Origin of the sequence: Zeimonas sediminis (assembly GCF_023721795.1) — a bacterium.
GTDB classification, from domain to species: Bacteria; Pseudomonadota; Gammaproteobacteria; order Burkholderiales; family Burkholderiaceae_E; genus Zeimonas; species Zeimonas sediminis.
On sequence record NZ_JAMQYE010000001.1, the window covers coordinates 1062164 to 1117820 of the forward strand.

The following is a 55657-nucleotide window of genomic DNA, read 5'->3' on the forward strand; positions in this document are numbered from 1 at the left end:
CGGGCGGACGAGGCGGCGGAAGCCCCGTCGCCGGACTCCCCGGAAGACGCACGGCTGCCTTCGCCCGAAAGCCGCATCGCGCTGCGCACCGCGCGCTCGGCGCTGACCCGCCACGAACCGCAGCTGCAGAGGCTCGCCGGGCTGCCCGCCGAGGTCGAGGCGGCGCGACGCGCGCTGGCCACCGCGCTCGCCGATGCCGGCCTGCCCGACGAGGCCGCGCTGCGCAAGGCGCGCCCGCTGCTCGACGCCCGGATCGACGAGGAGATCAGCGCCGAGCGGCGCGATGCCACGCGCCGCGAGGAGCACGAGCATCGCCTGGCCCGGATCGCCGAGGCGCGCGGCGAGGAAGTCGCGCGACGCGACGCAGTGCTGGCCGGCGGCGAAGTGCCCACGCAGGACCAGGTCGCGGCCGCTCGCGCGCGGCGCGACGAAGGCTGGCGGCTCATCCTCGGCACCTGCGTGGAACGGACGATCGAAGCGGCGTCGCCGTCGATCGAGGCGTTCACCGGCGGCCGCCCGCTGCCGCGCGCGTACGAGGAAGCCGTCGCCCAGGCCGACCTGATCGCCGACGCGCTGGCCGCCGACCACGAGCGCGCCGCGCAACTGCAGGCCTGCCAGCGCGAGATTGCGAAACTCGATCGCGACGCCGGCGATCTGCGCCGGCAGCTCGAGGCGATCGCGCTGGGCGAGGCGGAGCGCGCCGAGCGCTGGCGACGCGCGCTGGCCGATGCCGGCCTGCCCGACCTGCCCCCGGCCGCGCTGCGAGATTGGCAAGCGCGGCTCGCGCAGCTCAGGCGCGCCCAGGAGACCCTGCAGGCCCTTGTCGACGAGCGCGAAGCGGCGATCGCGCTGGCCGAGCGCCTCGCCGCCTCGCTGCGCGAGGCGATCCTCGGGACCGGCCTTGCCGCCCCGCCCGCGGACGCGGGCGTCGACACGCTCGCCGCGCTCGCCGACGAGATCGAGGAGCGCTGCCGCCAGGCCGAGAAGCGGCTGGACACCGAGCGCGGGCAGCGCGCCCAGCGCGAGCAGCAGCGCCAGCTGCGCGCCACTCGCGAGGCGGCGCTGCGGGAGGCGCTTGGCGAGGCGCGCGAGGCGCTGCGCGAACCGCTCTCGGCGCTGATGCTGGCGCCCGACGCGACCCCGGCCGTGATCCGGGCCCGGCTCGAAGAGTTCGACACGCTGCTCGCCGCCCGCGACCGCGCGCTGGCCGCCGAGGCCGGCCTGGATCGCGCGCGCGAATCGCTGGCCCTGCTCGAAGGTGCCACCGGCTCGCTCGCGACGGCGCTCGGCGACGAAACCCCGGCCGACCTGCGCATCTATGTCGAGCGCCTCGCGACCCGCCTGGACGAGGCCGAGGCGGCGGCCCGCGAGCATGCGCTGGCCAGCCAGGCGCTCGCGGGCGCGCAGGAGATCCTGGAGCGGCAACGGGCCGCGATCGCTCGACACGAGGCGACCTTCGCGCGCCTGTGCGAGGCCGCGGGCGTGGCGTCGCCCGCCGCCCTTCCCGAGGCCGAGGCGCGCGCCCAGCGCAAGCGCGAGGCGCAGGCCGCCTTCGACCGCGCGAGCGCGCAACTCGCGCAGGCCTCGCGCCGGCCGATCGAGGCCTTGCGCGAGCACCTCGCCGGGCTGGAGCCGGGCCGGCTCGATGCCGACGAGGCGCAGTGCGCGCGCGACCTGGCGGGCCTCGAGGACGCGCTGCGCGACGCCCGCCGCGACGAGGAAACCGCCCGCCACGCGCTGCGCGCGATCGACGGCGCCGACACCGCGGCGACCGCCCGCGAGGCGATGGAACAGGCCGCGGCGCGCATCCGGGCCGACATGCCCGCGTGGATGCGCTCGCGGCTTGCGCACGCGCTGCTCGCCGAGGCGACCCGGCGCTTCCGGGAGCGCGCGCAGGGACCGATGTTGCGAGCGGCGACCGCGCTGTTCGAGCGAATGACCGGCGGCGAGTTCGCGCGCCTGGTCGCCGACGACTCGGCCGCCGATCGCCCGGTTCTTCTCGCCGAGCGACGCGGCGGCCGGCTGGTTCACGTGGACGCGATGAGCGAAGGCACCCGCGACCAGCTCTACCTGTCGCTGCGGCTCGCCGCCCTCGGGCTGAGGCGCGAGGCCGGCATCGACCTGCCGGTCGTCCTCGACGACGTGCTGATGACCTCCGACGACGCGCGCGCCGCGCGGATGCTGGAGGCGATCGCCGACTTCGCCGAAGCCGGCCAGGCCATCGTGTTCACGCACCACCGGCACCTGGCGGAGCTCGCCCGCGCGACGCTCGCGCCCGACCGCCTGACGATCGTCGAGCTCGGCGAGCCGTGACCCGGGCAGCGCCCGCGGTTTGCGCGAGCGCAAACCGCGCTGCGCCGGCCGACCCTAGACTGACGAAATCGCAAACCCGCCAGCCGAGGTCGGCTCATGTACACCCGAATCCTGGTTCCCGTCGACGGCTCCGAGTTCGCGGAGCAGATGATCCCGCACGCGAGCGCCATCGCCAGGGCGTCCGGCGCGGGCCTCACCCTGCTGCGCATCGTGTCCGACCCGGTCGACCAGGCCGACGCGCGGGAGCAGGTCGAGCGGCTCGCCTCCGGCATCGGCGGCGAAGGGCTTTGCGTCGTCGCCAGGGGCGAGGTAGCCGACGCGATCCGCACCGAGGCCGAACGGGTGCCGGGCACGCTGGTCGCGCTGACCTCGCACGGCCGCAGCGGCGCGGCCGAGGCGATCTTCGGCAGCGTGGCGCTCGAGGTCCTGCGCGAGATGCGCGGCCCGCTGCTCGTGTACCGGCCCCACGCGAAGGCCGCCGACGCGGGGGCCCCGAAGATCGGCCGGGTCGTGCTGCCGCTCGACGGCAGCCCGGAATCCGAGTCGATGGTGCCGCAGGCGGCCGAGTTCGCGAAGTGGCTGGGGGCGCGGGTGCTGGTCGTCTCGGTGCTCGATCCGAGGCAGAGGATCGACGCCGGCATTCCGGCCGGCGACGTGCAGGAATCGAGCTACGTTCACGGCCGCGCGCAGGACATCGCGCAGTGCTACGGCGTGGCCACCAGCTGGGAGACGCTGCACGGCGACCCCAAGGAGGCGATCCCTCAGTTCGTTCGCAGCCTCGGCGACGCGATGCTGGCCATGGCCACGCACGGCCGCAGCGCGCTGAAGACCGTGGTCGCCGGCAGCGTGACCGCGCAGTGCCTGCGCGACAGCGGCGTGCCGGTGCTCACCCGCATCCCCTGAGCCGCCTTCCTCCAGAACGCGCGGGGTTTCCTGGCGCGCTCTGCGTTCAGGTCTCGAAGGGCAGGCCCACGTAGTTCTCGGCCAGCGCGGTCGAGGCGGCCTGCGACCCGACCACGTAGTCGAGCTCCGCTTCCTGGATCTTCTGGCCGAACTCGCCGGTGTCCGGGAAGCGATGCAGCATCGAGGTCATCCACCACGAGAAGCGCACCGCCTTCCAGACGCGCCGCAGGCAGCGCGCCGAGTAGTGATCGATCTCGCGCATGGTGCCGCTGCGATAGTGATCGATCAGCGCGCGCGACAGGTAGTGGATGTCGCTCGCGGCCAGGTTCAGGCCCTTCGCGCCGGTGGGCGGCACGATGTGCGCCGCATCGCCGGCGAGCATCAGCCGGCCGAAGCGCATCGGCTCGGCCACGAAGCTGCGCAGCGGCGCGATGCTCTTCTCGATCGACGGCCCGGTGACCAGGTTCGCGACCGCCTCGTGGTCGAGCCGGCGCTTCAGCTCTTCCCAGAAGCGATCGTCCGACCAGTCCTCGACCCGGTCCTCGAGCGAGCACTGCACGTAGTAGCGGCTGCGCGTGGGCGAGCGCATGCTGCACAGCGCGAAGCCGCGCTCGTGGTTCGCGTAGATCAGCTCGTGCGACACCGGCGGCACGTCGGCCAGGATGCCGAGCCAACCGAACGGGTAGACCCGCTCGTAGGTCTCGATCGCGCCCGAGGGCACGCTCGCGCGGCTGACCCCGTGGAAGCCGTCGCAGCCGGCGATGAAGTCGCAGCGGACCTCGTGCTCGACGCCGTCCTTCCGGTAGCGAACGCTCGGCGAGTCGCCGTCGAAATCGTGCAGGCTCACCTGCTCGGCCTCGTAGACGGTCTTCGCGCCGGCCGCGGCCCGCGCGTCCATCAGGTCGCGCGTCACCTCGGTCTGACCGTACACGGTCACGGTCTTGCCGGTCAGGCCCTGCATGTCGATCCGGTGGCGCCGGCCGTCGAAGCACAGCTCGATGCCGCCGTGGACCAGCCCCTCGGCGTGCAGCCGGCGGCCCACTCCCGCTTCGTCGAGCAGGTCCACCGTGCCCTGCTCGAGCACGCCCGCGCGGATCCGCGACAGCACGTACTCGGCGCTGCGCTGCTCGAGGATGACCGTGTCGATCCCGGCGCGGTGCAGCAGCTGGCCGAGCAGCAGCCCCGCCGGCCCGGCGCCGACGATCGCGACCTGCACGCGCGTGGAGGAACCCTTTTCAGACATCGAAGAACACCGTTTCGTCGTCGCCCTGCATGCGGATGTCGAACCGATACGCGACCCCGGCCGCGTCGTCGGCGCGGCGGGCGACCAGCGTGTGTCGCCGCTCGGCCGGCACGGCTGACAGCACCGGGTCGATCGCGTTGGCCGGCTCGTCGTCGAAGTAGATCCGGGTGAAGGCGTGGCTCAGCATGCCGCGCATCGTGACGATCACCAGCGCGAACGGCGCCTCGCCGCTCGATGCCGCGCCCGGCTTGACCGTGCGGAACTCGAAGCGGTTGTCGGCCTCGGTGCCGGTGCCCATGCGGCCGAAACCGCGAAAGCCGCTGGCCGCGACCTCCTGGGCGGTGGCCGGCCAGCGGCCGGACGCGTCGGCGTGGGCCAGCTCGACCAGCGCGTCGTTGATCGGGTTGCCGTGTCCGTCGAGCACCTGCCCGACGATCCGGATGTGCTGGCCCGGCGTGTCTGCCCGAGCGAGCTCCGGGCCGAACAGGCTGCGCAGCGGGTAGCCGTACTGGGTGCCGGTGAGCCCGTAGGCGAAATAGGGGCCGACGGTCTGCGAGGGGGTCTGCTTCAGGCTCATCGGCTCAGCGCTCCATGGGGGTTTCGCCGCGGCCGCGCAGCACGATGTCGAACTCGTAGCCGAGCGCGAAGTCGGCCTCGGTCACGTCGAGCGAGAAGCGCGAGATCAGCCGGTCGCGGGCGTGCTCGGGCGTGCCCTGGAAGATCGGGTCGTGGGCGAGCAGCGGATCGCCCGGAAAGTACATCTGCGTGACCAGCCGGGTGGCGAAGTGCCTGCCGAACAGCGAGAAGTGGATGTGGTTGGGGCGCCAGGCGTTCGGGTGGTTGCCCCACGGATAGGCGCCCGGCTTCACGGTCATGAAGCGATAGCGGCCTTCGGAATCGGTCAGGCAGCGCCCGGCGCCGAGGAAGTTCGGGTCGAGCGGCGCGTCGTGCTGGTCGACCTTGTGCACGTAGCGGCCGGCAGCGTTCGCCTGCCAGATCTCGACCAGCGTGTCGGTCACCGGCTTGCCGCCCTCGTCGAGCACGCGGCCGGTCACGATGATCCGCTCGCCGAGCGGCTCGCCGTTGCGGCGCGCGTTGCGGGTCAGGTCGTGGTCGAGCGGGCCGAGGTCGTCGTGCCCGTAGACCGGCGCCGCGAGCTCGGCCAGCGCCGGCTTGAGCGGCACCAGCGGCTTCGTCGGGCCGCGCAGCACGGTCGACTTGTACGGCGGATGGATGTAAGCGGGATGGCTTGCCCAGTCGCGCGGGCCGAGCGGCTTGTCGGACGTCATCGGGGAGTCTCCGTGAGCGGTGCCGGGGCTCGGGCATGGATGCCGGCCCCTGGTCGAGCCGGTCGATTCTGAACCGGACGACTGCTCATGTAAATCAACCTTCCTTCAAGTTTTCGATAACATTTCGTCATGGAACTGGACGGCCGGATCAAGTTGCGCCACCTGAACTGCTTCGTGGCGGTGATGCAGCACCGCAACCTGCGACGGGCGGCAGAGTCGCTCGCGGTCAGCCAGCCGGCGGTTTCGAAGACCCTCCGGGAACTCGAGGACGTGCTCGGACTGCGGCTCTTCGAGCGGGGCCGGCGCGGTGCGGCGCCAACGCGCGAAGCCGAGCGGCTGCTGCCCCACGTCTCGACGAGCCTGGCCACGCTGCGCGAGGGCCTGGCCGAGATCGGGCCGCGGGCGACCGCGGTGCGCACCCGGATCGCGATCGGCGCGCTGCCCACGCTGGCGCCCTCGCTGGTTCCCGATGTGGTCGACCGCCTGCGCGCCGCCGGCCTGCCGATCGACCTGCGGATCGAGACCGGCAGCAACGCCGAGCTGCTCGCGCGGCTTCGCGAGGGCCGGCTCGAGCTCGTGCTCGGCCGGCTCAGCGAGCCGGACCGCATGGCAGGCCTCGCCTTCGAGCACCTGTTCGCCGAGCCGCTGGTGCTGGCGGTGCGCCCCGATCATCCGCTGGCCGGCGACGCGAAGCCGTCGCTGGCGCGGGTGCTCGCGCACCCGGTCGTGCTGCCGTTGCCCGACACGATGATCCGCCAGGCCGCCGACAGCCTGCTGGCCGCGCACGGGCTCGGGGCCCCGCCGCTCGCGGTCGAGACGCTGTCGGTGTCGCTCGCGCGGGCCCTGGCCGAGCGAGGCGCGGTGTGGTTCGCCTCGCTCGCGGCGGTGCAGCCCGAGTTGCGCGCGGGCCGCCTGGTGCGCCTGGGCATCGACACGGCGGGCACCGAGGAACCGGTCGGGCTGGTGCTGCGAAGCGCCGGGCCGATCGGCCCGACCGCCAGGCGTGTGATCGCCGCGATCCGGGAAGCGGCTGCCGCCCGCGGGGATGAAGCGGCCGCACGCGGGGACGAGGCAGCCGCCCGAAGGGAAGCCGCGACCGCTCGGGGATAATGTCGGCCTCGCGCCGCGCCGGCCACCTCCTCACTTCCTCACACGACCGACCCGATGGCCCTCGTCTACTTCGTCCGTCACGCCCAGGCCTCCTTCGGCAGCCACGACTACGACCGGCTCTCCGAGCTCGGCCGCCGCCAGGCGCGCTGGCTCGGCGAATGGTTCGCCGAACACGACATCCGCTTCCGGCGCGTGCTGGCCGGCACGCTGCTGCGCCAGCAGGACACCGCGCGCGAGATCCTCGCGGCGACCGGCGGCGATCCCGGGGCCATCCTCACCCATCCCGGGCTCGACGAATATCGCGCCGAGGCGATCTGGAGCGCGCACACCGGCGGCCAGGACCCGATCGCCCACCAGCGCGCCGACTACAAGGGCTACTGGCGGACCTTCCGCGAAGCGATGGAAGCCTGGGCCGACGACCGGCTCACCGGCGTTCCCGAGACCTGGGGCGAGTTCGGCGCGCGGGTCCGCGAGGCGCTCGACGAGGCCGCGCGCGACGCCACGCGCGAGGACGCGCTGCTGGTCGTCAGCTCGGGCGGCGCGATCGGCCGGGCGATCGCCGGCATCGTCGGCAGCCCGTCGAAGGTCGCGATCGAGTTCAACCTGCAGTTCCGCAACACCGGCTTCTGCGAGCTGATCGCCGGTGGCGGCGGGATGCGGATGCTGAGCTTCAACGCGATCCCGCACCTGATGCGGCCCGAGCGCCGCGAGGCGATCACCTTCGCCTGACGGCCAGACAGGTCCACTGCCCCGCGAGGATGCCGAAATGACCGGCTCGCCCGACGCCCGCCATTCTGCTGCCTCGGCGCCCGAGCCCGCGCCGCCGGCCCTCGCGACGATCGTCCAGAGGCCGGCCGGCCGCCCCGGACAGCTGATCCTTTTGTTCCACGCAGCCGGCGCCGACCCCTCGGAAATGCTGCCGCTCGCCCGCCGGCTGGCGGCCGAGTTCCCGCAGGCCTTCGTCGTCAGCGTCGGCGCGCCCGAGACCAGCGCGTCGGAAACCGGGAGGGAATGGTTCGCCGACGAGGATCCGGACGGTCCGGCCCGGTCCGGGCGCGTGGCCGCGGCAATGCCCTGCTTCCTCGCGACGATCCGGCACTGGCAGGAAGTGGCCGGGGTCGCCCCCGAGGCGACCGCGGTCGTCGGTTTCGCGCAGGGCGCGACGATGGCGCTCGAGTGCGCCGGCGAGCGCGAGGCGCCCGCCGGGCGGGTCGTGTCGATCGCAGGCCGCTTCGCGCGCCTGCCCGATCGCGTTCCGGCCGACGCCACCTTCTACATGCTGCACGGCAAGGCCGACGAGGTCGTGCCCTGCGCGCACACGGTGGCCGCCGCCGAGCGGATCGTCGCGCTGGGCGGCGACGTGATCGCCGACGTGATTCCGGCCGCGGGGCATGCGGTCGACGACCGGATCGCCGACCTGCTGATCGAGCGCCTCAGGACCCACATCCCGAAGCGCCACTGGGCTGCCGCGATGCGCGCGACCGGAACAGAGCGTGTGAAGAAATCGTAGCGAGCGGCCCGAGGTCGCGCCGAGAAGCGCAGCCGTACGCAGGAGTACGGCGAGCATCGCAGGTGCGAGATCGGGCCGCGCAGTAGATTTGTTCGCACGCTCTCAGGCGAAGCCGATCTCGACCCGCCTGTTCTTCTTGCCCTCGCTGCGGATCTTCAGCACCCTCACCCGCCCGATCTCGCCGATGTTGCGCACGTGAGTGCCGCCGCAAGGCTGCAGGTCGATGCCGGGAATCCGCAGCAGGCGCACGCGACCCGAGCCGCGCGGCGGCTGCACGCTCATCGTCTTGACCAGCTCCGGCTTGGCGTCGAGCTCCTCGTCGGTGATCCACACGGTCTCGGTGTCGACCGCGCGCCCGATCAACTCGTTGACCTCGCGCTCGATCTTCTCCGCGTCGAGCAGGATCATGTCGATGTCGAAGTCGAGCCGGCCCTTGTCGGGCGCGATGTTGCCGCCGGTGACCGGCGCGACCACCACGCAGGACAGCACGTGCAGGCAGGTGTGGATGCGCATCATCGCGTAGCGGCGGTCCCAGTCGATCTCGGCCGTGACCTCGTCGCCGACCGAGAGCGCGGGCGCGCCGGCCTCGGGGACGTGCACCACGACGTCCAGCCCCTCGCCCTTGCGCGTGTCGGCGATCCGCACCGACACGCCGTCGGCCCGGCGCAGCCAGCCGGTGTCGCCGGCCTGGCCGCCGCCCATCGGGTAGAAGACCGTGCGGTCGAGCTCGTAGCCCCGCTCGGTCGCCGCGGTCACGCGGGCGGTGCAGGACTTCAGGTAGGCGTCGTCGCGAAACAGCAGTTCGGTGGTCATGGATTCGTTCGAAGGAGCGGTCACATCCGGCCGGCGCGGATCGCGTCGAACCAGGCCTCGAGCGCGATCGCCAGCACCGACATCATCAGCGTGGCGCCCAGCATCAGCGACAGGATCGCCACGAACACCGGCGCCCAGCGGTTCGCCGACGCGATGCCGGAAGCCGGGTTGCGGCGGGCGTCCCACTTCTCGTCCGGCGTCAGCGAGATCAGGATCGCCTCGAGCATCGCGACCAGCTGCACCAGCGAGGCCAGGAAGAAGCCCGGGTGGCGGAACCAGGCGTCGCCGCCGGCCGCGATCGCGAGCCCCATCGCCGGCATCGCGATCGCCGGGTACAGCCACCAGATGCGCGAGCCGAGGTAGAGCCGGTGGGCGCCGGCCCAGCCGAAGCACAGCGCCAGCGCGCCGGCCAGGGGTTTCGACAGATGAGGCCGCGCTCCCCGCGGACCGGGGGAGCCTGCCGCGGCGGGGCCGCCGGAGGAAGTCGGATTCATGGGGCGAAAGTCTAGCCGATGCGCCCGCCCTGCTAGACTCGAACGCATCCTCGTATCGGCCCTGCCCCACCCCGCCGATCGCCCATTCCCGGCCCCGCGCACCCATGCTGCAAGACTCTCCCAACGCCGCCTCGGACGAGGCCGGCCGGCCACTGCAATCGGTGATTCGCCAGGCGATCCGCATCCGCGGCGCCCGGCAGAACAACCTGAAGAACGTCGACCTCGACATCCCGACCGGCGAGCTGGTCGTCGTCACCGGCGTCTCCGGCTCGGGCAAGTCCTCGCTGGTCTTCGACACGCTCTATGCCGAGGGACAGCGCCGCTACGTCGAGACCTTCTCGGCCTACGCCCGGCAGTTCCTCGACCGGATGGACAAGCCGCAGGTCGACCGGATCGAGGGCGTGCCGCCGGCGATCGCGATCGACCAGACGAACCCGGTGCGCACCTCGCGCTCGACCGTCGGCACGATGACCGAGCTCAACGACCACCTGAAGCTGCTGTTCGCGCGGGCGGCGCAACTGCACTGCCGCCGCTGCGCGCGGCCGGTCAGGCGCGACACGGTGGCCAGCGTGCGCGCCGAGATGGCGGCCCGGGCGGCCGCGGCCGGCGACCCCAGGCTGGTCGTGTCCTTCCCGGTGAACGTGCCGGCCAACTTCGGCGAGGACGAGATCCGCGCGCACCTCGAGGCGCAGGGCTACACGCGGATCCAGGCGACCGAGCGAGTCGCCGCCGCGCCCGGCGACGCCGGTCCGGCCAAGGCGCGTGGCGACAAGGCCGCCGGTGGCGGGAAGGGCCGCAGCGCGAAGAGCGCGGCCGCGCAGGAAACCGTGCTGCTGCACGTGGTGCAGGACCGCTTCCGGCTCGGCTCGGTCGAGGCATCGCGAGTCGCCGACTCGGTCGAAAACGCGCTGGCCCGCGGGCACGGCCGGATGTCGGTGCACGTGCTCGACGACGAGGGCAACGAGTCCGCCCGCTGGCGCTTCAGCACCGGCCTGCACTGCGCCGACTGCGACATCGCGTACGCCGACCCGCTGCCCAGCCTGTTCTCGTTCAACTCGCCGCTCGGCGCCTGCGAGGCCTGCCGAGGCTTCGGCCGGGTGATCGGCATCGACCTCGGCCTGGTGATCCCGGACGAGGGCAAGACCCTGGCCGAAGGCGCGGTCAAGCCCTGGCAGACCGAGAGCTTCAAGGAATGCCAGCGCGAGATGCGCAAGTACGCGCCGGCCGTGGGCGTGCCGATGGACGTGCCCTGGCGGGACCTCACCGAGGCCCAGAAGCGCTGGGTGATCGAGGGCGGCGACGACTGGACCGGCAAGTGGCAGACCCAGTGGTACGGCATCCGGCGCTTCTTCGACTGGCTGGAGTCGAAGGCGTACAAGATGCACATCCGGGTGCTGCTGTCGAAGTACCGGTCGTACACGCCGTGCACCGTGTGCCGCGGCGCGCGGCTGAAGCCGGATGCGCTGCTCTGGCGGGTCGGGTCGTTCGCGGAGGCCGAGCGGGCGCTTGGCGTGCCTGCGTCGAGCGAGGCCGGAGGGGCGGCGGCACGCGAAGCGCCCACTGGGCCGTCCGCTCACTCTTCCGTGGCTTCGGATCGGGTGGCATACGCGCGCTTCCAGCCGGCCGGCGTCGACTGGAGCGAGGCGCAGCTCGAGGCGATCGACGGGCTGTCGATTCACGACCTGATGCTGCTGCCGATCGACCGGGTCGCCGGCTTCTTCGACTCGCTGAAGCTGCCCGCTCCGCTCGACGAGGCGACCGACCTGCTGCTGACCGAGACGCGCGCCCGGCTGCGCTATCTGCAGCAGGTCGGCCTCGGCTACCTGACGCTCGACCGGCAGTCGCGCACGCTGTCGGGCGGCGAGGTGCAGCGGATCAACCTGACCACCGCGCTCGGCACCTCGCTGGTCAACACGCTGTTCGTGCTCGACGAGCCGTCGATCGGCCTGCACCCGCGCGACATGAACCGGGTCATCGAGGTGATGCAGCGGCTGCGCGATGCGGGCAACTCGCTGGTCGTCGTCGAGCACGACCCTCAGGTGATGTTCGCCGCCGACCGGATGATCGACATCGGCCCTGGCCCCGGCGAGCGCGGCGGCCGGGTGGTGTTCGACGGGAATCCGCGAGACTTGCGGGCCGCCGACACGCTGACCGGCGACTACCTGTCGGGCCGCAGGAAGGTCGACCACGGCCGGCCGCAGCCGGTCGGTCCGTCCACGAAGCGGCTGGTGCTAGAGGGCGCGCGCGAGCACAACCTGAAGAACGTGTCGGTCGAGATCCCGCTCGAACGGCTGGTCTGCCTGACCGGCGTGTCGGGCAGCGGCAAGTCGACGCTGATGCAGAACGTGCTGCTGCCGGCGCTGCTGAAGGCGCGCGGCAAGCCCACCGAGTCGCCGGGCGCGCACGACCGGCTGCTCGGCGACGACTGGATCGGCGACGTCGTCTTCGTCGACCAGTCGCCGATCGGCAAGACCGCGCGCAGCAACCCGGTCAGCTACGTCGGCGCCTTCGACCCGATCCGCAAGCGCTTCGCCGCGGCCGAGCTGTCGAAGGAGCGCGGCTACACCGCCGGCACCTTCAGCTTCAACGCCGGCGACGGCCGCTGCCCGACCTGCGGCGGCAACGGCTTCGAGCACGTCGAGATGCAGTTCCTGTCCGACGTGTACCTGCGCTGCCCCGACTGCGACGGCAAGCGCTTCCGCCCCGAGGTGCTCGAGGTGACGATCGCCGGCCGCGACGGCCGGGAGCGATCGGTGGCCGAGGTACTCGAGCTCACCGTGCACGAGGCGCTGGCGGTCTTCGCAGGCGAGCACGACGTCCGCGCCCGTCTGCAGCCGCTGGCCGACGTCGGCCTCGACTACCTGCGCCTCGGCCAGCCGGTGCCCACGCTGTCGGGCGGCGAGGCCCAGCGCCTGAAGCTCGCCGGTTTCCTCGCCGAGGCTGCCAGCCAGGGCCTGACCGCCACCGCCGCCCCCGGCCACGCCTTCGCGAGGGCCGGCCGCCGCGGCACGCTGTTCATGTTCGACGAGCCGACCACCGGCCTGCACTTCGACGACGTCGCGAAGCTGCTGCGCGCCTTCCGCAAGCTGCTCGCCGCCGGCCACTCGCTGCTCGTCATCGAGCACAACCTCGACCTGATCCGCGCCGCCGACTGGCTGATCGACCTCGGCCCCGAAGGCGGCGACGCCGGCGGCCTGGTCGTCGCCACCGGCACCCCGGAGGAGTTGGCAGGCGAAGCGCGAACCCACACCGGCAAGGCCCTGGCCGAGTACGCGAAAGCGATGAACGAAGATCGCTTCGCGGGCGCGGTCCCGCTCACGGCCAGCGACGCAGCGACGACGCCGACAACTGGATTGGTGTCGGCTAGCGGCGCAGCGACAGATTCGGGCGGGCTCCCGCGCTTCGAGGCCGCACCACAGGCCGACATGGCCGGACCGGGTGGGCCGTCCAACCAAGCGAGTATCGGGGAGCTGAGACAGCCGGGGGCTGTCTCAGAACTGGAATTCACCGGCCACGCGCACACCGAAGCCAGCCTCGAAGCGCGGGAGCCCGCCCCCGGTCCGTCGCTGCAAAGCGTCCTGCGGGACCGCGCCCGCGAAGCGATCTTCGTTCACCGCGCCCGCGAGCACAATCTGAAGAACATCGACGTCGAGATCCCCCGCGACAAGCTCACCGTGATCACCGGCGTGTCCGGCTCGGGCAAGTCCACGCTGGCCTTCGACGTCGTGTTCGGCGAGGGGCAGCGCCGCTACCTCGAGTCGCTGAACGCCTACGCGCGGCAGTTCGTGCAGCCCTCGTCCCGGCCCGACGTCGACGGCGTGTTCGGCATCCCGCCCACGGTGGCGATCGAGCAGCGCACCAGCCGCGGCGGCCGCAAGAGCACGGTGGCCACGCTGACCGAGATCTACCACTTCCTGCGCCTGCTCTACGTGAAGCTGGGCCAGCAGCACTGCCCCGACTGCGGCACGAAGATCGAGCCGCAGAGCTTCGACGCGATCGCCGCGCGGATCCTGCGCGACTACCGCGGCCGGCACGTCGGGCTGCTCGCGCCGCTGGTCGTGGCGCGCAAGGGCGTCTACACCGACCTGGCCAAGTGGGCCAAGGCCAAGGGCTTCGGCCACCTGCGCGTCGACGGCCGCTTCCTGCCCACCGACAGGTTTCCGCGCCTCGACCGCTACGTCGAGCACGACATCGAGCTGCCGGTGGCCGACCTGGTCGTCGATGCCGCGAACGAGGCCCGGTTGCGCGAGGCCCTCGCGCGGGCGCTGGAACTCGGCAAGGGCATCGTGATGGTCGCGGCGCCGCTCGACGGCCTGCGCGCCGCCGCAGAGAACGGCGACGCGGACGCATACGGCCAGGCTTCCGCGGCGCTCGAGACCCGGCTGTTCTCGACGAAGCGCGCCTGCTCGTCCTGCGGCACCAGCTTCCCCGAGCCGGATCCGCGGATGTTCTCGTTCAACTCCAAGATCGGCTGGTGCCCGTCCTGCATCGGCACCGGCGTCAAGCTGCCCTACGTTCCCGAGCTCGACCCCAGGCGGCGCCCGGACGAGGACTCGAGCACCGAGGCGATCGGCGCGATGGCCGAGCGGCTGGCCGACCAGGTCGCCGACCGGGCCGGGAGCGAGGCGGCCGGATCCGGCGAGGCCGCCGGCGCGCTCGAGGAGCCCTGCCCCGCCTGCTCGGGCCGTCGCCTGAACCGCACGGCGCTGGCGGTCAAGCTGCTCGACCTGTCGATCGCCGAGCTGACCGCGATGCCGGTCGGCGACTGCGCGAGGTGGCTGAAGCAGGTCGGCTTCGCCGGCCGCGAGCAGGAGATCGCCCGCGACGTGCTCGCCGAGATCCGCTCGCGCCTCGCCTTCCTGTCCGACGTGGGCCTGTCCTACCTGACGCTCGATCGGGCCGCGCCCACGCTGTCTGGCGGCGAGGCCCAGCGCATCCGCCTGGCAGCGCAGCTCGGCTCGAACCTGCAGGGCGTCTGCTACGTGCTCGACGAGCCGACGATCGGCCTGCATCCGCACGACAACCGGATCCTGCTCGACACGCTCGAGGCGCTGCGCAACAAGGGCAACACGCTGCTGGTCGTCGAGCACGACGAGGACACGATCCGCCGCGCGGATCACGTGATCGACATCGGACCGGGGGCCGGCAAGCTCGGCGGCCGGATCATCGCGACCGGCCACCACGAGGAGCTGGCCAGGCACCCGGACAGCCTGACCGGCCGCTTCCTCGCGCAGCCGCTGGCGCATCCGCTGAATCCGCCCAGGGCGCTGCCCCCGCCCGACGAGCCGAGTGCATCGGCCACGCCGGGCGCGTCGGCCTCGGCGCGCAACGAGAGCGCGGCGCGCGCCGGCCCGGGCTGGCTGGCGCTGCGCGGCGCCCACCTGCACAACCTGCGGCACGTCAGCGCGAGGATCCCGCTGCGCAGGCTGACCGTCGTCACCGGCGTGTCGGGCTCCGGCAAGTCCACGCTCGCCCGCGACGTTCTGCTCGCCAACGTCGCGGCCCAGGTCCACGCCCGCAACCAGCGCAAGGCCGCCCCGCCGCTGGCCGGCGTGCAGGCGATCGAGGGCTGGGAAGGCATCACCCGAGTGCTGGAGGTCGACCAGACCCCGATCGGCAAGACGCCGCGCTCGTGCCCGGCGACCTACGTCGGCTTCTGGGACGCGATCCGGCGGCTGTTCGCCGACACCAGCGAGGCGCGGATCCGCGGCTGGGGGCCCGGGCGATTCAGCTTCAACACCGCCGGCGGACGCTGCGAGGCCTGCGAGGGACAGGGCGTGCAGACGATCGAGATGAGCTTCCTGCCCGACGTGAAGGTGCTCTGCGACGTCTGCCGCGGCCGGCGCTTCAACCGCGAGACGCTCGACGTGCAGTTGCGCGGCAAGAGCATCGGCGACGTGCTGGCGATGGACATCGACGAGGCGGTCGGGTTCTTCGCCGCCCATCCGTCGATCGCTCATCCGCTGAAGTTGCTGCAGGACGTCGGCCTCGGCTATCTGACGCTCGGCCAGCCCAGCCCGACGCTGTCGGGCGGCGAGGCGCAACGGATCAAGCTGGTCACCGAACTCGCGAAGGTGCGCACTCGCAGCGAAGGCAGCGAAGACGATCCGCGGATCGCGCGGGCCCGCGCGAAGGCGCTGGCAGAGGGCAAGACCCTGCCGCCGCCGCCGCAGACGCTCTACGTGCTCGACGAGCCGACCGTGGGCCTGCACATGGCCGACGTGGAGAAGCTGATCCGGGTGCTGCACCGGCTGGTCGAGGCCGGCAATACGCTGGTCGTGGTCGAGCACAACCTCGACATCTGGGCCGAGGCCGACTGGATCCTGGACCTGGGACCCGACGGCGGCGCCGGGGGCGGCAGGATCGTCGCGGCCGGAAGCCCGACGGAGCTGGCGGCCCGCGGCGTGACCCACACCGCCCGCGCGCTGCGCGCGTTCATGGGCGGCTAGAAGCCGGCGGCGACCGCGTCAGCGGCCGACCTCCGCGCACTTCGCGATGGCCTCGTTCGAGCCCCGGTCGAGGCAGTAGCGCAGGTCCATCTGGTGGCGCGCCGGGCGCGAGCGCTTGGTCCCGGCCGCCGCGGCCGAGGCCGGCTTCGCGTCCGCCGGGCCCGCCGTCGAGCTTGCGGCCCGCGCGTCGCCGGCGGGCTGGCCGGACTGGGCCTGCGCGCCCGCAATGCCCAGGGCCAGCAGTCCGGCAACGGACGCGATCGCGAGCTTGTTCATGTCGCACCTCTTGTCATGCCCTCCAGCATCTTGCGACGCGCGCCCGTCATGAACGCGGGCCCGACGAACGGCCCGCGCAGTCGGTCCGGCGGCCGGGTCGACGTCGGTCCCGCGGCGGCCACGCGGTCGGGGCTGCGCCCCGGCCGGACTCGGGCGGAGCGCTTGCCGGCCGGCGTGGAAAGTGAGAAAACCCCCTTCCGAGCCGGTCAACGCTCGCGCAGCGCGGAGAGAGACTGTGAACGACCCGATGCAGGACTACTACGCGGCCCGGGCCCCGGAATACGACCGGATCTACCTCAAGCCGGAGCGCCAGCGCGACCTGCGCGAGATCGAGGCCTGGCTGCCGACCGCTTTCGCCGGCAGGCGCGTGCTCGAGATCGCCTGCGGCACCGGCTACTGGACCCGGTTCCTCGCGCCTGCCGCCGCTCGGGTGGTCGCGATCGACGCGGCGCCGGAAACCCTGCGCATCGCCGCCGCAAGGGTGCCGAAGGAGAAGGTCGAGTTCCGGGTCGCGGACGCCTACGCGCTGCCGCGCTTCGACTCGGCGTTCGACGGCAGCTTCGCCGGCTTCTGGATCTCGCACGTGCCGAGGCGCAGGCTGCGCGACTTCCTGCTCGGCCTGCACGCCGCGCTCGCGCCGGGCGCGCTCGTCGTCGTGCTCGACAACCTCTACGTCGAGGGCAGCAGCACGCCGATCGGCGAACCCGACGAGGCGGGCGACATCTGGCAGCTGCGCACGCTCGCCGACGGCTCGACCCACCGCGTGCTGAAGAACTTCCCGACCGAGGCGGAGCTGCGGCAGCTCACCGCCGGCCTGTGCGAGGCCTTCGAGTACCGGGTGTGGCAGTACTACTGGGCGGCGTCCTGGCGCCTGCCCGCGCAGCCGCTCAGCGCATCACGAACGGATTGCCCGCCACCGCCCCGCTGTTGATCCACACGGTCTTGTTCTGCAGGTACTCGCGGATCGCCTCCTGGCCGTTCTCGCGGCCCATGCCGGAGTCCTTGTAGCCGCCGAAAGGCGCCATGTAGCTGACCGCGCGATAGGTGTTGACCCAGACCGTGCCGGCCTGCAGCTTCTCGGACATCCGGATCGCCCGGCCGATGTCGCTGGTCCACACGGCGGCCGCCAGGCCGAAGCGCACGTCGTTGGCGATCCGGACCGCCTCGGCCTCGTCGCTGAAGCGGATGATCGACAGCACCGGGCCGAACACTTCCTCCTGCGCGATCCGCATGTCGTTCTCCACGTCGCCGAAGATCGTCGGCTCCACGAACCAGCCCTTGCCGCACTCCGGCCGGCTGGCGGGCTCGCCCCCCAGCAGCAGCTTCGCGCCGTCGTCCTTCGCGACCTGGATGTAGTCGAGGATCTTGCGGTACTGCGGCGGCGTGGTCACCGGACCGACCTGGGTTTCCATGCTCATCGGGTCGCCCATCCGCGCGGTCTTCGCCAGCGCCACGAGCTTCTCGACCACCTGGTCGTAGATGCTGTCCTGGACCAGCAGGCGCGAGCCCGCGATGCAGGTCTGGCCGGTGGCCGCGAAGATGCCCGAGATCGCGCCGAACACCGCCTGCTCGAGGTCGGCGTCGGCGAAGATGATGTTCGGCGACTTGCCGCCCAGCTCCATCGACGCGTGCTTGAACTGGCGCGCGGCCTGCTCGTTGATGATGCGACCGGTGGCGTCCGAGCCGGTGAAGCTGACCTTGCGCACCAGCGGGTGCTCGACCAGCGGCGTGCCGACGTCCTTGCCGAAGCCGGTGACCACGTTGACGACGCCGGGCGGAAAGCCCGCCTCGTCGAACAGCTCGGCGAACTCCAGCGAGGACGCCGACGTGAACTCCGAGGGCTTGAGCACGACGGTGCAGCCGGCCGCCAGCGCCGGCGCGAGCTTCCAGGCCGCGAGCAGCAGCGGCGAGTTCCAGGGCGTGATCGCCGCGACCACGCCCACCGGCTCCTTGCGGGTGAACGCGAAGTAGCCCTTCTTGTCGAGCGGCAGCGCCGCGCCCTCGATCTTGTCGGCCAGGCCGCCGAAGTAGTAGTACCACTGCGGCACGTAGTTCAGCTGGCCCTGCATCTCGGCGATCAGCTTGCCGTTGTCTCGCACCTCGGTGGCCGCGAGCTTCTTCGCGTCGCGCGCGATCAGGTCGCCCAGGCGGTGCAGCAGCAGGCCCCGCTGGCTGGCGGTCATCTCGGCCCAGGGGCCTTCGGTGAGCGCCTGGTGGGCCGCCTGCACCGCGCGATCGACGTCGCGCGCGTCGCAGCGCGGGATCTCGGCCCAGGCCTCGCCGGTGAACGGGTTCTGTGTGGGGAACCACTCGCCGCCGATCGGGTCCACGGACTGGCCGGCGATGCGGAGCTGGTAGCGTTTCATCGTGTTTCCTCCTGGATCTCGTCGCGGGATCTCGTCGGGCCTCAGGCGGGCTTCCAGCCCTCGGGCACGCGCGGCTTGTCGATCTTCGCGATCTCGCAGATGACGTCGGCGATGCCCGAGAAATCGATCCTGCCGAACTCGGCCGCCCGCGCCTGGCTGAACGACTCGTGCACCGCCGCGGCCACCGGCATCGGAACGCGCGCCGCGTGCGCCGCGGCCACGACCAGCGACATGTCCTTGTGGGCCAGGTCGATCGTGAAGCCCGGGCTGGTGTCGCCGGCCAGCACCTTGTTCGGGAAGTTCATCCGCAGCTGGCCGTTGCTGGCCGAGGTGCCGTACAGCACCTGCAGCGTGCGGGTGATGTCGAGCCCGAAGCGCTGCGACAGCGCCAGCGCCTCGCCGTTGACCTGGCACAGCGTGACCGCGACGTAGTTGTTGACCAGCTTCGTGCGGCCGCCGGTGCCGACCGGGCCGCAGTGGTAGATCGCGGTGCCCATCGCCTCGAGCAGCGGCTTCACCGTGGCGAAGTCGGCCTCCGACGCGCCGACCATGAACAGCGACTCGCCGCGATCGGCGTGCTCGGCCAGCCGGCCGACAGGCGCGTCGACGACGGTCATGCCGTGCCGACCCGCCTCGGCGCTCAGCCGGTCGGTGGCCAGCGGGTCGATCGTGCTCATGTCCATCAGGATCGTGCCGGGCGCCGCGTTCGCGAAGATGCCGTCCGGCCCGAGCGCGACCGCCTCGACCTCGAGGTTTGTCGGCAGCATCGTGATCACGATCCGGCACTCGCGGGCGATGTCGGCGATGCTCGCGCCGGCCTTCGCGCCGAGCGCGACCAGCGCGTTTACCGCCTGCCGGTCGATGTCGTGGACGACCAGCTCGAAGCCCTTCTTGCGCAGGTTCGAGGCCATGGGCCGCCCCATGCGGCCCAGTCCGATGAAACCGATCTTGCTCGTCATGCCGATCTCTCGCGGTGGAGTCAGAGGGGTTCGAGGCCGAGTTCCTGCCGGAACCGGTTCTTGACGTAGACGCCGTCGCGCGAGGGCAGCGCGCGCGGCAGGTCGTCGGCCTTCACCACCACCTGCGCGAAGCAGGCGCCGCCGCGCGCCAGCGCCGCCTCGGCGATCCGCTCGACGCCGCTCATGTCGTCGACCCGGAACGCGTTGCCGATGCCGCAGGCCTTCGCGACCGCCGCCAGGTCGGTGCCCAGGCTGGTGTGGCTGCGCTGCATGCCGGTCTCGCCGAAGTGGCCGTTGTCGAGCACGACGACGGTCAGGTTCCCCGGCTGCTGCGCGCCGATCGTCGACAGGCTGCCGATGCCCATCAGCTGCTCGCCGTCGCCGGTGATCACCAGCACCTGCTGGTCGGGCCGGGCGATCGCCAGGCCCAGGCCCATGACCGCGGCGCCGCCCATCGCGCCCCACAGGTAGAAGTTGCGATTGCGGTCGCCGGCGGCGAACACGTCGTAGGTCGGCGAGCCCAGGCCGGTGATCACGAGCGCATCGGGCAGCCGGGCCAGCAGCGCCGCGACGAACTCGCGGCGGTCGATCGCGGCAGCGTCCGGTCGGTTCACGTTCGCTTCCATCAGTTGCGCACCCATTTCTTGCGGCCGATCAGGCTTTGCGACAGCAGCACCGCTACCTGCTCGCCGGCCTCGAAGACTGCGTCGAGCGCGGCGCTGACGACGTCCTCGACCTCGTCGGGGCGGCTGGCCCGGAGCACGCGAATGCCCATCAGTTCCATCGCCCCCTGCGTGGCCTTGCTCATCGGCGTCTGCCACGGGTTGAACTCGGCGTACTCGCCGCGCATCGTGACCAGCGTCAGGAACGGAAAGCGGCAGCTCTGCAGCAGCGACATCATGTTGATGCAGTTGCCGACGCCGCTGCTCTGCATCAGCAGCACCGCCCGCTGGCCGCCGAGCCAGGCGCCGCTGGTCAGCGCCACGCCCTCTTCCTCGGTGGTCAGCACGATGCCGCGCATGTCCGGATCGGCGTGCACCCGGCGGATCACGTGGGCGTGGCCGGCGTCGGGCACGTAGCAGACCTGCTTCACGCCCCCGCTCTTCAGTACGGTGAAAATCGACTCCTGCCAGGCCGGCGGAGTCGTGTCTCCTGTGCTCATTCGCGCTTTTCTGGTGGCCGGGAAATGGCTTCCATGGTATTTGATTTCATCGTCCATGAACTCCAGTGGCCGGCCGAAGCGGTCCGGATTCGGCCTGCTGCGGAACCGCCCACATGAAACGCCCTGGAAGCGCCGCCGGCCGCATCTACCTCGTCGGCAGCGGCATCGCGTCGCTCGCCAGCGCCGTCTACCTGATCCGCGATGCCGGCGTCCCCGGCGAGCGGATCGAGGTCCTCGAGCAGGACGACGTGGCTGGGGGCGCGCTCGACGGGCGCGGCAACCCGGAAGACGGCTTCGTGATCCGCGGCGGCCGCATGCACGAGCGCCACTTCGCCTGCTACTGGGACCTGCTCTCCGGAATTCCGTCGGCGACCGATCCGGGAAAGAGCGTCACCGAGGAGAGCTTCGCCTTCGCGGAGCGGCTCCCGTCGCGCTCGCGCTCGCGCCTGGTGCGCGACGCCCGGGTGGTCGACGTTTCCTCCTACGGCCTGCGCCTGAGGGACAAGCTGGACATCGTCCGGCTCACGCTGACTCCCGAGTCGCGACTGGGCAGCCGCCGCATCGAGGACTGGTTCGGCGGCGAGTTCTTCGACACCCGCTTCTGGCAGATCTGGGCGTCGATGTTCGCCTTCCAGAAGTGGAGCAGCGTGGCCGAGATGCGGCGCTACTTCCTGCGCTTCATGCACCTGTTCCCCGGCCTTCACGAGCTGGGCGGCATCATGCGGACCTGCTACAACCAGTACGACTCGGTCGTGGTGCCGCTGCGGAACTGGCTGGCGCAGCGCGGGGTGCGGTTCCGCTTCGGGACCCGCGTCGTCGACATCGACTTCGCCCCGCGGGGCCCGGGCAAGGCGGCGTCCGCGATCCACGTCGAGGCCGGGGGAAAGCGCGAGACCCTCGAGCTGGCCGACCGCGACTACGTGTTCGTGACGCTCGGCTCGCTGGTCGAGAGCACCGACACCGGCTCGATGACCAGGCCCGCGGTCGAGAAGCCGAAGGAGAGCTCGGGCGCGTGGATGCTGTGGGAGCGGATCGCGGCGAAGGACCCCGCCTTCGGCAAGCCGGGCGTGTTTTCCGACCGGATCGACCTGCAGAAGTGGGTCTCGTTCACGGTCACGATGCGCGCCCCGGGCTTCCTGCGGCACCTGTCCGCCGCCTACGGCTACGTGCCCGGCGCGAGCGGCCTGATGACGATCGTCGACTCCAGCTGGCTGCTGTCGATCGTGGTGGCGGCCCAGCCGCATTTCTCGAACCAGCCGGCCGGCGTCGACGTGTTCTGGGGCTACGGCCTGTACCAGGACCGGCCGGGCGACTTCGTGAAGAAGCGGATGCAGGACTGCAGCGGCGAGGAGATCCTCGCCGAACTCTTCGCGCACCTGAAGCTGAGCGACGCGATGCGGCCGGCGATCGAAGCCGGCAGCATCGCCTGCCGGCCGACCGTGATGCCCTTCATCGACAGCGCGTTCATGCCGAGGTCGCCCGGCGACCGGCCCGCCGTCGTGCCGGCGGGCGCGGCCAACTTCGCCTTCCTCGGGCAGTTCGTCGAGGTGCCGGACGACTGCGTGTTCACCGTCGAATACTCGGTGCGGACCGCGCAGACCGCGGTCTGCACCCTGTTCGACACCGGCAAGCGGCCCCTGCCGGTCTACGTGGGCGGGCGAAAGCTGCGGTCGCTGGCGAACGCGATCCTGGCGATGAACCGATAGCCCCGGGCATCCGGACTCCCGTCACTTCCGGGTGACGACGACCTCGAGATAAGCCCCCGGCACCACCATGGTGCCGTCCCCGGAGCGGTTGAAGCGCTCGATCAGCGCGCGCAGGTCCGCCTCCAGCGCCGCCTGCCCGGCCGGATCCAGCGCGGCGAAGGCCTTCAGCACCGGGCCGTACCAGGTCCGGAAGACCTGCACCCAGTGGTCGGGCGAGCGGTACCTGAAGACGTAGTCCCGCTGCGACGCGGCAACGGTGCTCGCCTGCGGCTCGAACATCTCGACCAGCCGCTCGCGAGTGCCCCAGAGTGCCGGCGACTTCGCGCCCGCCGGCGGCGGCACGTGCTTGCCGATCGTCTTGAACAACTGGCCGATGAAGCCGTCCGGCGTCCAGTTGGCAAGGCCGATCTTTCCGCCCGGCCTGCAGACGCGCGCCATCTCGGCCGCGGCCCGGTCCTGGTCCGGCGTGAACATCACGCCGAAGGTCGAGACCACCGCGTCGAAGCTGGCGTCGGGAAACGGCAGCGCCTCGGCATCGGCCTCCTGGAAGGCGATTTCCAGCCGGTCGGCCTGCGCCCGCTCGCGCGCGCGATCGAGCAGCGCGGGCACGTAGTCGGTGGCGACCACGTCGCACCATCGGCGGGCGGCGGCCAGCGACACGTTGCCGTTGCCGGCAGCGACGTCGAGCACCTTCTGCCCCGAACGCAGGTCGAGCGCCTCGCACAGCTGCTCGCCGACGATCTGCAGGGTCGTGCCGATCAGCGCATAATCGCCGGAAGACCAGGCGGCCTTCTGGCGGGCCTTGAGCGCGCCGAGATCGGCCTGCGCGGCGGGCCGGGGGTTCTGCTCTATGCTTGCAGCGGTCGTGTCCATGTGATCGCTCTCCTGTCCGTTCGTTTCGGAGACCGGCGGTCCGCGCTTGCGGAGGCCGCCTTCAGGTCCGGCGCTCGCTGCGCGCCGTGACCGTCGGTTTCGACCGTAAGCCCCTGGCGTGGAGGCGAACGTGGTAGCCGGCGTGGAAATGCCCGATGGCGCGCATCCCGGCGACGCCGATCGCGACGGCGGCGCGATCCGTGTGCGCCTGCTGGGGCCGATGGCGGTCTGGCGAGACGGCGTGGAGCAGGCGTTGCCGGCATCGCGCAAGGCGCGCGCGCTGTTCGCCTACCTGGCCCTCGCGCAGTTTCCTCTCTCCCGAAGCCGCTTGTGCGAGCTGTTGTGGGAAACGCCGAGCGACCCGCGCGGCGAGTTGCGCTGGAGCCTGAGCAAGATCCGCGGCCTGGTCGACCGGCCGCGCCGGCGCGTGATCGCGCGCGACGACACGATCCGGCTCGACCTGGCCGCTTGCTCGGTCGACGCGCTCGCGGTCTCGCGCGCGGTCGAGGGCGGCCTCGAGACGATCCCGCGCGGCGAGCTGCAGGCGCTTGCGACCCGCCTCGAGGGCGACTTCCTCGAAGGCCTCGAGCTCGACGGCAGCCCGCTTTTCGCGAGCTGGCTGACCGCCCAGCGCCGGCGCTTCGCATCCTGCCGGACCGCCCTGCTCGAGCGTCTCGCGGCCAGCGCTTCGGGCGACCAGGTCTTCGAATGGGTCGAGCAGTGGCTGGCGCTCGCACCCTTCGATCGCCAGGCCCATGCCTTGCTGCTCGCCGAACTCGCCCGCGAGGGCCGGATCCGCGAGGCCGAAGAGCACTTGGCGGCCGCGGCCCGACTGTTCGAAGCCGAAGGACTGGACCCCGCGCCGCTTCGCGACGCATGGCGAGCGGCGCGCGCGGGCGCCGGATCCTCGGCGACCGTCGCGGCGACGAGCGCGCCTCGGGGCGTCCCGGGCATCGACGGCGATGCCCGCGGCCCGATCGAAGCGCGCCGCGCGTCGATCGCGGTGATGCCCTTCGCCGACGAGTCCGGCACGCGCGGCGGGCGCGGCGCCACCGTTGCCGACGCGCTGGCCCACGACGTCATCACCCGGCTCGCCAAGCTGCGCAGCCTGTTCGTGATCGCGCAGGGCACCGTGTTCTCGCTGCGCGACAGGATGGTCGGCCCGGACGATGCGGGACGGATGCTGGGCGTCGACTACGTCGTCGCCGGCTCGGTGCGCCGTCGCGGCGAGCGCCTGTCGGTGAGCGTGGAGCTCGCCGAGGCGCGCAGCGCCCGGATCGCGTGGGCCGAGATCTTCGACCGCCGCCTCGACGACTCCCTGCTCGTGCTGGAGGAGATCGGCGACCGGATCGTCGCCTCGGTGGCCGGCGAGATCGAGTCGATGGAACGCAACCGGGCCATCCTGAAGCCGCCCGACTCGCTCGATGCCTGGGAGGCCCACCATCGCGGCCTGTGGCACATGTACCGCTTCAACCAGGCCGACAACGCCAGCGCGCGCGGCTTCTTCGAGCGCGCGGTGCGAATGGACCCGACCTTCTCGAGGGCCTGGGCGGGGCTGTCGTTCACCCACTTCCAGGACGCGTTCCAGGGGTGGGCCAGCCGCTTGCCGGAGGCGGACCATGCCTTCGAGACCGCCGGACAGGCACTGATGGTCGACGACCGGGACCCTGCGGCGCACTGGGCGATGGGGCGCGCGCTGTGGCTGCGCGGCAGGCACGACGAGGGGGTGGCCGAACTGGGGCGAGCGGTCGAGCTCAGCCCCAACTTCGCCCAGGCCCACTACACGCTCGCCTTCGTCCACTCGCAGGACGGCGACCCGCAGGCGGCGATCGCATCGGCCGACCACTCCCGCAAGCTGAGCCCCTTCGACCCGCTGATGTTCGGGATGCTCGGGGCGCGCGCGATGGCGCTGGTCCGCCTCGGTCGCTTCGAGGAAGCGGCGGTCTGGGCGGTCAAGGCGGCAGGACAGCCCAACGCGCATCGGCACATCCTCGCGATCGCCGCCTTCACGCTCGCGTTGGCCGGATCGCTCGACGAGGCGAGAGCCTACGCAACCGCGATCAGCAAGGCGGCGCCGGCCTACGGATCGGCCGACTTCCTGGCCGCCTTCCAGTTCGATCCGGAAGGCGTGGAGCTGTTCCGGACCGGCGCGCGGCTGCTCGGCATGGAATGAACCGTCGGGAACGGCGACCTCCGCCTGCAGGGTCGCCACCGCCCGGAGAAGCCTCGCTGGGTTAGGCTTCGCAGGATCGAACCAGGGAGACACAGGATGCAGTCGATCAACCGCCAGGTGCTTCTCAAGTCGAGGCCCTCAGGCATCCCTCAGGCCGAGGACTTCGAGATCGTCGAGGCGCCGGTGCCGCAGCCTGCCGACGGCCAGGTGCTGGTGCGAAACCTGTACCTGTCGGTAGAGCCGGCGATGCGCGGCTGGGTCAGCGCGGTCGCCAACTATTCGCAACCGGTCGGCATCGGCGAGGTGATGCGAAGCTTCGCCGCGGGTCGGGTCGTCGCGTCGAAGGCGCCCGGCTTCCACGAGGGCGATCTCGTCGTCGGCATGTTCGGCTGGCAGGACTACGCGGTGGTGGATCCGGACGCGATCCAGCGACGCGTCGACGAACGCGACCTGCCGCTGTCGACCGCGCTCGGCGTGCTGGGCCTCAATGGCCTGACCGCCTACTTCGGCCTGCTCGACGTGGGCCAGCCGAAGGCCGGCGAGACGGTCGTCGTGTCCACCGCAGCCGGCTCGGTCGGCTCCGCGGTCGGACAGATCGCGAGGATCCACGGCTGCCGCGCGGTCGGCATCGCCGGCGGCGCGGCCAAGGTCGCGATGTGCCTCGAGGACTTCGGCTTCGATGCGGCCTTCGACTACAAGGCCGGCGACCTCGACTCGGCACTGGACCGCACCTGCCCGAACGGCGTCGACGTCTACTTCGACAACACCTCGGGCGAGATCAGCGACGCGGTGATGAAGCGGCTGAACGTGGGCGCGCGGGTGGTGATCTGCGGCACCGCGTCGGTGGCCAGCTGGGACCCGCTCCCCAAGGGTCCGCGGGTCGAGCGCCACCTGCTGGTCAAGCGCGCGCGGATGCAGGGCTTCGTGATCTTCGACTACGCGAAGCACTACGACGAGGCGCTGCCGGTGCTGGCCGACTGGGTGCGATCCGGGAAGCTCCGCTACCGCGAGGACGTCCTCGACGGCATCGAGCACGCGCCCGGGGCGATCGCGGGGCTGTATCGGGGCGAGAACCTCGGCAAGCGGCTGATCCGGATCGGCGAAGCGCCGCGCTGAGAGCCACCTCTTCACTTCACGCTCTGCCGCCCGCGTGGCTCGCGGGCAGATGCCGGATCCCGGCGTTCGACCGCGCAACGCACCCTTCCCGTCGCCCGACTTGACAGCCTTTTTGGAATTCACATACCATTAGGTATGCCAAGACAATCGTCAGAAAGCCAGACACGGCTCGTTCAAGCCTTGCGCCGTCTTGCCGGCACACGCGCGGTGGCAAGCCTCACGTTCTCGGAGGTGGCGCGCGAAGCGGGCGTCAGCCCGCAGACCGCGATGCGGCACCTGAAGTCCAAGGCGCACATGGCCGAACTCGCGGGTCAGGCGGCGGCCATGCCCCTGGACACCCGCTCGCGCCTGTTGGCGGCCGCAGCAGCAGTGATGGCCGAGAGAGGCTACGCCGGCGCGACCCTTGACGACATCGCAGCCGCAGCGGGACTGACCAAGGGCGCGATCTACTGGTCGTACTCCAGCAAGGCGGAACTGTTCCTGGATCTGGTCGATCAGCGGGCCGGCGCCGACTGGACCGTCATCCGCGCGTTGGTCGAAAAGAGCGTCCGGGAGGACGATCCGGCGGCCGCGTTGCGCAGGCTGCTGGCGCTCGTGCTGCAGCGGGTCCTTTCCGAACGCGACTGGCCGCGGCTGTATCTGGAGTTCCTGGCGCAGACCCGCGATCCGCAGGTCCTTCAGCGGCTGAATCGCTACCGGGTCGAGGGTCTCCGCGCGATCGCCGACATCGTTCGACGGTTGCAGGCTGCCGGGTCGGTCGCTTCGGACCGGGATCCGGACCGTGTGGCCGTCCTGCTGGCCGCGTTCTTCGATGGACTCGTGATTGGAAGCCTTGTCCAGGAACCGTCCGGGACGCGATTCGGGGAGCTCGTCGAGGACTTGGCCGCATTGATCGACGGGTGATCCCGTCATTCGATTTTTTTGCACTAAACATACTTATAAGGATTTTTTCTCCTAATGATGCAGACAATCAAGTTCGCCCTCGCGGCATTCGTCATCGCACTCGGGGCCGGCGCCGCGTATCAGCACCTCGGGCAGGCCGCCGACCGCGCTGCCGCGCCACCGCCGGGGCGGCTCGTCGCCGTCGGCGACGGTCGCATGCACCTGCTCTGCGAAGGACACGGCGCGCCGACGGTGGTCCTCGAGGCAGGCGCCACGGGCTTCGCGCAGACATGGGCCTGGGTCCAGCGCGAGCTGGCCGCTCACGGCCGGGTGTGCGCTTACGACCGGTCGGGTCTCGGCTGGAGTGACGACCTGGGCACGGACCACGACGGCGTGACGGCGGCACTGAACCTGAGGACCTTGCTGGCCCGGGCGGGAGAACGCGGACCCTTCGTGATGGCCGGGCATTCGCTCGGCGGCCCTCTGGTGCAGATCTTCGCTTCCCGATACCCGGAGGATGTCGCAGCGATCGCCCTCGTCGATCCGTCGCATCCCGACCAGCTCGATCGATTCCCGCCGGACGCTCGCCGTCAGCAAGAGCGGTTCGCGGACCTGTTGGGGGCCGCGGCGCTGGCGTCGCATGTCGGACTGACGCGTGCGACCAACGCTCTCGGACGGAACGCACTCGGTCTTCCCGAAGCCGACTACCGAGCGGCCAGGATGTTCGCGTCCTCCGCGACGCATCTGGCGACTTCCCGGAAGGAGATGCTGGCCTGGCACGTCACGATGGAGGCTGCGCAGCGCGCTGCGGATGGCGATGCAAAGCCGCTGCTCGTGATCAGCGCCGGCCGTGCGATGGCCGGAATGCCCGACGGCTTCCTTCCGGTCGTGCACGCGCTGCATCGGGAGCTGACGGCGACGCACGGTGCCGGGCGGCATGTCGTCATCGACGGGGCGGACCATTTCAGCCTGCTGATGAATCGATCTCATGCGCAGCGTGTGGGCCGGGAAATCGCCGGGCTCCGCGTTCGCGCCACGGTCCCCGGCCCGAGCGAGCCTGCGATGGCCAGGCCGCAGGCGGCCCTCGCGCCGAGCGACGGCTGAATCGAGGACTGGGCCTGCTCGCGGAGACGCCCCCGATCGACCGGGACACGAGATAGACTGCGCGGGACGCAACCTCCAGGTGCCTTGCGCCAGGATCCATGCCCCACATCCGCAGCGAAGACGTCCTGCGCTTCTGGTTCGAGGAACTCACCCCGAAGCAGTGGTGGAGCAAGGACGAAGCGCTCGACGCGCTGATCGCCGCGCGCTACTCGGGCCTGCTGGCCAGCGCCTCGCGCTGCGAGCTGTACGAATGGCGGGCAACGCCGCGAGGCCGGCTCGCGGAAGTGATCGTGCTCGACCAGTTCCCGCGGCAGATCCATCGCGACACGCCGCTCGCCTTCGCCTGCGACCCGCTGGCGCTGGCGCTCGCGCAGGAGGCGGTCGCTCGCGGCGACGACGGCGCGCTCACGCCGGTCGAGCGGGTCTTCCTGTACCTGCCCTACATGCACAGCGAGTCAGCCGCGATCCAGAAAGTGTCGGTCGAGCTCTACCGCAACAACGGGCTCGCCGACAACCTCGACTTCGCGCTGCGCCACCAGGCGATCGTCGATCGCTTCGGCCGCTATCCGCACCGCAACGAGATCCTCGGGCGCGAGTCCACGCTCGAGGAGATCGCTTTCCTGAAGGAGCCCGGCTCGCGCTTCTAGCGCGGCCGCGCCGCTCGCCTAGCCGCCCACCCGCCCCGACCCATGCCGATCGAACCCTGGCTCGCCTTCGTCGCCGCATCGGCGGTGATGCTGGTCATCCCTGGCCCGACGATCCTCACCGTGATCAGCTATTCGATCGCGCACGGCCGCCGCGCGCGGTGGCCGCTGGTGGCCGCCGTGGCGCTCGGCGACTCCACCGCGCTGGCGCTGTCGCTGCTGGGGCTGGGCGCCTTGCTGGCCGCATCGGCGTTCTGGTTCACCGTGGTCAAGTGGGTGGGCGGCCTGTACCTGCTCTGGCTGGGGATCAGGCTGCTGCGCACCGGCGCGAGCGGCGCCGAACTGGACAGGCCCGCCGCGCTCGGCTCGCGCTGGCGCCTGTTCGGCAACACCTGGCTGGTCACCGCGCTGAACCCGAAGGGCATCGTGTTCTTCGTCGCCTTCCTTCCGCAGTTCATCGACCCCGCCGGCGACCTGGCGCGGCAGCTGTGGATCCTCGCCGCCACGTTCGTGGTGCTGGCCACGCTGAACGCCACGCTGTACGCGGCGTTCGCCGGAACGGCGGCGGGGCTGCTGAGCTCCCGGCGCGCGCAGCGCGGCTTCAACCTGGCGGGCGGCTCGCTGCTGTCGGTGGCGGGCGTGTGGGCGCTGCTGGCCCGGCGCGCGGCCTGATCGCAAGGCGAGGTCCCGAGTGAGCGCAACGAGAGGTCCCGCATGATCGCAAGCGGAGTCGCAACATGATCGAAGCCGCGTGGCTGCTGTTCGTCGCCACCTCGCTGCTGGTGATCGCCACGCCGGGGCAGGACATGATCCTGGTGATGTCGCGTTCGGTGGCGCTCGGGCCGGCGGCCGGCGTGCTCACCGCGGCCGGCGTCAGCACCGGGCTGGTCGGCCACACGATCCTGGCCGCGCTGGGCCTGGGCGCGATCCTGCGCGCCTCCGAGCTGCTCTTCGTCGCGCTGAAGCTGGCCGGCGCCGCCTACCTGGTCTGGCTGGGCATCGGCCTGCTGCGCACCCGGGGTGCCGAGCTCGCGCTGCGCGGATCCGCAGCGCGTCCGCCCGGCAGGCTGTTCGCCGACGGCGCGCTGTCGAACCTCTCGAACCCGAAGATCGCGGTCTTCTACTTCGCCTTCCTGCCGCAGTTCGTGCCGCCTGGCGCCGCGCACCCCACGCTGTCGATGCTCGCGCTGGGACTCGTCTTCGCCGGCCTCACCTTCCTGGTGAAGGGGCAGGTCGGTCTGTTCGCGGGACTGCTGTCGGGCTGGCTGCGCGCGCGGCCGCGGACGCTGGTCTGGCTGCACCGCGCGAGCGGCGCCGTGCTGGTGGCGCTGGGGCTCAGGCTGGCGCTGGAGCCGCGACCGTGAGCGGCGCGAACCTGCGAGCCGAACGCACGCCTTCGGGGCGACGCCGAATCGCGGGCCTCGTCGGCTGGCTTCTGGTCACCTTCGCCGCCGCCGCGATCGGCGGCATCGCATCGGCGAGCGCCGGCGATTTCTACGCGCGGCTGGTCCGGCCGGACTGGGCGCCACCCGGCTGGCTCTTCGGGCCGGTCTGGACCGCTCTGTACCTGACGATGGGCATCGCCGCCTGGCTGGTCTGGCGCGAGCGCGGCTTTCGCGGCGCGCCCGCCGCGCTTGCGCTCTACATGATCCAGCTGGCGGCCAACGCGCTGTGGACCTGGCTGTTCTTCGCCTGGCGGCTGGGCGGAGCGGCCTTCGCGGAGGTGCTGCTGCTCTGGGCGCTGATCCTGGCCACCGCAGTCGCGTTCTGGCGCGTGCGGCCGCTCGCCGGGGCGCTGCTGCTGCCCTACCTCGGCTGGGTGAGCTTCGCGTGCGCGCTGACCTGGGCGACCTGGCGGCTCAATCCCGGGCTGCGCGGCTGAGTCAGCCGTGCACCGCCCGAGAATCCTCCGGCGCCTCTTCCCGCTCGCTCTTGCCGTAGTCCCTCAGCACCGCCGCCACCCGCAGCCGGTAGTCCGCGAACATCCGCTCGCGGCCTGCGTGCTGGGCCTGCCGGTGCTCCTCCAGCATGCGCCAGCGGCGCACCGCCTCCTCGTCGCGCCAGAACGAGAGCGACAGCAGCTTGCCCGGGTCGGTCAGGCTCTGGAAACGCTCGATCGACACGAAGCCGTCCGTCTGCTCCAGGCGGCTTCGCAAGGAAGCGGCCATCGCGAGATAGGCGTCCTTCTGCCCTTCGGCGGGGACGACTTCGAAGATCACTGCGATCATGGCGGCTGTCCTCCGTGTTCGCCTGCCCGCGGCAGGTACCATCGCGCCGTCAGCCTAGCGCGATACGAGCGGCCATGAAAATCATCCGCAGCAGGACCTTCACCGCCGACCGCCCCTGGGGCGCGCTGGACATCGCCTGCATGAACGGCATCACCACGCGCCTGCACTGGACCGACCAGCCCTACCGCTGGCACGTCAACGACGGCGAGGAGGTGTTCGCGGTACTCGATGGCAGGGTCGAGATGCGCTACCGGGAGAACGGCGAGGAGCGCTCGACCGTGCTGGAAACCGGCGACGTCTTCCACGCCACGGTGGGCACCGAGCACGTCGCGCATCCGATCGGCGTGGCGCGGATCCTGGTGGTGGAGCAGGCAGGGAGCGTCTGAGCGCTTCCGGCGAGCCGCCGTCGCCGCCGCCGGCAGGCCGCTCGGGCCCGACGGCCGGCGCGCCAGCCGGCATCTCCTCGTGCGAGCATCGGCGCATCCCGTCGCAAGAAGAAGCGGAGGTGCCGTCATGTCTCTGGAAGACATCTGGTACGAGTCCTCGCCCTACGTCTACCTGATCGCCGGCATCCTGGTGCTGGCCTCGGCCGAGAGCGGCCTCGCGATCGCGAGCGCCCTGCTGCTGCTGGTCGCGTCCGGCACGATCCTGCGGCTGCGATGGGTGCACCGGCGCGGCAGGGCCGCGGCCCGGACGAAGGCCGGGCGGGCCCGCGCCGCGCGGCCCGGCAGCGCGAGGTGATGCGGGCGTCCCGACGACGCCGGCCTCGAGGCCTGCGTCAGGCCTTCTTGTACACGTTCAGCTGCAGCCGCTCGCGCTCGATCGCGGCAGCGATCGGCGCCGCCTCGGCCACCCGCTGCACGTGCGACCACAGCTTCGGCAGCGACTCGGGATCGATGCCGGCGTAGCCGCCCCAGCGAAGCAACGTCAGCGCGTAGGCGTCCAGGAAGGACACCCGGTCGCCGAGCAGGAAGGGCGTGCCGGCCTGCTCGACCATGTGCTCGATCCGGCCGAGGTGGCGGCGGTACTGCTCGATCGCGTGCGCCTTCACCGAGGCCTGCGCCGCCTCGTCGCCGGTGAACTTGTTCGGCATGAACACGTGGGTGAAGGTCGGGTGCACCGTGTTGTTCATCCAGCACAGCCGCGACATCGCCTGCGCTCGCGCCCACGGGTCGGCCGGCAGCAGGCCGGCCTGCGGGAAACTGCGGTCGATCCAGTCGCAGATCGCCACGATCTGCGACAGCGGGTGGCCGTCGACCTTCAGCACCGGCACCAGTCCCTCGGGGTTCATCGCCAGGTACTCGGGCGTCTTGTGCTCGCCCTTGTGCAGCTTGATCAGGTGCGGCGTGAAGTCCTGGCCGCAGGCCGCCTTGACCAGCTCCAGGCCGGCGTGCGGCACGAAGGAGCAGGCGCCGGGCGCGAAGTAAAGCTCGATCTGCATCGGGTTCTCCTCGAAGAAGCGGTTCGTCGCGTGGATGGCTCGTTCGGCGGAATTCTCGCAGATCGCCGGATCCCTCACGGCTAGCGGACGCTACGCCCGGCCCGCCCCTCCCGACCGCGCTCCCTTTCCGCCTGCCGCAGCCCCGCGCCTTCCGCGGTACGATCGCGCACCTGGGCGCTGCGCGACGCGCGCGGCCACGACAACCCGCATCCGAGACGAGAGATGACCCTGCCCGCCGACCTGCGCGACACGCTCGCCAAGATCACCACCGCCACGCTGACCACCGTGCTGCTCAAGAAGGGCCTGCGCAACGTCTGGCTGCGCGGCACCCGGCCGCTGAAGCCCGGCCAGCCGCGGCTGGTCGGCCGCGCCTTCACGCTGCGCTTCGTGCCGGCGCGCGAGGACCTGGCCACGCCCGAGTCCTGGTCGTCGCCGATCTCGACCCGCGCCGCGATCGAGGCGATGCCCGAGGGCTGCATCGCGGTGGTCGACGCGATGGGCGTGACCGACGCCGGCATCTTCGGCGACATCCTGTGCGCCCGCATGGCCAAACGCGGCGTCGCCGGCCTGGTGACCGACGGCGTCGTGCGCGACGTGGCCGGCGTGCTGGGCACCGGCCTGCCGGTGTGGTGCCAGGGCGCCGCGGCGCCGCCGTCGGTGGCGGGGCTCACCTTCGTGGCCTGGCAGCAGCCGATCGCCTGCGGCGGCGTGGCGGTGTTCCCCGACGACGTGATCGTGGTCGACGACGACGGCGCGGTGCTGATCCCGGCCGCGCTGGTCGACGAGGTCGTGAAGGTCGCGGTCGAGCAGGAGCGTCTCGAGGCCTGGATCATGCGCGAGGTCGAGAACGGCGCGGCGCTGCCCGGCCTGTACCCGCCGAACGCCGAGAACAAGGCGCGCTACGAGGCGTCGAAGAAGGCCGGGTGACCCAGGAACGCTTCGACGGCGTCGTCGTCGTCGGCGCCGGCCCCGCCGGCCTGATGGCGGCCGAGACCGTCGCGGCGGCCGGGCTGCCGGTCGAGGTGTTCGACGCGATGCCCTCGGCCGGCCGCAAGTTCCTGCTGGCCGGCCGCGGCGGCCTGAACATCACGCACTCCGAGCCGATCGGCCCCTTCCTGTCGCGCTACGGCGAGCGCGCGCCCTGGATCGCGCCGATGATCGAGGCCTTCGGGCCCGATGCGCTGCGCGACTGGGTGCACGCGCTCGGCATCGCCACCTTCGTGGGCAGCTCGGGCCGCGTGTTCCCGAAGGAGATGAAGGCTGCGCCGCTGCTGCGCGCGTGGCTGCATCGCCTGCGCGCCTCGGGCGTGCGCTTCCGGATGCGGCACCGGTGGACCGGCTGGGCGGGCCGGACATCCGAGGCCGAAGCCGCACCCGCCCTGCGCTTCGACACGCCTCAGGGCCCGCTCGCGGTCCGCGCCCGCGCCGTGGTGCTCGCGCTCGGCGGCGCGAGTTGGGCGCGTCTCGGCTCGGACGGCGCCTGGGTCGCGCCGCTTCGCGAGCTCGGCGTGCCGGTCGCGGCGCTGCGACCGGCCAACTGCGGCTTCGACCTCGGCAGGCTGGCCTGGCGCGACGCGCCGGGCTGGTCGCCGCACTTCGTCGAGCGCTTCGCCGGGCAGCCGCTGAAGACGGTCGCGGCCAGGATCGCGGACGCGACGCAAGCCGACTTGGAGGTGAGGCATGGCAGTGTCGACGCGCCCGCCGCCCTGCCCGCGCGCGAGGCCGGCTGGCGCACCGGCGACTTCGTGATCACCGACACCGGCGTCGAGGGCACGCTGGTCTACGCGCTGTCCGCGGCGCTGCGCAACGCGATCGACGCGAAGGGGAGCACGACCCTGCTCGTGGACCTGGCCCCCGGCCGCAGTCGCGAGCGGCTCGCCGCGGACCTGGGCAGGCCGCGCGGCGGCAAGTCGCTCGCCAATCACCTGCGCGCCCGCGCCGGACTCGACGGCACGAAGGCCGCGCTGCTGCGCGAAGTCCTCGGCCCCGAGCGGCTGGCGGCGCTCGTCGCCGAGCCGGCGCGACTGGCCGACGCGATCAAGGCCCTGCCGCTGCCGCTCGCGTCGCCGCGGCCGATCGACGAGGCGATCAGCACCGCGGGTGGCGTGCGCTTCGAGGCGCTCGACGACGCGCTGATGCTTCGCGACGCGCCCGGCGTGTTCTGCGCCGGCGAGATGCTCGACTGGGAGGCGCCGACCGGCGGCTACCTGCTGACCGCCTGCTTCGCGAGCGGCCGCGTGGCGGGACTCGGCGCTGCCCGTTTTCTCCAGCCGCGGGCGGGCGGGCCCTCGCCCGCGCCGGCGGCCGGCTGAGGACCTGCGCAGGCAGGCGCCTCCGCGCGTCAGCCCGGCGACTGGAAGCCGCCCCGCCGGTAGGTCAGCACCAGCGTGTCGCGGTGCGGCTCGGGGCCGTCGGGCTGGATCGGCGTGCTCTCGTGGATCATCCGCGCGTCGTCGAGCAGCACCGCGCTCCACGGCTCGCTCATCACGAAGCGGATGCCGCGCGGGCCGTCGGCCTCGAACACGCGCGTCTCGCCGCCGCGCACGTCGCTGCGCTCGACCAGGATCACCGCCACGTAGTCGACGCCGTCGCGGTGCGCGCCTTCGGGCGTGGGCCTTCCGACGCCGTCGGACGTGTCGATCCGGAACTGGTGGGCCTCGATGAACCATCGATCGGGCGGCTCGCGGCCGGCATCGAGCTCGGCCCGCGCGAACAGCCCGCCCAGCGCGACGAGCAGGCGCCGCCACGCCGGGTCCTGGCAGACCTTCGCCTCGACAGGGTCGAACATCCGCTCGATGCCGCCGTGCAGCGCGTTGTAGTCGACCGGCTGCCAGTGCGCGCGATGCGGCACCTGCTCCAGGCCGCCGGAAGCCGTGTCGTGCACGAAACAGCTGTGCCGCCGGCGGCGATAGCGGCCACCGTCGCGCAGCCACCCGTCCGGTGGCAACCGGTTCCAGGTCGGCGCCAGCCTGGCGGCGTCGGCGCCGCCGAGAGCGGCCAGCCCCATCAGCTGCGCCGGCGCCAGGCGCGCGAAACCCTGCCTCGCGATCGTTTCTGCCGGCCTCTCGCCAGCGAGCGTCCAGTCGCCCGAATCCGTCATCTCGCCCTCGTCGATGCGGAGGATTGTAGACTCGTGCCCCCACCGCCTTACGTCGCGCCGGCCCCGCCTGCCGCGGCGCAAGCGGCCCGACCCGAACGGAGCGAGCGATGCAGATTGCCGAAACGATTGCCGCGATGCGCGACGCGCTGGTCGCGCCGGTTCGGGCCGGCGCCGCGGTCGGGCTGGTCCCGACGATGGGCAACCTGCACGACGGCCACCTGGCACTGGTGCGCGAGGCGCGGCGCCGCGTCGGCGACCAGGGCCTTGTCGCGGCCAGCATCTTCGTGAACCGCCTGCAGTTCGGCGCCGGCGAGGACTTCGACAAGTACCCGCGCACCTTCGAGCGCGACTGCGCGCTGCTGCGCGAGGCCGGCTGCGACCTGCTGTTTGCGCCCGACGAGCGCGCGATGTACCCGGAGCCGCAGACCTTCCAGGTGGTGCCCGACCCTGCGCTGTCGGGCATCCTGGAAGGCGGCGCCCGCACCGGCCACTTCGACGGCGTGTGCACCGTGGTGATGAAGCTGTTCGCGATCTGTTCGCCGACGCTCGCGGTCTTCGGCAAGAAGGACTACCAGCAGCTGATGCTGATCCGTCGCATGGTCGCGCAGTTCGCGCTGCCGATCGAGATCGTCGCGCACGACACGGTGCGCGACGCGGACGGGCTCGCGATGAGCTCTCGCAACGGCTACCTGACGCCGGCCGAGCGGGCCGAGGCGCCGGCGCTGAACCGGGCGCTGGCCGCGCTGGTCGAGGCGGTCCGCGCGGCCCGTGCGGATGCGAAGAATCCGCCCTTCGGCCTCGAAGCGCTCGCCGCGCTGGAAGACGCCGCGCTGGCCGGACTGCGCGCGCGCGGCTGGCAGCCCGACTACCTGACCGTGCGCCGGCGGCGCGACCTGCTGGCGCCCTCGCCCGCGGAGCTTGCCGGCGCCGAGCCGCTGGTGGCGCTCGGCGCGGCCCGGCTCGGCGCGCCGCGCCTGCTCGACAACATCGAGGTCTGAGCGGGCGCCCCGGGCAGTGCTTGACGCCCGTCAAGCACCCGAGGCCGTCGCGCGCGCAGAGTCTCCCGGATGAACGAAAGCTCCGGCACCGTCCTGCAATCTGGCCCGCCGCGGCAGGCGCCGGTGCGCCGCTCGCTTCGTGACCTGATGCAGCGTGCCGCAAGCGCGCTGGCCACGTCCGCCGCGGTCCTCGCGATCGCCGCCTGCGGCGGCGGCGACGATGAGCCCGCTGCTCGGTGCCCGCCCGGCTTCACCGCCGCCGGCCTGCCGACCGCCGGCTACAACCTGGCGATCTGCCTGCTCGACCCCGGGGTCGCCGTCGCCTTCGACATCCTCGACTATCCGGCCTCGGTGTCGCCCGGGCCGGACGACGGCTACACGCTGGACCTGGCCACGCCGGGCTTCGCGATGCCCTCGCCGGTGAGCCTGAGCGGCCTCGTGCCGGGCCGGGTCGATACCCTCGGCCCCTGGGGCGTGTACGTGCTCGACACCGAGATCGTGACCGCCGACGCGGTGCACGAGTACTTCGTCTACTCGTTCGCCCGAGCGCCGCAGGATCCGTCCACGCCGAATCCCGCGGCGGCCGCGCTGCCGGTCGAGCACGTCGACTACGGGATGTGGGAGACCGGCACCGCGCTGTTCGCGACGCCCGAGGTGATCGGCCTGTACGGCGGAGGCTGGTACCGGGCGCTGGACCCGAAGCCCGCGCCGGCCGGCGACGCGAGCTACGCCGGCCTCGTGTACATGACCTACTCGTCCGCCGACACCGGCACCTGGGCGAACCAGTTGCTCGCCGGCGTCGGCTTCGGGGGCGGCACGCTGTCGGGTTCGATCGACGGGCTCGCCTACGGCGGACCGGTGCCGGTGCCGCTGCCACCGCTCGTCTTCGCGAGCGCAGTGGTGAACGCGGACGGTACCGTGAGCGGAAGCGTCGCCAGCCTGCCGGGCTCGCTGCCCGTCGCGCAGGGCCGCTTCGAGGGAAGGTTCTCCGGCCCCGACGGGAACGAGTTCGTCGCGCGGATCGCCGTGTACCTGCCGGACGCGCCGCAGAAGATCCGGCTGGCCGGGGTCCTGGCGCTGAAAAAGGCGGCCCCGGCCGAGTGAGAGCCGGCCCGGGTCGAGAGAGCGACCGCCCGGGTCTAGGGAGCGAGCGCCCGGGTCGAGGAAGCGGCGGAACGGATCGCGGGAGCGGCTACCCGCTCGCGCCGCGCCGATACCAGACAACGCCGTCGCCGTCCGCCTCGGTCAGCACCTCGCCGCGCTGCACCAGGTAGTTCAGGTGCGCCAGGCTCTCGCCGGTGGCCAGGCTGAGCAGGCGCGGATCGTCGATCGGCCGGCCGAACAGCGTGCCGAACACGTCGACAACGCGGCGCGGCTGCTCGAGCCTGCGCCGCAGCCGGTCGAGCGACACCCGGTGCCCCTGCTCCAGGTAGTCGAGCCGGGCGTGCAGGCCCCGGAAGGGCTCGTTGTGCGCCGGCAGCACCAGCACGTCGTCGGGCACGGTGGCGCGGATGCGCTCGATCGAGCGCATCCAGCCGTGCAGCGGGTCGGCGTCGGGCTCGGTCGGGAAGACCGACACGTTCGACGAGATCTTGGGCAGCACCTGGTCGCCCGAGACCAGCAGTTTCTGGTCCGGGCACCACAGGCAGGCGTGCTCGGGCGAATGCCCGGTGCCGACCACGATCCGCCAGTCGTGACCGCCGATGCGCACGGTCTCGCCGTCGCGCAGCCTGCGGAAGCTCTCGGGCAGCGCGTAGACCATCTTGCCGAACTGGCCGAAGCGGGTCCGGTAGTGCTCGATCGCGTCGTCGCCCCAGCCGGCCTGGCGGTAGAAGCGGATGCCGTCGTCGGGCGCCTCGCGGCCGGTGTCGGCGACCAGCACCCGGCAGTTCAGGTACTCGAGCCGAGTCATCCACAGGCGGCAGTCGAACTTGCGGGTGAGCCAGCCGGCCATGCCGACGTGGTCCGGGTGCATGTGCGTGACGAAGACCCGCGACACGCCGTCGGCCAGCGCCCCGCCCGCGCCCAGCAGCGCGCGCCAGGCCGCGGCGATCTCGGGGCTCTGCACGCCGGTGTCGACGATCGCCCAGCGATCGCCGTCGCGAACCGCCCACAGGTTGATGTGGTTCAGGCTGAACGGCAGCGGCATGCGCAGCCACATCACGCCCGGCGCGACTTCGCGCGCCGTGCCCGGCTCTGGCGGCGCGCCGCACGGATAGTCGAGCGCGGGCCTGGCCAGTTTCGAGGATTCGATCGCGGATTCGTCGGACATCTTGGCCGTCAACTCGCAGAAGTGGTGGGTGGAGTGCGCCGCAAGCGCGCCGGGCCCAGCAGCGCCTCACTGAGGCCCAGGTCGCCGAAGCGCCCCGGCAGCGCCAGCCCGCGGGCCAGCGCCGCGCAGGCCTCGCTCATGCCCGCCGAGCTCTGGATGCCGTAGCCGCCCTGCGCGGCCAGCCAGAAGAAACCCGGCGCGTCCGGGTCGAAGCCGCCGACCAGCCCGCCGTCGGACACGAAGGAGCGCAGGCCCGCCCAGGTGTGGCTCGGCCGCCGGATCTCGAGCGTCGTCCACTGCTGGATCCGGTCGATGCCGATCGCCACGTCGAGCTCCTCGGCCACCACGTCGTGCGGCGGCACCGGGTCGGCGTTGGCCGGCGAGCCGAGCAGCTGGCCCGCGTCGGGCTTCACGTAGAAGGACTCGTCGGCCGAGATGAAGGCCGGCCAGCCGCGGGTGTCGAGGCCGGCCGGCGGCGCGAACAGGAAGGCGGTGCGCCGCTTCGGCTGCAGCCCGATCGGCGCGACGCCCGCCACGCGCGCGACCTCGTCGGCCCAGGCGCCGGCCGCGTTCACCAGCACCGGCGCGCGCCAGCTGCGCGACCCGCTCGACACGAGCCAGTCCGAGCCCGGTCCGGCCGCGCGCCCGATCGACTCGATCGCCACCCCGCATTCGATCGCCGCCCCGTACCGGCGCGCGCCGCGCAGGTAGCCCTGCAGCAGCGCGTCGACGTCGATGTCCATCGCGTCGGGCTCCAGCAGGCCGCCGGTCACGCTCTCGCGCAGCACCGGCACCAGCGAACGCGCCTCGGCGCCGTCCACGAGACGGGCGACCGGCGACAGCTCGCGCACCGCCTCGAAGGCCTCCCGAAGCGCCGCGCGCTGCTCGGTCATCGCCACGGTCAGCGCGCCGCGCGGCGAGAGCACCGGGTGCTCGGTGAATCCCGCCGGCGGCGAGAACAGGAAGTCCCGACCGGCCACGGTCAGCGCGCGCACCTGCGGCGGCCCGTAGCTCTCCAGGTAGAGCGCGGCCGAGCGGCCGGTGCTGTGCATGCCGGGGCGCGGCTCGCGCTCGAGCACCACCACCCTGCCGAAGGGCGCGAGCCGATAGGCCAGCGAGGCCCCGGCGATGCCGGCGCCGACGATCAGCCAGTCGCAGGCGACCGTACCGCCTCCCGCCGCGACCGCGCCGCCGCCCTCAGCTTCGATCATGAGCCGGACTCCGCAAACGAAATCCCGACTTTAACCGCCAGCCTGCGCTCCGAGGCGACAGGTGTCAGAATCTCGGTGTTCACCATCCCGAATTCCGAACCAAAGGAGACCCGCGGCATGTACGAAACGCTCAGCCTCTACATCGACGGACAGTTCATCGGCGCCGAAGGCCGCAAGACGCAGCCCGTGACCAACCCGGCCGACGACTCGGTGCTGGCCGACCTGCCGCACGCCTCGCGCGAGGACCTCGACCGCGCGCTGGCCGCCGCGCAGCGCGCCTTCGTCGAATGGAAGCGCATGTCGCCGCTCGAGCGCAGCGCGATCCTGCGCAAGGCCGCCGGCCTGCTGCGCGAGCGCGCCGACTCGATCGCCCGCAACATCGTGCTCGACATGGGCAAGCCGCTCGCCGAGGCCAAGGCCGAGGTGATGAGCTGCGCCGAGCACGCCGAGTGGAACGCCGAGGAAGGCCGCCGGATCTACGGCCGGGTGATCCCGCCGCGCAACGACCAGGTCCGCCAGATGGTCGTGCGCGAGCCGGTCGGCGTGTGCGCCGCCTTCACGCCGTGGAACTTCCCGGCCAGCCAGGCGATCCGCAAGATCGCCGCGGCGCTCGCCTCCGGCTGCACGATCATCCTGAAGGGCCCGGAAGACTCGCCCAGCGCCTGCGTGGCGCTGGCCCGCGCCTTCCACGACGCCGGCCTGCCCCCGGGCGTGCTGAACCTGGTCTGGGGCGTGCCGCCCGAAGTGTCGAAGTACCTGATCGAGTCGCCGATCGTGCGCAAGATCTCGTTCACCGGATCGGTGCCGGTCGGCCGGCAGCTCGCCGCGATGGCCGCGCAGCACATGAAGCGCAGCACGATGGAGCTCGGCGGCCACTCGCCGGTGATCGTGTTCGAGGACGCCGACGTGGAGCGCGCCGCCGACCTGCTGCAGTCCTTCAAGTTCCGCAACGCCGGCCAGGTCTGCGTGTCGCCGAACCGCTTCTACGTGCACGAGAAGATCTTCGACCGCTTCCTCGCGCGATTCATCGAGAAGACCCGCGAGATGAAGGTCGGCTCCGGCCTGGAGGAAGGCGTGCGCATGGGCCCGCTGGCGCACGAGCGCCGCGTGCCGCAGATGGAGGCCTTCATCGAGGACGCCAGCGTGCGCGGCGCCAGCATCGAGCTGGGCGGCAAGCGGATCTCCGAGCGCGGGCAGTTCTTCGCGCCGACGATCATCACCGACGTGCCCGACGACTCACTGGTGATGACCACCGAGCCCTTCGGCCCGATCGCGCCCTTCGCGCGCTTCAAGGACACCGAGGAAGTGCTGCGCCGCGCCAACGCCCTGCCCTATGGCCTGGCCTCGTACGTGTTCACCACGTCGCTGAAGAACGCGCACGCCGCGTCGATGGGGCTCGAGGCCGGCAACGTCAACATCAACCACTTCGGCATGGCGCTGGCCGAGACGCCGTTCGGCGGGGTCAAGGACAGCGGCTGGGGCAGCGAGGGTGGGACGGAGACCTTCGACGGGTACCTGAACACGAAGTTCATCACGCAGCTCAACTGAGCTCTCGTTGCGGGCGCCGGCCCGGCGAGGACGGGCAGGCGGGGCCGGCCCGGGCGCGCTGTCCGCTTCGCGGAAACGCTTGGTCGCGCGGCCGCTCAGCCCCGTCGCCGAGCCCAACTCAGCCCGCCTGCGGCGGGCTTCAGACAGGGCTCGGCTCTCGCTTCGCTCGCCGGGTCTTCGCTGCGCTCCCGCGCCAGCGCCAAAGGGCCGGCGAAAGGCTCCGGCACCCCGCCGACCCTCGAAGCACGTCAGTTTCGCCAGCCCATGGCGCGCTGCGCGCGCCGCGACGGCATAGCCGTCGCATGGGCTCGCGGGAATCACCATGAACCCGCGAACCGGGTGACTCGGCCGGACGGCGTGCGCCGGCGGACCTGTCTCGAGTGGGGCTCTGGGGCCTCGCTGTCGCCCCTTGTGCGCTGGCGCGGGAGCGCAGCGAAGACCCGGCGAGCGAAGCGAGAGCGGACCCTTGTCTGAGCCGGCCCATAGGGCCGGCGAGTTGGGGTCCGCGACGGGGCTGAGCGTCCGCGCGACCAAGCGTTTCCGCGAAGCGGACAGCGCACCCGGGGCGGCAGCGAGGCCCCAGAGCCCCACTCGCGCGCCATTCCAGGACACACGCCCCGCCGACCGTGTCACCCGGGCAGCGGGATGAACTCGTCGCGGTCGTCGGGCGGCATCGCGAAGCGACCGGCGAGCCAGTCGGCCTTCGCCTGCTCGATCCGCTCGCGCCGCGAGGACACGAAGTTCCACCAGATGTGCCGCTCGCCGAGCGGCTCGCCGCCGAGCAGCATCACGGTCGACGGCTCGCGCGCCACCGGCGACGGCGCTTCCGTCGCCCCGAAGACCAGCATCCGGCCCGTGCCGTGCCGATGGCCGTCGAGCTCGAGCTCGCCCTTCGCCACATAGGCCGCGCGCTCCGCGTGGCCGTCGGGCAGCGGGATGCGGGCGCCCGCGTCGACCTCGAGATGCAGGTAGAACACCGGCGATCGCACGCCCACCGGGCTGCGCATGCCGAAGGCCTCGCCCGCGATCAGGCGCATCCGCAGCCCGCCCTCGCGCGCCTCGGGAAGTTCCCCGGCGCTGCGGTTCTCGAACGCCGGCTCGCACTCCTCCTCGGCCTCGGGCAGCGCGATCCACGACTGCAGCAGCTCCAGCCCGCCGCCCGCGAACGCGTCCGGCGCGTCGAAGCGCTCCGAGTGAACGATGCCGCGCCCCGCGGTCATCCAGTTGACCTCGCCGGGCCGGATCACGTGACGCACGCCCAGGCTGTCGCGGTGAGTGACCGCCCCGCCCAGCAGGTAGCTGAGCGTGGAAAGCCCGATGTGCGGATGCGGCCGCACGTCCGCCTTGCGCGCCGCCTCGCCCGACATCGTGACCGGCCCCGCGTGATCGAAGAACACGAAGGGCCCCACCATCCGCCGCTTCGCGAACGGCAGCACCCGCCGCACCTTCAGCCCGTGCCCCAGGTCGGCCTCACGGCCCTCGATGACGATCTCCGGCATGGCGTCCTCCATCGGCTGAACGTTCACGGCCGACCGCCATCGGCGACGGCGAGGCGAAGCCCGACGGGCAAGACCCGCCAGACGCGATCACCTGCCCGCGGTTCGCGCAGAAGCCAGCGGCCGGTTCGCAGCGGAAGGCGCCGCCGCCGCATCAGTGACCCCCTCGCCGCGCGGGCGGGGCCGGGTGGCTTCGCCTCGCCCCTTGTGCGCTGGCGCGGGAGCGCAGCGAAGACCCGGCGAGCGAAGCGAGAGCCGGCCCACTGTTTGAGCCGGTTCGCAGAACCGGCGAGTTTGGGCCGGCGACGGGGCTGAGCGCCCGCGCGACCAAGCGTTTCGCCGAAGGCGACAGCGCACCCGGGGCGAGGCGAAGGCACCCGGCCCCGCCCGCGCCCGCCAGACCTCACTTGAGCGCCGAAAGCACCTTCCGAAGCGTCGAAACGATGCGCTCGATGTGCGCCGGCTCCACGATCAGCGGCGGCGACATCGCGATCGTGTCCCCGGTCACCCGGATCATCAGCCCCTCGTCGAAGGCTCCGACCATCGCGTCGTAGGCCCGCGCCCCGACCACGCCGTCGCGCGGCGCGAGTTCGATCGCGCCGACCAGGCCGATGTTGCGCACGTCGATCACGTTGGGCATGTCGCGCAGCGAGTGGACCGCGTCCTCCCACTGCTTCTCGAGCGTGGCGCCGCGGGTCAGCAGGCCCTCGCGCTCGTAGATGTCGAGCGTGGCCAGGCCGGCCGCGCAGGCCACCGGATGGCCCGAGTAGGTGTAGCCGTGGAACAGCTCGATCATGCCCTCGGGGCCGTTCATGAACGCGTCGTGCACCTTGTTCGTGGTGAACACGGCGCCCATCGGCACGCTGGCGTTGGTGATGCCCTTGGCCGTGGTGAACAGGTCGGGCTTGACGCCGAAGCGGTCGACCGCGAACGGGGTGCCCAGGCGACCGAAGCCGGTGATGACCTCGTCGAAGATCAGCAGGATGCCGTACTTGTCGCAGATCGCGCGCAGCTTCTCGAGATAGCCCTTGGGCGGGATCAGCACGCCGGTGGAGCCGGCGACCGGCTCGACGATGACCGCGGCGATGGTCTCGGCGCCGTGCAGCGCGACCAGTCGCTCCAGGTCGTCGGCCAGGTGCGCGCCCCAGGCCGGCTGGCCGCGCGAGAAGGCGTTGTGCTCCAGGTTGTGCGTGTGCGGCAGGTGATCGACGCTGGGCAGCAGCGCGCCGGAGAAGGCCTTGCGGTTGTTGACCATGCCGCCGACCGAGATGCCGCCGAAGCCCACGCCGTGGTAGCCGCGCTCGCGGCCGATCAGGCGGGTGCGCTGCGCCTCGCCGCGGGCGCGGTGGTAGCCCAGCGCGATCTTCAGCGCGGTGTCGACCGCCTCGGAGCCCGAGTTCGCGAAGAAGACCTTCTCGAAGCCCTCGGGCGCGATCTCGATCAGCCGGTTGGCGAACTGGAAGCCGATCGGGTGACCGAACTGGAAGGACGGCGCGAAGTCCATCTCGCGCAGCTGCCGGGCGGCCGCCTCGGCGATCTCCTCGCGGCCGTGGCCGGCGTTGACGCACCACAGGCCCGAGGTGGCGTCGAGGATCTCGCGGCCTTCGGGGGTCTTGTAGAAGACGCCCCTGGCCTCGGACACCAGCCGCGGCCGGGACTTGAACTGGCGATTGGCGGTGAACGGCATCCACCAGTGGCTCATGTCGAGGCCGGCGTCGGCGGTCAGGCGCTTGTTCTCGGGGGCGTTCATCGGGGGGCTCCTCTGCGGTGCGGAACGCGCGAATCCGCGCGCGCGCTTTGTTCATGCGGGCTCCCGCCATGGTAGCGCGCTACACTGCGCCGACCCAACCCCCGCAACCGCCGAAACCTGCCGCAGGCATCCCGAAAAATGACAGACACCCGCCCCGACGCCCCGATCGCCACCCTCGAACGCCTGGTCGCCTTCGACACGGTGAGCGCCAACAGCAACGCCGCGCTGATCGACTGGGCCGCCGAACGGCTCGAGGCGGTCGGCGCGAAGGTCATGGTCCAGCACGCGCCCGAGCCCGGCAAGGCCAACCTGTTCGCCACGATCGGCCCGGAGGACGTGCCGGGGCTGATGCTTTCCGGGCACTCCGATGTAGTGCCGGTGGCCGGCCAGGCCTGGTCGACCGACCCCTTCGTGCTGACCCGCAAGGGCGACAACCTGTACGCCCGCGGCTCGGCCGACATGAAGGGCTTCATCGCCTGCGTGCTCGACGCGGCGCCGCGATTCGCCGCGGCGAAGCTGAAGGTGCCGCTGCACGTCGCGCTGTCGTACAACGAGGAGACCAACATGCACGGCATGCGGCAGCTGGCCGGCCACCTGGCCGGTGCCCCGGTCAAGCCGGCGGCCTGCCTGATCGGCGAGCCGACCTCGATGCAGGTGGTCGTGGCGAACAAGGGCGCGGCCGGCTTCCGGGTCAAGGTGCGCGGCCACTCGGTGCACTCGTCGCTGCGCGACAGCGGGGTCTCCGCTGTCGAGGTGGCGGCCGAGATCGTCCACTTCGTGAACGGCCTGCAGCAGGAGCTGCGCGCGGCCGCGCGCCACGACGGCTTCGAGTTCCCGCACACCAGCGTGCACGTGGGCCGAATCCAGGGCGGCACCGCCCACAACATCACCGCCAAGGACTGCGAGTTCCTGCTCGAGATCCGCGCGCTGCCCGGCCAGCGGGCGTCCGACATCCTGGCCCGCATCCGCGCGCATTGCGACACGCTGCTGCCGGGCATGAGGGCGATCGCGCCCGAGTGCGACATTGCGATCGAGGAGATCTTCGACACGCCAGCGCTCGACGAGCGCGGCAACACCTACCTGGCCAAGGCGATCATGCCGCTGTGCGGCCACTTCGTGCCGGGCCGGGTCAGCTTCGGCACCGAGGCCGGCATCCTGCAGGACATCGGCGTGCCGACCGTGGTCTGCGGGCCGGGCAGCATCTCGGTGGCCCACCAGCCCGACGAGTTCGTCGAGGTCGAGCAGCTCGAGCAGTGCATGAAGTTCCTGTTCGTGCTCGCCGAACGAATGGAACAGGGCATTTCGCTTCAGGGCTGAACGGCCCGCGTCGGCGGTCCGCGGATCGCCGACGGTTTGCCTGGTGTACTTGTATACCAGTACGATTGACGGCCTTCGCGCGGATGCCGGCAACGGCCCCCCGCGATCGACCGCTCGACAACACGAAACCGGAGGAGTACCGAAGATGAAACGTCGCAACCTGCTCGGCGCGCTCGGCGCCACCGCCGCCGCCCTGTCCATGGGCCTGGCCAGCGCGCCCGCGATGGCCGCCTGGCCCGAGCGGCCGATCCAGATGATCGTGCCCTGGGGCGCCGGCGGCGGCACCGACGCCGTGGCCCGCTTCATGGCGGCCGAGCTCGAGAAGGAGCTCAAGCAGCCGGTCAACGTGGTCAACCGCACCGGCGGCAGCGGCGTGGTCGGCCACCAGGCGGTCGCGATGTCCAAGCCCGACGGTTACACGCTGGGCCTGATCACCGTGGAGATCACGATGATGCGCCACGCCGGCCTGACCCAGCTCAGCCACAAGGACTTCACGCCGATCGCGCTGGTCAACTACGACCCGAACGCGGTCTTCGTGCGCACCGACTCGCCGATCAAGAGCACCAAGGAACTGCTCGACGCAGCCCGCGCCAACCCCGGCAAGATGAAGTCCTCCGGCACCGGCCAGGGCGGCATCTGGCACCTGGGCCTGGCCGGCATGCTGGTCGACCAGAAGATGGCCGGCGACGCGATCACCTGGGTGCCCAGCCAGGGCGCCGCGCCCGGCCTGCAGGACCTGGTCGCCGGTGGCGTCGACCTGGTCTCGTGCTCGCTGCCCGAGGCCCGCTCGCTGATCGACGCCGGTCGCGTGCGTCCGGTCGTGCTGATGTCGGACAAGCCCGACAACCTGTTCCCGAAAGTGCCGCTGCTCAAGGACGAGACCGGCGGCAGCACCTGGACCAACGGCGCGTGGCGCGGCGTGGCCGCTCCGAAGGGCCTGCCGCAGGACGTCGTCGACAAGCTGGCCGCTGCGATCAAGAAGATCTACGACTCGAAAGCCTATGCCGACTTCCTGGCCTCGCGCGGCTTCGGCGCGACCTGGGGCGGCCCGGCCGAGTTCGGCGCGTTCATGGCCAAGGAAGACGAGGCCAAGGGCGCGGTCATGAAGGCGGTCGGCATCGCCAAGTGACGGAGCGGTCCACCGGCTGACGGCGCGGGCGGGCCGCGGCCCGCCCGGCTGGCGCGCCTTCGCGTGCGCGACCTCCGCCCACGGGCCGCCGTCCCTCCGTCCCGCTTGCCTGTCTCGCCACGGCCCGGGCTCGCCGCCCGGGCCGATCCAACCCTCTCCCCCCATCGATCGAGGACTCGGTATCGTGCGTCTGAACGATGCGGTCATTGGCGCGGTCCTGCTCGTGCTGTCGCTCGCGGTGCTGTGGCACGTCAAGGACTTCCCGGCCATCCCCGGCCAACCCTATGGCGCGGCGCTCTACCCGACGGTGGTCTCGGCCGGCCTGGCCGTCACGTCGATCCTGCTGATCGTGCAGGGGCTGCGCAGCGGCGAGCCGATGTTCTCGGTCCAGGTCGCCCAGGGCGGGCGGCTGATCGCCTTCGGCGTGACCGTCGGCTCGATGCTGTTCTACGTGCTGTTCGTGGACCAGCTCGGCTTCATCGTCTGCGCGACGCTGATGCTCGCGGCGCTGCTGTGGAGCTACGGCGTGAAACGCTCGCTGATCGCGCCGGTCGCGATCGCGGCCACGCTGGTCATCCACACCGGCTTCTTCAAGGTCCTGAAGGTCCCGCTGCCCTGGGGCCTTCTGGAATCGATCGCCTGGTGACGGCGCGACGCCGATAACGGAAAAGACATGGAAGCCGTCCTCACCGCCATCGGAATGGTCGCCAGCGCCGACGTGCTGCTGGCGATGATCGGCGCCGCGCTTTTCGGGCTGTTCGTCGGCGCCGTGCCCGGGCTGACCGCCACGATGGCCACCGCGCTGCTCGTCCCGATCACCTTCTTCCTGCCGCCGGTGCCTGCGGTCGCCGCGATGGTCACCGCGACCGCGATGGCGATCTTCGCCGGCGACATCCCGGGCTGCCTGGTGCGCATTCCCGGCACGCCGGCGTCGGCCGCCTACGTCGACGAGTCCTACGCGATGACCCGCAAGGGCCAGGCCGAGACCGCGCTGGGCGTCGCGCTGGTGTTCTCGGTGATCGGCGGGCTGTTCGGCACCACGGTGCTGATCTTCGCGGCGCCGGCGCTGGCCGAGTTCGCGCTGCAGTTCAGCTCCTTCGAATACTTCTGGCTGGTGCTGCTCGGGCTGACCTGCGCGGTCTTCATCACCGGCGACGCGCCGATCCGCGGCCTGGTCACGCTGTTCCTGGGCCTGCTGGTCGGCGCGGTCGGGCTCGAGAACCCGGCCGCGCACCCGCGCTTCACCTTCGGCAACGCGGACCTGCTCGGCGGCGTCAGCCTGATCCCGGCGATGATCGCGCTGTTCGCGGTCTCGGAGATCCTGCGCTTCTCGCTCTCGCCGGTGCACATCGACGAGTTCAAGAGCCAGGTGGGCGCGGTGTTCCGCGGCATGGGCGGCATGATCCGCAAGTACCGCTGGCAAACGCTGCGCGGCAGCGCGCTGGGCACCGCGGTGGGCGCCCTGCCCGGCGCCGGCGCGGACATCGCGGCCTGGATGGCCTACGCGACCAGCCGCAAGACCTCGAAGGAGTCGGAGAAGTTCGGCACCGGCCACCCGGAAGGGTTGGTCGAGGCCGGCGCGGCCAACAACAGCGCGCTGTCGGCCGCGTGGATTCCCGCGCTGGTGTTCGGCATTCCGGGCGACTCGATCACCGCGATCGTGATCGGCGTGCTGTACATGAAGGACATGAATCCGGGGCCGACGATCTTCATCAACAGCCCCGAGAACATCTACGCGGTGTTCGCGGTGTTCATCCTGGCCAACCTGCTGATGCTGCCGCTGGGCTGGGCCTGCATCAAGGCGGCCACCCGCATATTGCGCGCGCCGCGCAACGTGCTGATGCCGATCATCCTGATGTTCTGCATCGTCGGCGCGTTCGCGATCAACAACTCTCCCTTCGACCTCTGGATCCTGATCGGCTTCGGCCTGCTCGGCTGGTTCCTCGAGGCGCACCGGTTCCCGATCGCGCCGGCCATCCTGGGAATGCTGCTGGGCAAGATGCTCGAGGAGAACTTCATCACCTCGATGATCAAGTCCGAAGGCAACCTGATGGGCTTCGTCGAGCGGCCGATCGCGGCCGCGCTGGCGGTCTTCGCGCTGCTGCTGTGGGCGCTGTCGGGCTGGTTCGCGCTGAAGCGTCGGATGGCCCGCGGCTGAGGCCGCGGAGCCGAAAGGTTCCCTGCTGCTGTGCGACAATAACCGGTTTTCCGGAACGCGGGTGCCCGAGCGCCCCACCCCCCGATGCTGCTCTGGGTTTCCATCGCCCTGCTGACCCTGGTCGTGACCGTGGCCGTCGTCCGGCCGCTGTTCTCGCGCAATTCGACCCGCGTCGTCGACGACGACCTCGAACCGCGGCTCGCTGTGTTCCGCGACCGTCGCGACGAGATCGGGCGCGAGCTCGCGGCCGGCCGGCTCAGCGAGTCCGAGGCCGAGCAGGCCCGCGCGGACCTGCTCAGGCAGATGGCCGAGGAGCTGCCGCCGGAAGTGCTCGCCCAGGCGAGCGCGCCTCAGGCACGGCCCACCGACGGCGGCCGTGGCGCCGGTCGCTCGCGCGCGCCGCTGGTCGCCGGCCTGATGCTGGCGGTGCTGGTGCCGCTGCTTGCGGCCGTCGTATACCGGGCGGTCGGTTCGCCGGAAATCGCGCTGGCCCAGCTCGACGGCAGCTTCGACCGCCTCGCGCAGAGCCCGCAGGCGCAGTTCGACTCGCTGGTGGCCGAGCTCGAGGCGCGCCTGCGCGAGAACCCGAAAGACGGCGAGGCCTGGGCCGTGCTGGCCGAGGCCTACAAGATGATCGGCAACCACGGCGCCGCGATCGAGGCCTTCGCGAAGGCGACCGAGCTGCTGCCGCCCAACGCTCGCCTGCTGGCCGACTACGCCGAGTCCACCGCGCTGGCCGCCGCCGGCGACTTCTCCGGCAGGCCGACCGAGCTGCTCGAGCGGGCGCTGGCGGCCGACCCGAACGACCAGAAGGCGGTCGCGCTGATGGGCGCGGCCCGCTATCGCGCGGGCGACCTGCCGCAGGCCCGGCGCTATCTCGGCCAGCTGCTGGCGAGCCTGCCGCCCGGCTCCGAGGACGCAACCCAGATCGGCGAGGTGGTCGCCCGGATCGACGCCGAGCTCGCGGCGCGCGGCGGGTCCGCGGCGCCTGGCGCGGGACTGGCCGGTGCGGCACCGCCAGGATCGACCGGCGCGGCGCCGACCGGACAGGCCTCTGCCGCGCCCGCGAAGGCGCCGGTGCTGGCCGGTCGCGTCGAGCTCGCCCCGGCGATCGCCGCGAAGGTGCCTGCCTCGGCCACGCTGTTCGTGATCGCCCGCGCCGCCCAGGGGCCGCGGATCCCGGTCGCGGTGCTGCGCGTGCCGGCGGGGTCCTTGCCCTATGCCTTCGAGATCGGCGACGGCGATGCGATGGATCCGTCGCGCACGCCGTCCTCGGTCGGCGACCTGGTCCTCGAGGCGCGGATCAGCGTGTCGGGCGACGCCGCCCGCCGCCCCGGCGACCTGATCGGCGAGCCGGTGCCCGCGAAGCCCGGCAGCACCGGCGTTTCGCTCTTGATCGACCGGGTCGTCGAGCCGTGACCGGGAACCCCGGCGCGAACGGCTCGCTGCCGCCTGGTGGACCGCCCCCGGCCGATGCCGGCCTTGCCGTGAGCGGGCTCGCCTGCGCGGCGGGCATCCGCACGCTGTTCTCGGGCGTTTCCTTCGATCTGCCGCCGGGCCGCTGGCTCGCGCTGACCGGCCCGAACGGCACCGGCAAGACGACGCTGCTCAGGGCGATCGCGGGGCTGGTGCGCCCGACCGCCGGCGAGGTGCGCTGGCGCGGCCGGCCGCGCCGCCCGGCGACCCCCGACTGGCACGCAGCCTGCCTGTTCCAGGGCCACGCGGCCGGCTGGAAGGACGGCCTGAGCACGCGGGAGAACCTGCGCCTGCAGCGCGAGCTCGACGGCGGCGGCGAGTCGGGCATCGACGCCCTGCTCGCCGGCGCGGGCCTGGCCCGGCAGGCGAAGCTGCCCTTCGGGCGCTTGTCGGCAGGCCAGCGCCGCCGTCTTTCGCTCGCCCGGCTGGCGGACTCGCAACGGCCGCTCTGGCTGCTCGACGAGCCGACCACCGCGCTCGACACGGCCGGCCAGGCCCTGTTCGGCGAGCTGCTCGACGCGCACCTCGCGCGCGGCGGCGTCGCCGTCGTGGCCACGCACCAGCGGCTGCCGTCCGGCGCGCCGCCGATCGAACTGTCGCTCGGCGACTTCGCGGGGCGCTGAATGGCGGCGGTTCGCGAGGCCCCGATCTTCGGCGTCGTCGGCGCGGTCCTCTGGGCCTGCCGGCGCGACCTGAAGCTGGCCGCCCAGTCGCGCGCCGAGCTCGCCGTCGTGCTGCTGTTCTTCCTGCTGGTGGCAAGCCTGTTCCCGCTGGCGGTGAGCCCCGACCCGAACCTGCTGCGCGCGATCGCCGCCGGCATCGCGTGGGTCGCCGCGCTGCTGGCCACGCTGCTGGGCCTGCCGCGGCTGTTCGCCGCCGACTGGGCCGACGGCACGCTAGAGCAGATCCTGCTGGCGCCGGCGCCTCTGCCAGCGCTGGTGGCCGGCAAGGTGCTGGCCCACTGGCTGGCCACCGGGCTGCCGCTGGTCGCGCTGTCGCCGCTGGCCGGCCTGCAGTTCGGCCTGCCCGCCGACGCGATCGGCGTGCTGGTCGCCTCGCTCGCGCTCGGCACGCCGATCCTGTCGTGGCTGGGCGCGGTCACCGCCGCGCTCACGCTCGGCGCGCGCGGCGGCGCCTCGCTGCTCGCCTTGCTGGTGCTGCCGCTGGCGGTGCCGGTGCTGATCTTCGGCGCAGGCTCGGTCGAGGCGCAGGTGGCGGGGCTGGGTGCCGGCGCGCACCTTTCGCTGCTCGGCGCGGGCCTGATCCTCGCCTGGGTGTTCGGCCCGTTCGCGGCGGCCCTCGCGGTTAGAATTGCTCACGAATGAAATGACAGGCAGCTTCCTCCAGTTCGCGTCGCCGGCGCGCTTCTATCCGCTGGCCGGGCGCATGATCCCGTGGTTCGGCTGGGCCTCCGCGGTGCTGGCGATCGCCGGGCTCTACGTCGGCTTCTTCGTCGCCCCCACCGACTGGCAGCAGGGCGAGTCGTACCGGATCATCTTCATCCACGTGCCGGCCGCGTGGATGGCGATGTTCATCTACCTGGTGATGGCCTTCTGGTGCGCGCTGTCGCTGGTGCTGAACACCCGGCTGTCGGCGATGATGGCGCAGGCGCTCGCGCCCACCGGCGCGATGTTCGCGTTCGTCTCGCTGTGGACCGGCGCCTTCTGGGGCCGCCCCACCTGGGGCACCTACTGGGTCTGGGACGCGCGGCTCACGTCCACGCTGATCCTGCTGTTCCTGTACCTGGGCTTCATCGCGCTGCGCGCCGCGATCGACGACCCGCGCCGCGCCGACCGCGCCACCGCGCTGCTGGCGCTGGTGGGCGTGGTCAACGTCCCGATCATCTACTTCTCGGTGCAGTGGTGGAACACGCTGCACCAGGGAGCCACGATCTCGATGACCGCCGCGCCGAAGATGGCGGCCACGATGCTCACCGCCATGCTGCTGATGACCTTCTCGGCCTGGTTCTATTCGATCGCGGTGGCGCTTCACCGCGTGCGCAGCGTGATGATCGAGCGCGAGGCGCTCACCGACTGGGTCGGCGAGCTGCGCCGCGCGGAGGGCCGGCAATGAGCGAATGGCTGGCGATGGGCGGGCACGGGTTCTACATCTGGAGCTCGTACGCGATGCTGGCGCTGTGCGTGGCGATCGAGCTGTGGGCGCTGCGCCGGCGCCGTAAGGCCGCCTGGCAGCAGGTCGACGAAACTCGCGAGGAAATGGAGTCGGCCCGGCCGGCCCGCGCAACGGACACCGAATGAAACCGCGTCAAAAGAGACTGATCCTGATCCTCGTGGGCCTGGCCGCGATCGGCGTGGCCGTCGCGCTGGTGCTCAACGCCTTCCAGAGCAACCTGGTCTTCTTCTACACGCCGAGCGAGATCGCCGAGGGCAAGGCGCCCGCCGGCCGCCCGTTCCGGGTGGGCGGCCTGGTCGAGGAAGGCAGCCTGAAGCGCGTGGGCGACGGCACCAGCGTGGTGTTCGTGGTCACCGACAGCGCCAAGTCGATCCAGGTCTCGTACACCGGCATCCTTCCCGACCTGTTCAAGGAGGGCAAGGGCGTGGTCGCGCAGGGCTCGATCCAGCCCGACGGCAGCTTCCGCGCGAGCGAGGTGCTGGCCAAGCACGACGAGAACTACATGCCGCCCGAGGCGGCCGAGGCGCTGAAGCGGGCGGGCCATCCGATGGAAGCCACCCCGCAGTACCAGCAGTACCAGAAGCAATGACCGGGGCGCGGCGCGCGAGCGGCCGCTCCGGCGAACGGGAAATGCCATGACCGCCGAATTCGGACACTTCGCGATCGCGCTGGCGCTGGCCGTGGCGATCGTGCTCGGCACGCTGCCGCTGGCCGGCAGCTGGATGCGCGGGGCCACCGGCGCGCGCCTGATGGCGGTGGGCCAGCCTGCGGCCCACGCGCTGTTCTTCCTCACGCTGCTCGGCTTCGCCTGCCTGACCGCGCTGTTCGTCGAGAACGACTTCACCGTGTCGCTGGTCGCCACCCACTCGAACCTGTCGCTGCCACTGCACTACCGGGTCGCGGCCACCTGGGGCTCGCACGAGGGCTCGATCCTGCTGTGGGTGCTGATGCTGGCCGGCTGGACCTCGGCCGTGGCGGCCTTCTCGGGCTCGCTGCCCGCAGTGCTGCGCGCGCGCATCCTGGGCACGATGGGCCTGGTCGCGATCGGCTTCCTGCTGTTCACGCTGTTCACGTCCAACCCCTTCGAGCGCATCGTGCCGCCGCCGGCCGACGGCCGCGACCTGAACCCGCTGCTGCAGGACCCGGGCATGGTCTTCCACCCGCCGCTGCTGTACATGGGCTACGTGGGGCTGTCGGTCGCGTTCGCGTTCGCGGTGGCCGGCCTGCTGGGCGGCCGCTTCGACGCCGCCTGGGCCCGCTGGGCCCGGCCCTGGACCACGGTGGCCTGGGCCTTCCTGACGCTCGGCATCGCGCTCGGCTCCTTCTGGGCCTACTACGAGCTGGGCTGGGGCGGCTGGTGGTTCTGGGACCCGGTCGAGAACGCCTCGTTCATGCCGTGGCTGGTGGCCACCGCGCTGATCCACTCACTGGCGGTCACCGAGAAGCGGGGTACCTTCCGCAGCTGGACCGTGCTGCTGGCCATCCTCGGCTTCAGCCTGAGCCTGCTCGGCACCTTCCTGGTCCGCTCGGGCGTGCTCACCTCGGTGCACGCCTTCGCCACCGACCCGACCCGCGGCGTGTTCATCCTGATGTTCCTCGCGGTGGTCATCGGCGGCTCGCTCACGCTGTTCGCGTGGCGCGCGCAGGCGATCGGCAACGGCCCGTCCTTCGGCGCGGTGTCGCGCGAGTCGATGCTGCTGGCCAACAACATCGTGCTGGTCGTGGCGATGGCCGCGGTGCTGCTCGGCACGCTGTACCCGCTGGTGCTCGACACTCTGGAAATGGGCAAGATCTCGGTCGGTCCGCCCTACTTCGACGCGGTCTTCCTGCCTCTGATGGCGCCGGCGCTGTTCCTGATGGCAGTCGGGCCGCTGGCGCGCTGGAAGAACACGCCGGTGCCCGAACTGGTCCACCGGCTGCGCTGGGCCTTCGTGGTGGCGGTGGTGGTCTCGCTGCTGCTGCCGCTCACCGTCGACGGCTTCAGGCCGATGACCAGCCTCGGCCTGTGGTTCGCG

At 71.9% G+C, this 55657-nt stretch carries 52 protein-coding genes (2 of these 52 cut by a window edge); 34 read left to right on the forward strand and 18 right to left on the reverse strand.

Annotated elements, in window-relative coordinates:
- Both M6I34_RS04935 and M6I34_RS04940 read left to right on the forward strand, forming a co-directional pair.
- A protein-coding gene (locus M6I34_RS04935) for an ATP-binding protein (RefSeq protein ID WP_272484588.1) crosses the window boundary here: on the forward strand, positions 1-2313 show its 3' portion. The gene continues 1215 nt to the left of window position 1, outside the view; the window shows 2313 of its 3528 coding nt (coding positions 1216-3528); its start codon lies off the left edge, out of view; it ends in the stop codon at positions 2311-2313.
- 96 nt (positions 2314-2409) lie between these two features.
- Positions 2410-3216 (forward strand): universal stress protein, encoded by an 807-nt coding sequence (locus M6I34_RS04940; RefSeq protein ID WP_272484589.1) that lies wholly within the window; start codon positions 2410-2412, stop codon positions 3214-3216.
- A gap of 46 nt (positions 3217-3262) precedes the next feature.
- Here the strand turns inward: M6I34_RS04940 and pobA are convergent, their stop codons facing one another.
- The 3 genes from pobA to pcaH are packed head-to-tail and all read right to left on the reverse strand — an operon-like array spanning position 3263 to position 5748.
- Positions 3263-4459 (reverse strand): 4-hydroxybenzoate 3-monooxygenase, encoded by a 1197-nt coding sequence (gene pobA, locus M6I34_RS04945; RefSeq protein ID WP_272484590.1) that lies wholly within the window; start codon positions 4457-4459, stop codon positions 3263-3265.
- Positions 4452-5036 carry a protocatechuate 3,4-dioxygenase subunit alpha gene (pcaG, locus tag M6I34_RS04950; protein WP_272484591.1) on the reverse strand — a complete coding sequence of 195 codons (585 nt, stop codon included), beginning with the start codon at positions 5034-5036 and terminating at the stop codon, positions 4452-4454. Before pcaG ends, pobA begins: the two co-directional genes overlap by 8 nt.
- A 4-nt stretch (positions 5037-5040) precedes the next feature.
- Positions 5041-5748: a protocatechuate 3,4-dioxygenase subunit beta gene (pcaH, locus tag M6I34_RS04955; protein ID WP_272484592.1), complete on the reverse strand. Its 708-nt coding sequence runs from the start codon at positions 5746-5748 to the stop codon at positions 5041-5043.
- Positions 5749-5877: 129 nt separating this feature from the next.
- Here pcaH and pcaQ point away from each other — a divergent pair, with 129 nt between their 5' ends.
- The 3 genes from pcaQ to ypfH are packed head-to-tail and all read left to right on the forward strand — an operon-like array spanning position 5878 to position 8368.
- Positions 5878-6858 carry a pca operon transcription factor PcaQ gene (gene pcaQ / locus M6I34_RS04960; RefSeq protein ID WP_272484593.1) on the forward strand — a complete coding sequence of 327 codons (981 nt, stop codon included), beginning with the start codon at positions 5878-5880 and terminating at the stop codon, positions 6856-6858.
- Between the two features lie 54 nt (positions 6859-6912).
- The gene (locus tag M6I34_RS04965; protein WP_272484594.1) at positions 6913-7587 is read left to right on the forward strand and encodes a histidine phosphatase family protein; all 675 of its coding nucleotides are present in this window, start codon (positions 6913-6915) and stop codon (positions 7585-7587) included.
- A gap of 37 nt (positions 7588-7624) precedes the next feature.
- Positions 7625-8368: an esterase gene (gene ypfH, locus M6I34_RS04970; protein ID WP_272484595.1), complete on the forward strand. Its 744-nt coding sequence runs from the start codon at positions 7625-7627 to the stop codon at positions 8366-8368.
- A 102-nt stretch (positions 8369-8470) separates the two neighbouring features.
- Here ypfH and M6I34_RS04975 read toward each other — a convergent pair whose 3' ends face one another.
- The gene (locus tag M6I34_RS04975) at positions 8471-9181 is read right to left on the reverse strand and encodes an alanyl-tRNA editing protein (protein WP_272484596.1); all 711 of its coding nucleotides are present in this window, start codon (positions 9179-9181) and stop codon (positions 8471-8473) included.
- Positions 9182-9201: 20 nt separating this feature from the next.
- A complete protein-coding gene (locus tag M6I34_RS04980) occupies positions 9202-9675 on the reverse strand; it encodes a TM2 domain-containing protein (protein WP_272484597.1) in 474 nt (157 codons plus the stop codon).
- Positions 9676-9839: 164 nt separating this feature from the next.
- On the opposite strand from M6I34_RS04980, the gene M6I34_RS04985 reads away from it, so the two are divergent.
- Positions 9840-16124 (forward strand): excinuclease ABC subunit UvrA, encoded by a 6285-nt coding sequence (locus M6I34_RS04985; RefSeq protein ID WP_272486608.1) that lies wholly within the window; start codon positions 9840-9842, stop codon positions 16122-16124.
- Between the two features lie 18 nt (positions 16125-16142).
- On the opposite strand, the gene M6I34_RS04990 is transcribed toward M6I34_RS04985, so the two are convergent.
- A complete protein-coding gene (locus M6I34_RS04990) occupies positions 16143-16400 on the reverse strand; it encodes a hypothetical protein (protein ID WP_272484598.1) in 258 nt (85 codons plus the stop codon).
- 235 nt (positions 16401-16635) lie between these two features.
- Between M6I34_RS04990 and M6I34_RS04995 the strand changes: the two genes are divergently transcribed.
- Complete coding sequence (locus tag M6I34_RS04995) at positions 16636-17331, forward strand: class I SAM-dependent methyltransferase (protein WP_272484599.1); 696 nt, start codon at positions 16636-16638, stop codon at positions 17329-17331.
- Here the strand turns inward: M6I34_RS04995 and M6I34_RS05000 are convergent.
- From M6I34_RS05000 to M6I34_RS05015, 4 genes are read right to left on the reverse strand one after another with little or no spacing between them, the layout of a single operon-like run.
- Entirely contained in the window at positions 17288-18766 is a 1479-nt protein-coding gene (locus tag M6I34_RS05000; protein WP_272484600.1) for an aldehyde dehydrogenase, read from the reverse strand. The two genes, M6I34_RS04995 and M6I34_RS05000, sit on opposite strands and share 44 nt — an antisense overlap.
- A 41-nt stretch (positions 18767-18807) precedes the next feature.
- Entirely contained in the window at positions 18808-19725 is a 918-nt protein-coding gene (locus tag M6I34_RS05005; protein WP_272484601.1) for an NAD(P)-dependent oxidoreductase, read from the reverse strand.
- 20 nt (positions 19726-19745) lie between these two features.
- Positions 19746-20339 (reverse strand): thiamine pyrophosphate-dependent enzyme, encoded by a 594-nt coding sequence (locus tag M6I34_RS05010; RefSeq protein WP_336254419.1) that lies wholly within the window; start codon positions 20337-20339, stop codon positions 19746-19748.
- A gap of 11 nt (positions 20340-20350) precedes the next feature.
- Complete coding sequence (locus M6I34_RS05015) at positions 20351-20887, reverse strand: thiamine pyrophosphate-binding protein (protein ID WP_272484603.1); 537 nt, start codon at positions 20885-20887, stop codon at positions 20351-20353.
- Between the two features lie 113 nt (positions 20888-21000).
- Here M6I34_RS05015 and M6I34_RS05020 point away from each other — a divergent pair, with 113 nt between their 5' ends.
- Complete coding sequence (locus M6I34_RS05020; protein ID WP_272484604.1) at positions 21001-22593, forward strand: oleate hydratase; 1593 nt, start codon at positions 21001-21003, stop codon at positions 22591-22593.
- A gap of 21 nt (positions 22594-22614) precedes the next feature.
- On the opposite strand, the gene M6I34_RS05025 is transcribed toward M6I34_RS05020, so the two are convergent.
- Positions 22615-23466: a class I SAM-dependent methyltransferase gene (locus M6I34_RS05025; protein ID WP_272484605.1), complete on the reverse strand. Its 852-nt coding sequence runs from the start codon at positions 23464-23466 to the stop codon at positions 22615-22617.
- A gap of 130 nt (positions 23467-23596) precedes the next feature.
- Here M6I34_RS05025 and M6I34_RS05030 point away from each other — a divergent pair, with 130 nt between their 5' ends.
- From M6I34_RS05030 to M6I34_RS05065, 8 genes are all read left to right on the forward strand, one after another.
- Positions 23597-25639, forward strand: coding sequence for a transcriptional regulator (locus tag M6I34_RS05030; RefSeq protein ID WP_272484606.1), 2043 nt, complete (start codon positions 23597-23599; stop codon positions 25637-25639).
- A 96-nt stretch (positions 25640-25735) separates the two neighbouring features.
- Positions 25736-26755: an NADP-dependent oxidoreductase gene (locus M6I34_RS05035; RefSeq protein WP_272484607.1), complete on the forward strand. Its 1020-nt coding sequence runs from the start codon at positions 25736-25738 to the stop codon at positions 26753-26755.
- Positions 26756-26890: 135 nt separating this feature from the next.
- The gene (locus tag M6I34_RS05040) at positions 26891-27658 is read left to right on the forward strand and encodes a TetR/AcrR family transcriptional regulator (protein ID WP_272484608.1); all 768 of its coding nucleotides are present in this window, start codon (positions 26891-26893) and stop codon (positions 27656-27658) included.
- A 54-nt stretch (positions 27659-27712) separates the two neighbouring features.
- Complete coding sequence (locus M6I34_RS05045; protein ID WP_272484609.1) at positions 27713-28741, forward strand: alpha/beta hydrolase; 1029 nt, start codon at positions 27713-27715, stop codon at positions 28739-28741.
- Positions 28742-28839: 98 nt separating this feature from the next.
- Positions 28840-29388, forward strand: a complete 549-nt coding sequence (locus M6I34_RS05050) for a DUF924 family protein (protein ID WP_272484610.1) — start codon at positions 28840-28842, stop codon at positions 29386-29388.
- A gap of 42 nt (positions 29389-29430) precedes the next feature.
- Positions 29431-30057, forward strand: coding sequence for a LysE family translocator (locus tag M6I34_RS05055; RefSeq protein ID WP_272484611.1), 627 nt, complete (start codon positions 29431-29433; stop codon positions 30055-30057).
- 65 nt (positions 30058-30122) lie between these two features.
- Entirely contained in the window at positions 30123-30749 is a 627-nt protein-coding gene (locus M6I34_RS05060; RefSeq protein ID WP_272484612.1) for a LysE family translocator, read from the forward strand.
- A complete protein-coding gene (locus M6I34_RS05065; protein ID WP_272484613.1) occupies positions 30746-31267 on the forward strand; it encodes a TspO/MBR family protein in 522 nt (173 codons plus the stop codon). Before M6I34_RS05060 ends, M6I34_RS05065 begins: the two co-directional genes overlap by 4 nt.
- 1 nt (position 31268) lies before the next feature.
- Here the strand turns inward: M6I34_RS05065 and M6I34_RS05070 are convergent, their stop codons facing one another.
- Positions 31269-31613 (reverse strand): antibiotic biosynthesis monooxygenase family protein, encoded by a 345-nt coding sequence (locus M6I34_RS05070; RefSeq protein ID WP_272484614.1) that lies wholly within the window; start codon positions 31611-31613, stop codon positions 31269-31271.
- Positions 31614-31687: 74 nt separating this feature from the next.
- Between M6I34_RS05070 and M6I34_RS05075 the strand changes: the two genes are divergently transcribed.
- Together M6I34_RS05075 and M6I34_RS05080 are read left to right on the forward strand one after the other, a co-directional pair.
- A complete protein-coding gene (locus M6I34_RS05075) occupies positions 31688-31999 on the forward strand; it encodes a cupin domain-containing protein (RefSeq protein ID WP_272484615.1) in 312 nt (103 codons plus the stop codon).
- A 127-nt stretch (positions 32000-32126) separates the two neighbouring features.
- Positions 32127-32354 carry a hypothetical protein gene (locus M6I34_RS05080; protein WP_272484616.1) on the forward strand — a complete coding sequence of 76 codons (228 nt, stop codon included), beginning with the start codon at positions 32127-32129 and terminating at the stop codon, positions 32352-32354.
- Positions 32355-32391: 37 nt separating this feature from the next.
- Here M6I34_RS05080 and M6I34_RS05085 read toward each other — a convergent pair whose 3' ends face one another.
- Complete coding sequence (locus tag M6I34_RS05085) at positions 32392-33054, reverse strand: glutathione S-transferase family protein (RefSeq protein ID WP_272484617.1); 663 nt, start codon at positions 33052-33054, stop codon at positions 32392-32394.
- Positions 33055-33276: 222 nt separating this feature from the next.
- Between M6I34_RS05085 and M6I34_RS05090 the strand changes: the two genes are divergently transcribed.
- Both M6I34_RS05090 and M6I34_RS05095 read left to right on the forward strand, forming a co-directional pair.
- Positions 33277-33981, forward strand: a complete 705-nt coding sequence (locus M6I34_RS05090; RefSeq protein WP_272484618.1) for a ribonuclease activity regulator RraA — start codon at positions 33277-33279, stop codon at positions 33979-33981.
- Positions 33978-35366, forward strand: coding sequence for a BaiN/RdsA family NAD(P)/FAD-dependent oxidoreductase (locus tag M6I34_RS05095; RefSeq protein WP_272484619.1), 1389 nt, complete (start codon positions 33978-33980; stop codon positions 35364-35366). Before M6I34_RS05090 ends, M6I34_RS05095 begins: the two co-directional genes overlap by 4 nt.
- 29 nt (positions 35367-35395) lie before the next feature.
- On the opposite strand, the gene M6I34_RS05100 is transcribed toward M6I34_RS05095, so the two are convergent.
- A complete protein-coding gene (locus M6I34_RS05100; RefSeq protein WP_272484620.1) occupies positions 35396-36154 on the reverse strand; it encodes a 2OG-Fe dioxygenase family protein in 759 nt (252 codons plus the stop codon).
- A 107-nt stretch (positions 36155-36261) separates the two neighbouring features.
- Here M6I34_RS05100 and panC point away from each other — a divergent pair, with 107 nt between their 5' ends.
- On the forward strand, positions 36262-37152 hold the full coding sequence (gene panC, locus M6I34_RS05105) for a pantoate--beta-alanine ligase (protein ID WP_272484621.1): 891 nt from the start codon (positions 36262-36264) through the stop codon (positions 37150-37152).
- 69 nt (positions 37153-37221) lie between these two features.
- On the forward strand, positions 37222-38256 hold the full coding sequence (locus M6I34_RS05110; protein ID WP_272484622.1) for a hypothetical protein: 1035 nt from the start codon (positions 37222-37224) through the stop codon (positions 38254-38256).
- Positions 38257-38344: 88 nt separating this feature from the next.
- Here M6I34_RS05110 and M6I34_RS05115 read toward each other — a convergent pair whose 3' ends face one another.
- The gene (locus M6I34_RS05115; RefSeq protein ID WP_272484623.1) at positions 38345-39424 is read right to left on the reverse strand and encodes an MBL fold metallo-hydrolase; all 1080 of its coding nucleotides are present in this window, start codon (positions 39422-39424) and stop codon (positions 38345-38347) included.
- A gap of 8 nt (positions 39425-39432) precedes the next feature.
- On the reverse strand, positions 39433-40635 hold the full coding sequence (locus M6I34_RS05120) for an NAD(P)/FAD-dependent oxidoreductase (RefSeq protein ID WP_272484624.1): 1203 nt from the start codon (positions 40633-40635) through the stop codon (positions 39433-39435).
- A 117-nt stretch (positions 40636-40752) separates the two neighbouring features.
- On the opposite strand from M6I34_RS05120, the gene M6I34_RS05125 reads away from it, so the two are divergent.
- Positions 40753-42183 (forward strand): NAD-dependent succinate-semialdehyde dehydrogenase, encoded by a 1431-nt coding sequence (locus M6I34_RS05125; protein WP_272484625.1) that lies wholly within the window; start codon positions 40753-40755, stop codon positions 42181-42183.
- Positions 42184-42812: 629 nt separating this feature from the next.
- On the opposite strand, the gene M6I34_RS05130 is transcribed toward M6I34_RS05125, so the two are convergent.
- A complete protein-coding gene (locus M6I34_RS05130; RefSeq protein ID WP_272484626.1) occupies positions 42813-43682 on the reverse strand; it encodes a pirin family protein in 870 nt (289 codons plus the stop codon).
- Positions 43683-44082: 400 nt separating this feature from the next.
- Complete coding sequence (gene aptA, locus M6I34_RS05135) at positions 44083-45405, reverse strand: omega-aminotransferase AptA (protein ID WP_272486609.1); 1323 nt, start codon at positions 45403-45405, stop codon at positions 44083-44085.
- 162 nt (positions 45406-45567) lie between these two features.
- Between aptA and argE the strand changes: the two genes are divergently transcribed.
- The 11 genes from argE to M6I34_RS05190 form a co-directional block, all read left to right on the forward strand.
- A complete protein-coding gene (gene argE / locus M6I34_RS05140) occupies positions 45568-46746 on the forward strand; it encodes an acetylornithine deacetylase (protein ID WP_272484627.1) in 1179 nt (392 codons plus the stop codon).
- 145 nt (positions 46747-46891) lie between these two features.
- Positions 46892-47875 (forward strand): tripartite tricarboxylate transporter substrate binding protein, encoded by a 984-nt coding sequence (locus M6I34_RS05145; protein WP_272484628.1) that lies wholly within the window; start codon positions 46892-46894, stop codon positions 47873-47875.
- A 184-nt stretch (positions 47876-48059) separates the two neighbouring features.
- Positions 48060-48521 carry a tripartite tricarboxylate transporter TctB family protein gene (locus tag M6I34_RS05150; protein WP_272484629.1) on the forward strand — a complete coding sequence of 154 codons (462 nt, stop codon included), beginning with the start codon at positions 48060-48062 and terminating at the stop codon, positions 48519-48521.
- Between the two features lie 27 nt (positions 48522-48548).
- On the forward strand, positions 48549-50033 hold the full coding sequence (locus M6I34_RS05155) for a tripartite tricarboxylate transporter permease (protein ID WP_272484630.1): 1485 nt from the start codon (positions 48549-48551) through the stop codon (positions 50031-50033).
- An 84-nt stretch (positions 50034-50117) separates the two neighbouring features.
- Positions 50118-51452: a c-type cytochrome biogenesis protein CcmI gene (gene ccmI / locus M6I34_RS05160; RefSeq protein WP_272484631.1), complete on the forward strand. Its 1335-nt coding sequence runs from the start codon at positions 50118-50120 to the stop codon at positions 51450-51452.
- Entirely contained in the window at positions 51449-52132 is a 684-nt protein-coding gene (gene ccmA, locus M6I34_RS05165) for a heme ABC exporter ATP-binding protein CcmA (protein ID WP_272484632.1), read from the forward strand. Before ccmI ends, ccmA begins: the two co-directional genes overlap by 4 nt.
- Entirely contained in the window at positions 52133-52834 is a 702-nt protein-coding gene (ccmB, locus tag M6I34_RS05170; RefSeq protein WP_272484633.1) for a heme exporter protein CcmB, read from the forward strand.
- 1 nt (position 52835) lies between these two features.
- Positions 52836-53582 (forward strand): heme ABC transporter permease CcmC, encoded by a 747-nt coding sequence (ccmC, locus tag M6I34_RS05175; RefSeq protein ID WP_272484634.1) that lies wholly within the window; start codon positions 52836-52838, stop codon positions 53580-53582.
- Positions 53579-53767: a heme exporter protein CcmD gene (ccmD, locus tag M6I34_RS05180; protein WP_272484635.1), complete on the forward strand. Its 189-nt coding sequence runs from the start codon at positions 53579-53581 to the stop codon at positions 53765-53767. Before ccmC ends, ccmD begins: the two co-directional genes overlap by 4 nt.
- Positions 53764-54231, forward strand: coding sequence for a cytochrome c maturation protein CcmE (ccmE, locus tag M6I34_RS05185; RefSeq protein WP_272484636.1), 468 nt, complete (start codon positions 53764-53766; stop codon positions 54229-54231). Before ccmD ends, ccmE begins: the two co-directional genes overlap by 4 nt.
- A gap of 46 nt (positions 54232-54277) precedes the next feature.
- Positions 54278-55657, forward strand: partial view of a heme lyase CcmF/NrfE family subunit gene (locus tag M6I34_RS05190; RefSeq protein ID WP_272484637.1) — the 5' portion only. Its footprint extends 612 nt past the window's final position; the window shows 1380 of its 1992 coding nt (coding positions 1-1380); its start codon is at positions 54278-54280; the stop codon falls past the right edge of the window.

Bases quoted from the DNA above. Each gene is read 5' to 3' on its own strand.
- M6I34_RS05040 (WP_272484608.1), top strand. From the start codon at position 26,891: ATGCCAAGACAATCGTCAGAAAGCCAGACACGGCTCGTTCAAGCCTTG.
- M6I34_RS05060 (WP_272484612.1), top strand. From the start codon at position 30,123: ATGATCGAAGCCGCGTGGCTGCTGTTCGTCGCCACCTCGCTGCTGGTG.
- ccmI (WP_272484631.1), top strand. From the start codon at position 50,118: ATGCTGCTCTGGGTTTCCATCGCCCTGCTGACCCTGGTCGTGACCGTG.
- ccmB (WP_272484633.1), top strand. From the start codon at position 52,133: ATGGCGGCGGTTCGCGAGGCCCCGATCTTCGGCGTCGTCGGCGCGGTC.
- M6I34_RS05005 (WP_272484601.1), bottom strand. From the start codon at position 19,725: ATGACGAGCAAGATCGGTTTCATCGGACTGGGCCGCATGGGGCGGCCC.
- M6I34_RS05025 (WP_272484605.1), bottom strand. From the start codon at position 23,466: ATGGACACGACCGCTGCAAGCATAGAGCAGAACCCCCGGCCCGCCGCG.
- M6I34_RS05130 (WP_272484626.1), bottom strand. From the start codon at position 43,682: ATGCCGGAGATCGTCATCGAGGGCCGTGAGGCCGACCTGGGGCACGGG.
- M6I34_RS04965 (WP_272484594.1), top strand. From the start codon at position 6,913: ATGGCCCTCGTCTACTTCGTCCGTCACGCCCAGGCCTCCTTCGGCAGC.
- M6I34_RS04990 (WP_272484598.1), bottom strand. From the start codon at position 16,400: ATGAACAAGCTCGCGATCGCGTCCGTTGCCGGACTGCTGGCCCTGGGC.
- M6I34_RS05155 (WP_272484630.1), top strand. From the start codon at position 48,549: ATGGAAGCCGTCCTCACCGCCATCGGAATGGTCGCCAGCGCCGACGTG.
- pcaH (WP_272484592.1), bottom strand. From the start codon at position 5,748: ATGACGTCCGACAAGCCGCTCGGCCCGCGCGACTGGGCAAGCCATCCC.
- M6I34_RS05035 (WP_272484607.1), top strand. From the start codon at position 25,736: ATGCAGTCGATCAACCGCCAGGTGCTTCTCAAGTCGAGGCCCTCAGGC.
- M6I34_RS05115 (WP_272484623.1), bottom strand. From the start codon at position 39,424: ATGTCCGACGAATCCGCGATCGAATCCTCGAAACTGGCCAGGCCCGCG.
- M6I34_RS05080 (WP_272484616.1), top strand. From the start codon at position 32,127: ATGTCTCTGGAAGACATCTGGTACGAGTCCTCGCCCTACGTCTACCTG.
- ypfH (WP_272484595.1), top strand. From the start codon at position 7,625: ATGACCGGCTCGCCCGACGCCCGCCATTCTGCTGCCTCGGCGCCCGAG.
- M6I34_RS05100 (WP_272484620.1), bottom strand. From the start codon at position 36,154: ATGACGGATTCGGGCGACTGGACGCTCGCTGGCGAGAGGCCGGCAGAA.
- M6I34_RS05120 (WP_272484624.1), bottom strand. From the start codon at position 40,635: ATGATCGAAGCTGAGGGCGGCGGCGCGGTCGCGGCGGGAGGCGGTACG.
- pcaQ (WP_272484593.1), top strand. From the start codon at position 5,878: ATGGAACTGGACGGCCGGATCAAGTTGCGCCACCTGAACTGCTTCGTG.
- argE (WP_272484627.1), top strand. From the start codon at position 45,568: ATGACAGACACCCGCCCCGACGCCCCGATCGCCACCCTCGAACGCCTG.
- pobA (WP_272484590.1), bottom strand. From the start codon at position 4,459: ATGTCTGAAAAGGGTTCCTCCACGCGCGTGCAGGTCGCGATCGTCGGC.
- ccmD (WP_272484635.1), top strand. From the start codon at position 53,579: ATGAGCGAATGGCTGGCGATGGGCGGGCACGGGTTCTACATCTGGAGC.
- M6I34_RS05050 (WP_272484610.1), top strand. From the start codon at position 28,840: ATGCCCCACATCCGCAGCGAAGACGTCCTGCGCTTCTGGTTCGAGGAA.
- M6I34_RS05070 (WP_272484614.1), bottom strand. From the start codon at position 31,613: ATGATCGCAGTGATCTTCGAAGTCGTCCCCGCCGAAGGGCAGAAGGAC.
- ccmC (WP_272484634.1), top strand. From the start codon at position 52,836: ATGACAGGCAGCTTCCTCCAGTTCGCGTCGCCGGCGCGCTTCTATCCG.
- M6I34_RS04975 (WP_272484596.1), bottom strand. From the start codon at position 9,181: ATGACCACCGAACTGCTGTTTCGCGACGACGCCTACCTGAAGTCCTGC.
- pcaG (WP_272484591.1), bottom strand. From the start codon at position 5,036: ATGAGCCTGAAGCAGACCCCCTCGCAGACCGTCGGCCCCTATTTCGCC.
- M6I34_RS05020 (WP_272484604.1), top strand. From the start codon at position 21,001: ATGAAACGCCCTGGAAGCGCCGCCGGCCGCATCTACCTCGTCGGCAGC.
- M6I34_RS05000 (WP_272484600.1), bottom strand. From the start codon at position 18,766: ATGAAACGCTACCAGCTCCGCATCGCCGGCCAGTCCGTGGACCCGATC.
- M6I34_RS05075 (WP_272484615.1), top strand. From the start codon at position 31,688: ATGAAAATCATCCGCAGCAGGACCTTCACCGCCGACCGCCCCTGGGGC.
- M6I34_RS04940 (WP_272484589.1), top strand. From the start codon at position 2,410: ATGTACACCCGAATCCTGGTTCCCGTCGACGGCTCCGAGTTCGCGGAG.
- ccmE (WP_272484636.1), top strand. From the start codon at position 53,764: ATGAAACCGCGTCAAAAGAGACTGATCCTGATCCTCGTGGGCCTGGCC.
- M6I34_RS05090 (WP_272484618.1), top strand. From the start codon at position 33,277: ATGACCCTGCCCGCCGACCTGCGCGACACGCTCGCCAAGATCACCACC.
- M6I34_RS05055 (WP_272484611.1), top strand. From the start codon at position 29,431: ATGCCGATCGAACCCTGGCTCGCCTTCGTCGCCGCATCGGCGGTGATG.
- M6I34_RS04980 (WP_272484597.1), bottom strand. From the start codon at position 9,675: ATGAATCCGACTTCCTCCGGCGGCCCCGCCGCGGCAGGCTCCCCCGGT.
- M6I34_RS05015 (WP_272484603.1), bottom strand. From the start codon at position 20,887: ATGAGCACAGGAGACACGACTCCGCCGGCCTGGCAGGAGTCGATTTTC.
- M6I34_RS05125 (WP_272484625.1), top strand. From the start codon at position 40,753: ATGTACGAAACGCTCAGCCTCTACATCGACGGACAGTTCATCGGCGCC.
- M6I34_RS05145 (WP_272484628.1), top strand. From the start codon at position 46,892: ATGAAACGTCGCAACCTGCTCGGCGCGCTCGGCGCCACCGCCGCCGCC.
- panC (WP_272484621.1), top strand. From the start codon at position 36,262: ATGCAGATTGCCGAAACGATTGCCGCGATGCGCGACGCGCTGGTCGCG.
- M6I34_RS05045 (WP_272484609.1), top strand. From the start codon at position 27,713: ATGATGCAGACAATCAAGTTCGCCCTCGCGGCATTCGTCATCGCACTC.
- M6I34_RS05085 (WP_272484617.1), bottom strand. From the start codon at position 33,054: ATGCAGATCGAGCTTTACTTCGCGCCCGGCGCCTGCTCCTTCGTGCCG.
- M6I34_RS05110 (WP_272484622.1), top strand. From the start codon at position 37,222: ATGAACGAAAGCTCCGGCACCGTCCTGCAATCTGGCCCGCCGCGGCAG.